45 protein-coding genes, 2 pseudogenes and 1 riboswitch (1 of these 48 running past the window's edge) are annotated in these 57,671 nt (G+C 37.3%); of the genes and pseudogenes, 30 read left to right on the top strand and 17 right to left on the bottom strand.

Annotated features, from left to right (window positions below; all coding sequences use genetic code 11):
* Positions 1 to 106: the 3' portion of a GNAT family N-acetyltransferase gene (locus TY13_RS19060; RefSeq protein ID WP_042479196.1), read on the top strand. It extends 452 nt beyond the left edge of the window; 106 of the gene's 558 nt are visible here — the last part of the coding sequence; its start codon lies off the left edge, out of view; its stop codon occupies positions 104 to 106.
* A 61-nt stretch (positions 107 to 167) separates the two neighbouring features.
* Here TY13_RS19060 and phnE (TY13_RS19055) read toward each other — a convergent pair whose 3' ends face one another.
* From phnE (TY13_RS19055) to TY13_RS19040, 4 genes are all read right to left on the bottom strand, one after another.
* Entirely contained in the window at positions 168 to 974 is an 807-nt protein-coding gene (gene phnE, locus TY13_RS19055) for a phosphonate ABC transporter, permease protein PhnE (RefSeq protein WP_042479192.1), read from the bottom strand.
* A 10-nt stretch (positions 975 to 984) separates the two neighbouring features.
* The gene (gene phnE, locus TY13_RS19050; protein ID WP_042479191.1) at positions 985 to 1,800 is read right to left on the bottom strand and encodes a phosphonate ABC transporter, permease protein PhnE; all 816 of its coding nucleotides are present in this window, start codon (positions 1,798 to 1,800) and stop codon (positions 985 to 987) included.
* Positions 1,801 to 1,803: 3 nt separating this feature from the next.
* The gene (phnC, locus tag TY13_RS19045) at positions 1,804 to 2,559 is read right to left on the bottom strand and encodes a phosphonate ABC transporter ATP-binding protein (protein WP_042479189.1); all 756 of its coding nucleotides are present in this window, start codon (positions 2,557 to 2,559) and stop codon (positions 1,804 to 1,806) included.
* A 105-nt stretch (positions 2,560 to 2,664) separates the two neighbouring features.
* Positions 2,665 to 3,723, bottom strand: a complete 1,059-nt coding sequence (locus tag TY13_RS19040; RefSeq protein WP_042479188.1) for a phosphate/phosphite/phosphonate ABC transporter substrate-binding protein — start codon at positions 3,721 to 3,723, stop codon at positions 2,665 to 2,667.
* A gap of 361 nt (positions 3,724 to 4,084) precedes the next feature.
* On the opposite strand from TY13_RS19040, the gene TY13_RS19035 reads away from it, so the two are divergent.
* On the top strand, positions 4,085 to 5,647 hold the full coding sequence (locus TY13_RS19035; RefSeq protein WP_042479186.1) for a bifunctional metallophosphatase/5'-nucleotidase: 1,563 nt from the start codon (positions 4,085 to 4,087) through the stop codon (positions 5,645 to 5,647).
* 85 nt (positions 5,648 to 5,732) lie between these two features.
* Here TY13_RS19035 and TY13_RS19030 read toward each other — a convergent pair whose 3' ends face one another.
* On the bottom strand, positions 5,733 to 6,533 hold the full coding sequence (locus TY13_RS19030; RefSeq protein ID WP_042479185.1) for a YwqG family protein: 801 nt from the start codon (positions 6,531 to 6,533) through the stop codon (positions 5,733 to 5,735).
* Between the two features lie 205 nt (positions 6,534 to 6,738).
* Between TY13_RS19030 and TY13_RS19025 the strand changes: the two genes are divergently transcribed.
* Both TY13_RS19025 and TY13_RS19020 read left to right on the top strand, forming a co-directional pair.
* A complete protein-coding gene (locus tag TY13_RS19025) occupies positions 6,739 to 8,028 on the top strand; it encodes a glycoside hydrolase family 18 protein (protein WP_042479235.1) in 1,290 nt (429 codons plus the stop codon).
* A gap of 368 nt (positions 8,029 to 8,396) precedes the next feature.
* On the top strand, positions 8,397 to 9,743 hold the full coding sequence (locus TY13_RS19020) for an S-layer homology domain-containing protein (RefSeq protein WP_042479184.1): 1,347 nt from the start codon (positions 8,397 to 8,399) through the stop codon (positions 9,741 to 9,743).
* A gap of 209 nt (positions 9,744 to 9,952) precedes the next feature.
* Here TY13_RS19020 and TY13_RS19015 read toward each other — a convergent pair whose 3' ends face one another.
* Entirely contained in the window at positions 9,953 to 10,699 is a 747-nt protein-coding gene (locus tag TY13_RS19015) for an alpha/beta hydrolase (protein ID WP_042479182.1), read from the bottom strand.
* A gap of 187 nt (positions 10,700 to 10,886) precedes the next feature.
* On the opposite strand from TY13_RS19015, the gene TY13_RS19010 reads away from it, so the two are divergent.
* From TY13_RS19010 to TY13_RS18955, 13 genes and pseudogenes are all read left to right on the top strand, one after another.
* Positions 10,887 to 11,780 carry a LysR family transcriptional regulator gene (locus TY13_RS19010; protein WP_042479180.1) on the top strand — a complete coding sequence of 298 codons (894 nt, stop codon included), beginning with the start codon at positions 10,887 to 10,889 and terminating at the stop codon, positions 11,778 to 11,780.
* 10 nt (positions 11,781 to 11,790) lie between these two features.
* Positions 11,791 to 12,627 (top strand): tetratricopeptide repeat protein, encoded by an 837-nt coding sequence (locus TY13_RS19005; RefSeq protein ID WP_052344390.1) that lies wholly within the window; start codon positions 11,791 to 11,793, stop codon positions 12,625 to 12,627.
* Between the two features lie 562 nt (positions 12,628 to 13,189).
* Positions 13,190 to 13,678 carry a hypothetical protein gene (locus tag TY13_RS19000; protein ID WP_042479179.1) on the top strand — a complete coding sequence of 163 codons (489 nt, stop codon included), beginning with the start codon at positions 13,190 to 13,192 and terminating at the stop codon, positions 13,676 to 13,678.
* A gap of 22 nt (positions 13,679 to 13,700) precedes the next feature.
* Positions 13,701 to 14,219: pseudogene (locus TY13_RS21400) on the top strand (protoglobin domain-containing protein); the annotation flags it as partial.
* Entirely contained in the window at positions 14,211 to 14,990 is a 780-nt protein-coding gene (locus TY13_RS21395; RefSeq protein WP_407637749.1) for a methyl-accepting chemotaxis protein, read from the top strand. The pseudogene TY13_RS21400 and the gene TY13_RS21395, both read left to right, overlap by 9 nt.
* A 119-nt stretch (positions 14,991 to 15,109) precedes the next feature.
* A complete protein-coding gene (locus TY13_RS18990) occupies positions 15,110 to 15,925 on the top strand; it encodes a YitT family protein (RefSeq protein WP_042479176.1) in 816 nt (271 codons plus the stop codon).
* A gap of 85 nt (positions 15,926 to 16,010) precedes the next feature.
* Complete coding sequence (hemG, locus tag TY13_RS18985; protein ID WP_042479175.1) at positions 16,011 to 17,408, top strand: protoporphyrinogen oxidase; 1,398 nt, start codon at positions 16,011 to 16,013, stop codon at positions 17,406 to 17,408.
* A 99-nt stretch (positions 17,409 to 17,507) separates the two neighbouring features.
* Positions 17,508 to 17,607, top strand: a riboswitch (SAM riboswitch).
* Between the two features lie 151 nt (positions 17,608 to 17,758).
* On the top strand, positions 17,759 to 19,603 hold the full coding sequence (locus TY13_RS18980) for a bifunctional homocysteine S-methyltransferase/methylenetetrahydrofolate reductase (protein WP_042479173.1): 1,845 nt from the start codon (positions 17,759 to 17,761) through the stop codon (positions 19,601 to 19,603).
* Entirely contained in the window at positions 19,596 to 23,027 is a 3,432-nt protein-coding gene (metH, locus tag TY13_RS18975) for a methionine synthase (protein ID WP_042479172.1), read from the top strand. Before TY13_RS18980 ends, metH begins: the two co-directional genes overlap by 8 nt.
* 115 nt (positions 23,028 to 23,142) lie before the next feature.
* A complete protein-coding gene (locus tag TY13_RS18970; RefSeq protein ID WP_042479171.1) occupies positions 23,143 to 23,643 on the top strand; it encodes a GNAT family N-acetyltransferase in 501 nt (166 codons plus the stop codon).
* A 180-nt stretch (positions 23,644 to 23,823) separates the two neighbouring features.
* Positions 23,824 to 24,789 carry a fatty acid desaturase gene (locus TY13_RS18965; protein ID WP_081797051.1) on the top strand — a complete coding sequence of 322 codons (966 nt, stop codon included), beginning with the start codon at positions 23,824 to 23,826 and terminating at the stop codon, positions 24,787 to 24,789.
* Positions 24,790 to 24,945: 156 nt separating this feature from the next.
* Positions 24,946 to 26,079: a sensor histidine kinase gene (locus TY13_RS18960; protein WP_195891727.1), complete on the top strand. Its 1,134-nt coding sequence runs from the start codon at positions 24,946 to 24,948 to the stop codon at positions 26,077 to 26,079.
* Positions 26,076 to 26,681, top strand: coding sequence for a response regulator transcription factor (locus TY13_RS18955; protein ID WP_042479168.1), 606 nt, complete (start codon positions 26,076 to 26,078; stop codon positions 26,679 to 26,681). Before TY13_RS18960 ends, TY13_RS18955 begins: the two co-directional genes overlap by 4 nt.
* 155 nt (positions 26,682 to 26,836) lie before the next feature.
* On the opposite strand, the gene TY13_RS18950 is transcribed toward TY13_RS18955, so the two are convergent.
* From TY13_RS18950 to TY13_RS18940, 3 genes are all read right to left on the bottom strand, one after another.
* The gene (locus TY13_RS18950) at positions 26,837 to 27,811 is read right to left on the bottom strand and encodes a proline dehydrogenase family protein (protein ID WP_042479167.1); all 975 of its coding nucleotides are present in this window, start codon (positions 27,809 to 27,811) and stop codon (positions 26,837 to 26,839) included.
* An 86-nt stretch (positions 27,812 to 27,897) separates the two neighbouring features.
* Positions 27,898 to 28,656, bottom strand: coding sequence for an ABC transporter permease (locus TY13_RS18945; protein WP_042479165.1), 759 nt, complete (start codon positions 28,654 to 28,656; stop codon positions 27,898 to 27,900).
* Positions 28,653 to 29,375, bottom strand: a complete 723-nt coding sequence (locus tag TY13_RS18940) for an ABC transporter ATP-binding protein (protein ID WP_042479163.1) — start codon at positions 29,373 to 29,375, stop codon at positions 28,653 to 28,655. The genes TY13_RS18945 and TY13_RS18940 overlap by 4 nt, the downstream gene beginning before the upstream one ends.
* Positions 29,376 to 29,485: 110 nt before the next feature.
* Here TY13_RS18940 and TY13_RS18935 point away from each other — a divergent pair, with 110 nt between their 5' ends.
* The 8 genes from TY13_RS18935 to TY13_RS18900 all read left to right on the top strand — a co-directional run bounded on the left by TY13_RS18935 (position 29,486) and on the right by TY13_RS18900 (position 39,345).
* Positions 29,486 to 30,955: a nicotinate phosphoribosyltransferase gene (locus tag TY13_RS18935; protein WP_042479161.1), complete on the top strand. Its 1,470-nt coding sequence runs from the start codon at positions 29,486 to 29,488 to the stop codon at positions 30,953 to 30,955.
* A gap of 13 nt (positions 30,956 to 30,968) precedes the next feature.
* Positions 30,969 to 31,793, top strand: a complete 825-nt coding sequence (gene nadE / locus TY13_RS18930; protein WP_042479159.1) for an ammonia-dependent NAD(+) synthetase — start codon at positions 30,969 to 30,971, stop codon at positions 31,791 to 31,793.
* A gap of 139 nt (positions 31,794 to 31,932) precedes the next feature.
* A complete protein-coding gene (locus TY13_RS18925) occupies positions 31,933 to 32,265 on the top strand; it encodes a hypothetical protein (protein WP_042479158.1) in 333 nt (110 codons plus the stop codon).
* A gap of 214 nt (positions 32,266 to 32,479) precedes the next feature.
* Complete coding sequence (locus tag TY13_RS18920) at positions 32,480 to 33,424, top strand: AAA family ATPase (RefSeq protein ID WP_042479156.1); 945 nt, start codon at positions 32,480 to 32,482, stop codon at positions 33,422 to 33,424.
* Positions 33,421 to 34,608, top strand: coding sequence for a DUF58 domain-containing protein (locus TY13_RS18915; protein WP_042479155.1), 1,188 nt, complete (start codon positions 33,421 to 33,423; stop codon positions 34,606 to 34,608). Before TY13_RS18920 ends, TY13_RS18915 begins: the two co-directional genes overlap by 4 nt.
* Positions 34,605 to 36,761, top strand: coding sequence for a DUF4129 domain-containing transglutaminase family protein (locus tag TY13_RS18910; protein WP_042479154.1), 2,157 nt, complete (start codon positions 34,605 to 34,607; stop codon positions 36,759 to 36,761). The genes TY13_RS18915 and TY13_RS18910 overlap by 4 nt, the downstream gene beginning before the upstream one ends.
* Positions 36,762 to 36,905: 144 nt before the next feature.
* Positions 36,906 to 38,216, top strand: coding sequence for a glutamine-hydrolyzing GMP synthase (gene guaA / locus TY13_RS18905; RefSeq protein WP_195891729.1), 1,311 nt, complete (start codon positions 36,906 to 36,908; stop codon positions 38,214 to 38,216).
* Positions 38,217 to 38,616: 400 nt separating this feature from the next.
* Positions 38,617 to 39,345, top strand: a complete 729-nt coding sequence (locus TY13_RS18900; protein ID WP_042479152.1) for a DUF981 family protein — start codon at positions 38,617 to 38,619, stop codon at positions 39,343 to 39,345.
* 162 nt (positions 39,346 to 39,507) lie between these two features.
* Here TY13_RS18900 and TY13_RS18895 read toward each other — a convergent pair whose 3' ends face one another.
* The 3 genes from TY13_RS18895 to TY13_RS18885 are packed head-to-tail and all read right to left on the bottom strand — an operon-like array spanning position 39,508 to position 40,947.
* A complete protein-coding gene (locus TY13_RS18895) occupies positions 39,508 to 40,077 on the bottom strand; it encodes a DUF7010 family protein (RefSeq protein WP_042479151.1) in 570 nt (189 codons plus the stop codon).
* A 22-nt stretch (positions 40,078 to 40,099) separates the two neighbouring features.
* The gene (locus TY13_RS18890) at positions 40,100 to 40,510 is read right to left on the bottom strand and encodes a hypothetical protein (protein ID WP_042479149.1); all 411 of its coding nucleotides are present in this window, start codon (positions 40,508 to 40,510) and stop codon (positions 40,100 to 40,102) included.
* The gene (locus TY13_RS18885) at positions 40,507 to 40,947 is read right to left on the bottom strand and encodes a LytTR family DNA-binding domain-containing protein (protein WP_042479147.1); all 441 of its coding nucleotides are present in this window, start codon (positions 40,945 to 40,947) and stop codon (positions 40,507 to 40,509) included. Before TY13_RS18885 ends, TY13_RS18890 begins: the two co-directional genes overlap by 4 nt.
* Before the next feature lie 515 nt (positions 40,948 to 41,462).
* Between TY13_RS18885 and guaA (TY13_RS18880) the strand changes: the two genes are divergently transcribed.
* A complete protein-coding gene (gene guaA / locus TY13_RS18880; RefSeq protein WP_195891726.1) occupies positions 41,463 to 43,013 on the top strand; it encodes a glutamine-hydrolyzing GMP synthase in 1,551 nt (516 codons plus the stop codon).
* A gap of 54 nt (positions 43,014 to 43,067) precedes the next feature.
* Here guaA (TY13_RS18880) and TY13_RS21090 read toward each other — a convergent pair.
* Both TY13_RS21090 and TY13_RS18875 read right to left on the bottom strand, forming a co-directional pair.
* Positions 43,068 to 43,193, bottom strand: a pseudogene (locus tag TY13_RS21090) (site-specific integrase); the annotation flags it as partial.
* A gap of 191 nt (positions 43,194 to 43,384) precedes the next feature.
* Positions 43,385 to 44,599, bottom strand: coding sequence for an MFS transporter (locus TY13_RS18875; protein ID WP_042479144.1), 1,215 nt, complete (start codon positions 44,597 to 44,599; stop codon positions 43,385 to 43,387).
* A 289-nt stretch (positions 44,600 to 44,888) separates the two neighbouring features.
* Between TY13_RS18875 and TY13_RS18870 the strand changes: the two genes are divergently transcribed.
* Entirely contained in the window at positions 44,889 to 45,332 is a 444-nt protein-coding gene (locus TY13_RS18870; protein WP_042479143.1) for an Lrp/AsnC family transcriptional regulator, read from the top strand.
* A 30-nt stretch (positions 45,333 to 45,362) separates the two neighbouring features.
* Here the strand turns inward: TY13_RS18870 and TY13_RS18865 are convergent, their stop codons facing one another.
* Both TY13_RS18865 and TY13_RS20800 read right to left on the bottom strand, forming a co-directional pair.
* Positions 45,363 to 45,653: a DUF961 family protein gene (locus TY13_RS18865; protein ID WP_081797049.1), complete on the bottom strand. Its 291-nt coding sequence runs from the start codon at positions 45,651 to 45,653 to the stop codon at positions 45,363 to 45,365.
* Between the two features lie 38 nt (positions 45,654 to 45,691).
* Positions 45,692 to 45,844: a hypothetical protein gene (locus TY13_RS20800; RefSeq protein WP_154661650.1), complete on the bottom strand. Its 153-nt coding sequence runs from the start codon at positions 45,842 to 45,844 to the stop codon at positions 45,692 to 45,694.
* Between the two features lie 477 nt (positions 45,845 to 46,321).
* On the opposite strand from TY13_RS20800, the gene TY13_RS18860 reads away from it, so the two are divergent.
* Positions 46,322 to 46,771 carry a GNAT family N-acetyltransferase gene (locus TY13_RS18860; RefSeq protein ID WP_042479138.1) on the top strand — a complete coding sequence of 150 codons (450 nt, stop codon included), beginning with the start codon at positions 46,322 to 46,324 and terminating at the stop codon, positions 46,769 to 46,771.
* 238 nt (positions 46,772 to 47,009) lie between these two features.
* Here the strand turns inward: TY13_RS18860 and TY13_RS18855 are convergent, their stop codons facing one another.
* Positions 47,010 to 47,912, bottom strand: a complete 903-nt coding sequence (locus TY13_RS18855; RefSeq protein WP_042479136.1) for a DUF2167 domain-containing protein — start codon at positions 47,910 to 47,912, stop codon at positions 47,010 to 47,012.
* 577 nt (positions 47,913 to 48,489) lie between these two features.
* On the opposite strand from TY13_RS18855, the gene TY13_RS18850 reads away from it, so the two are divergent.
* A complete protein-coding gene (locus tag TY13_RS18850; protein ID WP_042479135.1) occupies positions 48,490 to 50,223 on the top strand; it encodes a methyl-accepting chemotaxis protein in 1,734 nt (577 codons plus the stop codon).
* A 511-nt stretch (positions 50,224 to 50,734) separates the two neighbouring features.
* A partial coding sequence (locus tag TY13_RS18845; protein ID WP_195891725.1) for a DUF7601 domain-containing protein occupies positions 50,735 to 57,671 on the top strand: 6,937 nt, incomplete at its 3' end.

The raw sequence follows: 57,671 nt of genomic DNA, 5'->3' as shown, positions 1-57,671 counted from the left end.
TGGAATGGATCAAGAAGGGGTATTAAAAGATCATATTATTAAGGATGGGAAGTATGAGGATTTAGTTTATTATGGGCTTATTAATAAGCTAGCAAATAAGGCGTGATAGAGAAACGAATAACTATAAAAAAGCAAAGCCAACTGACAGGGCTTTGCTTTTACGTATATTAGCCTCGCACAATACGAGTGCGCACTTTATTCGAAATAAACTCTACAAGTAAGATTAACGCGACAAGTCCGATTAAAATAGAGCCTACTTCAGACCACTTGTAAGCGTTCATTGCAAAGATTAATGGTGCACCGATACCACCAGCGCCTACTAAACCAAGAACAGCCGCATCACGTAAGTTCATATCAAAACGATAAATGATAATCGAAATGAACATCGCTGAAAGCTGTGGTAAAATACCAAAGCGGATTTTTTCAAATGTAGTACAGCCAATTGATTCCATTGACTCTAAAACACCTGTATTTAAATCTTCAATCACATCTACATAAAGCTTTGATAGCATACCAATTGATGTTAAAGACATTGTTAAAACACCTGCAAATGGACCAGGACCTGTTACACGGATAAACATTAAACCGTAAACAATTGCTGGAATTGTACGAACCAAAATTAAAAATAGACGTACAACGAAAACGACAGGCTTTGGCATAATGTTAGAAGCTGATAAAAAAGCAAGTGGAATAGCTAAAATAGCCCCTACCACAGTCCCTAAAAAGGCAATCGCCATCGTTTCTAATAGTAGATATGGAACACCACGATCTGTAAAATTGAACAATAAATCTAGATTCGGATTAAATAATCCAGCGAAAATATTTTTCGCAATCGTCAAGCCATTTCCCGTTAAGTTGGATAAGTTAAATGCTGAAACAGACCATAGTAGGAGGGCGATAACGATAATTGTTGTAATGATTGTTGATAGACGATTTTTCGGTTCTTTTAACAATTGTTGTTCAATCGAATTCATAATATCCCTCCTACATTAATTTCTTTCTAAAGTGTTCGCTAACTGTTTCAATAATAAATACTGCCACAACAAGCATTAATAAAATCATGCCGACATTCGAATAGTTACGCCAGCCTAAGTTTTCATTTAGTAACAGACCAATACCACCAGCGCCTACATAGCCTAAAATAGATGCATAACGCACATTCCCTTCGAAGCAGAACAATGTAGTAGATAAGTAGTTTGGTAAAACTTGAGGTAAGATTGCATAACGGAAAGACTGTATTGTCGTTAATCCCATTGAATGCATTGCCTCATAAGCTTTCATGTCAGCATTTTCAATTTGCTCATATAACAGCTTTCCTACGTAAGCGATTGTGAATAGGAAAATAGCGACCGTACCAGCCATCGTACCTAAGCCGAAAATAAATGTTGCAATTAACGCAACAATTAATGTTGGGAAAGTTCGTAATATACTTAGTATAAATTTGCTTAATACGACAACTACACGGCTTTTAATAATATTTGATGAAGCACAAAAGGCAATCGGGATTGCAACAATCGCGCCTAAAATTGAGCCAAGTAATGACATTTTAATCGTATTGAATAACGGCACCCATAGTTTCGGAGCATAGTCAAAATTAGGTTTAGCCATTTCTTGTAAAATAATAAATAGTTTATTGATGCGTTCGTATATAACTAACACGCTAAAGCCAGTAATGCGGACTGAAAAGTAAATAAGCACAATGCCAATTAAAATGATTAATGGAGTCATTGAGCGCTTCATTGCAACTTCTTTACCGTTCTCCAATGTGATTTTACTTTTTGCCAGAGGATTTAATTTCATAGATTAGTCCTCCTCAATTGGCCTTTGCCCATTATAAATAGTATTTAATACTTCTTCTGTAACATCTTTGGCATGTCCATCATAAACGATTTCCCCTGCTCGAATACCAATTACACGTGTTGCATATTCCAAAGCTAAATCGATATGGTGAATATTCATAATGATGGTCATATTCATTTCTTTATTAATGCGTGCAAAGTCGCCCATTACTTGATTTGCTGTAACTGGGTCAAGAGAAGCGACAGGCTCATCAGCTAAAATAATACCAGGTGTTTGAGCAAGGGTACGTGCTAAAGCGACACGTTGCTGCTGCCCACCAGATAATTGGTCTACGCGCACGAACGCTTTATCTAAAATACCTACTTGGTCAAGTGCAGTAAGCGCTTTACGTTTTTCTTCTTGCGTAAACACTCCTAATAATTTACGCCATGCTGGCATTTCGGGTACGAATGATACAAGTACATTTTTTAAAACGGTTGCACGTGTGACAAGGTTAAAAGACTGGAAAATCATACCGATATTACGGCGAAGTTTACGGACACCAGCACCTCTTAATTTACGCACATCTGTTTCATTTACATACAGCTCGCCATCTGTAATATCATGCATACGATTAATGCAACGAATAAATGTCGATTTACCAGCACCGGATAAACCGATGACTGCTACATATTCACCTTGTTCAATTTGTACGTTAATATCTTTCAAGCCTTTAAAGCCGTTTGGGTATTGCATTTCAACATGCTTGAATTCAATCATTTAAAAGCTCCTATCATGTATTAATTATGTCTAGTATTAGACATGGCATTGCAAAAAAGATGTCCGAGATTGTCAACATGACGACTCGGACATCTCAAAAATACATTATTGCGCGTTCAATTCTTGAACTAATTTTTGCGCTTTACGCTCATCATCGTAATCAGCAGCATTTGCTTTTTGATAGCCTTCGTGGCTGTAAATCGCAATTACTTCTTTACCTTCATCAGTTTTAGCAATTTCGATGAAAGCATTTTGTAAAGCTGCTTTTAAATCATCGCTCATAATTTTTGAGTTTTGGCTTACGCTAATCGTATCGTTGTAGATTTTTGGCATAACACCAAGAACGTTTGTTTCGTCCCAGATTGAAGCTGGACGACCAAATTCTGATTGCCAGCTACCCTCGTAATCACGACGAGCATCTGCGTAAGTTACTAAAACGTCAGTTTGTCCAGCAGCTAAACGTGCAAAAGCGCTTCCGTAAGAATCTGCTTGAACTACTTTTGATAAATCTGGAATTGTTTTACCGAAGTTCTCTTTTAACCATAATGCTGGATAAATGTAACCAGCTGGAGAAGAAGAAGACATAACGTTCCAGTTAGCACCGTCTAAATCTTCGAAAGTTAATTGCTCACCAGCATTTACTTTCTTCGCTAATTCTTGTCCTTTTTCAGAAGGACCTGCAATTAATATTGCGCGGTATGAAGTTGCTTGTACATCTGTTGCCGCAGTTGGCTTGTTGTTATTCCATTCTTTTGCATCGTCAGAGTCATTGTTTAAACCTGAACGAGTTGCAGTAAGGATAACCTCTGCGCCATCATCATATAATACGTATGTTCCACCGGGGATTAAACCAACATCTGTTGTACCTGCTGATAAAGCTTCACCAACAGCCTCATAGTTAGTACCAACATTAATTTCGATATTTTCTACATCAAAACCCTCTTTGGCTAATTGATCCTTTAGTAAATTTTTTAAAGGCTCAGTTGCTGTAATAATTTCTTCAGGATTACGTGATGGTACGAAACCAATTAAAAGCTTGTCTATTTTTGTATTGCCATTTTCAGCTTTTTCTCCGCCATCTTCCTTTTTACTCTCTTTGTCTCCGCATGCCACTAAAACAGCTGCAAGCAGGATAGATAACGCGATTAGCATGAACTTTTTCATACTAAATTTCCCTCCTCAAAATGTGATGCATTTTACAGTATAAACTATATCGCTAAAACATTAAACATATATTTTTGTAAAAATATATTGATTTTATGTAAAGATATTCTGATTAGCTGTTTAAATACAAAGGATTTCAATTATGGTAAGTAGAAAGTAATAATGGTAGGATGTAAGACTTCTTACAAATATTTGCCTTTACGATATATTATAAAATAGTGTAAGCTGTAGCTTGATAAATTAAAGCTGCACTCATTGGATTTTTCATCTTAATTCAACGAAACTTTTTGTAACTTTAGTGTAGTGTTAGGTATAAATTTACTGTCTGTTACTGTAGGACTAAAGAAATGGAGTGACATGAATGAAACAGCAACGTATTCGACTGTTAGCAACGAGTGATATACATGGCTATGTTATGCCAACAAAATTCGGATTCGATAAAAATGAAAATTTAGGGCTAGCGAAACTTGCAAAAATTATTGAACAAAAACGTTCTGAGACACCAACTTTATTAATCGAGAATGGTGACTTTATTCAAGGGAGCCCTTTAACATATTATCAATATAAATTTGCGCCAAATGAGGAAAATGCAATGATCGCATTAGCAAATGCAATGCAATATGATGCGGGGGTTTTTGGTAACCATGAGTTTAATTATGGGCAAAAAGTTGTGCAGCAGGCTGTAAGCGAGGCAAATTATCCTTACTTAGCGGCAAATATAGTAGATGATGCAGGACAACCAATAGCGCAGCCTTATATCGTTAAAGAAATTGAGGGTGTTCGCATCGCAATTTTAGGATTAACAACACAGTTCGTACCTATATGGGAAGCACCAGCACATATTGCAGGCTGGCATTTTAAAAGTGCCTTTGAGACAGCTAAAGAATGGGTGCCACAAATTCGTGCAACTGAAAATATTGATATTATGGTTATTGCTTATCATGGTGGCTTCGAAAATGATTTAGAAACTGGTGAACAAATCGAATTTACTGGTGAAAATGAAGGCTATCAAATTTGTAAAGAGCTAGATGATGTTGATATTGTTATAACAGGGCATCAACATAGACTTATTGAAACGAAATTATTTGGGAAATCAGTCATACAGCCTGGCACAAAAGGCGTTTGCTTAGGTGAAATAACAATTGATGTGACGCTCGATGATGCTGGTAAAGTAATTAGCTTTACGCATGAGCCACAACTACATTATATTGATGATGCAACTATTGTGCATGATGAAATCGTACAATTAAATGCTTCGATATATGACCGAACAGATCGTTGGCTAGATGAAACAATCGGCACAATTAATGGTGAAATTCATTTTGATGATGCGTTCCAAGCACGCATTAAAGAGCATCCTTATGTAGAGCTTATTAACAATATACAAATGGATGTTTCTGGTGCAACGATTTCATCTACAGCATTATTTCACGATGAACCAGGTGGCTTACCGAGCAAAGTAACAATGCGAGATATTGTAACGAACTATATTTATCCAAATACATTAGTAGTTTTGCGTTTAACAGGTCAAGATATCATAGGTGCACTTGAGCAATGTGCTTCTTATTTTACAATTATGGAAAATGGGGAGCTTGAGGTTTCACGTGCTTTCACTTATCCAAAATCTGAGCCATACAATTACGATATGTGGGAAGGTATTGACTATACTTTTGATATTCGCAAGCCAGTTGGGGAGCGAGTAGTATCAGTTTTAAAAGATGGACAGCCATTACAACGAGATGCTACATATGATGTTGTGATGAACAATTATCGCGCTACTGGAGCAGGCAACTTCCCAATGTTTGTAGGCAAGCCTGTGGTGAAGGATATTCAGATTGATATGACAGAAATGATTGCAGACTATTTTATGAAGCATCCAATTATTGACGCAAGCTGCAACGATAATTGGAAAGTGGTTTATTAATAGGCAAAATGCCTGCTGAAATTTATATTTAGCAGGCATTTTGTTATTTTGTAAGTGTAATGATGTTATGAATTAGGCTATTGTTTTAATGACAATCCCAATTATAAAGTACTTTGCTAAAATCTTTACGCTGCAAATCATCTTCTGAAATAAAGAAATTACCTACTCCACAATCTCCCCATAAAATATGGTCGCCGATACTATCTACTTGTAATAATAGAATCGTAGAATCTGTGTAGTCACCATAAGCTCGTGGGTCCTGTTGTGTAAAGAAAGGATAACCGCCAATTTTGTGACCTGTGCCACTAAATGTGTCGTAGAATTTATCTTCTAACTCCTCATTATCCTCTAAATGCTGTCGAATTGCTTCATAGACCTTATTGCTACGAAAATCATCAATCATTAAAGGTTCAAAGCTTTCTTCGAATGATAATGCCATTTCCTTTTCAACAGGGAAATATAGCTCTTCATCCTTTAATTCAACAAAAGAAAAATCTTGTATTAATTGCGACTCATCTTGAATAATTTGTTCATGAAAGATAATGCGGAAGCCAGCTGGATTTTGTCCATTGTCAAAATCCATTCCTAAAACATCATCATAGCCATCGATGTAAAATTGCAAAATGCCTTCAGATGGGAAGTGAGGTAAATGCTTTGGTACATCGGCGAAATTAATTTGGGCAAGTAACTTTAAAGGCTGTCCACTTTCATTTTTCGGATAGTCCATTGTTAAAGGAAAATAAGGGTTACCTTCAAATTTGCTTTCAAATAAAGATGTTTTGCGTTCTACGGTTTCAATATTGATGACGGGTTGTAGAGTTTTTTCGATTATTGCTCGGTATTGTTCAAACTCTTGAGGGAGCTGTAAAGAATGGGTAGTTGTCATTTAAAAGCCTCCTAAGTTTTAGTTAATTTAATTATAAGAACTAATGTTCCCTTTGGGAATAATCGAAAAGTCACATTTTTTATCCGCAAAGTATCTTCAAAGCTGTTGAATCTTTAAAATAACAGATATTTCTTAATACGCTCATGAAATTCTTATTCGTATCATAAACTACCGATAGCATAATTGATTGATAGGAGGGGCCACTATTCAAATTCATGTAGTGAGAGCTGGAGAGAATTTATGGAGCATTGCGCAAGGCTATGGGACGACGGTTAATGTCATTGTGCAGGCAAACCAAATTCCAGAACCGGATCAGCTTGTTATCGGGCAAGCATTGGTGATTCCGATATATGGGAATTTTTACACTGTGCGTGCAGGAGATAGTTTATGGTCAATTGCTCAAAAGTTTCAAATGAATTATTTGACGTTGGCACAAATTAATGGGATTAATCCGAATCAAACATTACCAATTGGCTTGCGTTTGTATATTCCGCCACGAGCGAAAAGCAATACGGAAGCATTAGCTTATATCGAGCCTCGTGGAAATACAGTGAGTGAGGCAGTATTAAATCAGGCACGTGAGGCTAGCCCATCTTTGACCTATTTAGCTCTTTTTAGTTTTGAGGCACAACGAGATGGATCAGTAAAGGCGCCTCCAGTAGGGGAAATTCCTGCTATCGCTCGTCAATCAGGTACAGTAATGTCACTTGTTGTAACGAATTTAGAAAATGGTGATTTTAGCGGCGAGCTAGCGCAAGATATTTTACAAAGCAGTGCAGTACAGGAGCGTTTATTAAATAATATACTAGCTGAAGCACAGCGTATAGGAAATGTTAGGGACATTCATTTTGATTTTGAAGCATTACCTGAAAGTCAACGTGTAGCATATGTGCAATTTTTGCGGCGAGCAGTTGAAAAGTTCCATCCAGCAGGTTATTTCGTATCAGCAGCACTTGCACCAAAAGTAAGTGATGCGGGGCAAGGCCCATGGCAAGTAGCACATGATTATGGGGCAATTGGAGAAGTTGTAGATTTTGTTGTACTTATGACATATGAATGGGGTTATATTACGGGCCCTCCTATGGCAGTTTCACCGATTAATGAAGTTGAGCGCGTGTTAAATTATGCATTAACAAAAATGCCCGCAAGTAAAATTATGATGGGGCAAAATTTATATGGCTATGATTGGCCTTTACCATTTGTGCAGGGGCAAACGAGAGCAACTGCACTAAGCCCACAAAGAGCGATTGAACTAGCAAAGCGCTATCATGCGGCAATTCAATATGATACAACTGCACAGGCCCCTTACTTCCATTATGTTAATCAGGAGGGACAGTCGCATGTTGTTTGGTTTGAGGATGCAAGATCAATCCAGGCAAAATTCGATTTAATGAAAAGACTTAACATAAGAGGAATAGCCTACTGGCGTTTAGGATTACCATTCCCACAAAATTGGCTATTACTAACAGATAATTTTAATATCCAAAAAAGATAGGTTCAACACTGTAATTTGGGGCAGATTAAAAACATAGCATGTAGTTTCGTTTATTTTCGACCACCTTCGAAAATAATTATATGGAGTTATACCCAATAGAAATCAATGGTGGTTTCAGCCTTCTACAAAAAAATAGCAGTTACTTATAAATAGCGTTCCTTTAGTAATGTAAGGAACGTTTTTTTGTGGCTATTTAGAATTGATTCCGTCAAAAGAGCATAGGTAAATAGACTAGTATGTATAGTAATAGAGGTAAAATTATTATAAATCGAGTGTTCAATTATAATGAATATTGTATACTATTAAAAACGTGGTCAAGCTGTTAAAACTTACGTTTGTTACTAATTATTAAAGGGGAGATTACTGAGATGAAAGGATTCAAACTAGTTGCTATTTTATTTTTAATATTACAATTAGTTTTACCAATGTCAGTAAGTGCGCAAGAAGCAGAAAATCTTGATTACTTAGCGTTAGGCGATTCTCTTGCAGCCGGTATACAAGAAACGGGCGAGCTTGGGCTTAGCTATGCAGATTTTTTAGCACTTAGCATGACAGAAGAATATAATTTAAGTTCATATAATAAAGGATTCGCTTATCCTGGTTATACAACAGCAGATGTATTAAATGATATTAAAAATAATGTTACTAAACCTATTTATAATGCAGATGGACTGCAAAGTGAATCGGTTGCAATACGAGATGCAATTGCTAATGCAGAAGTGATTACAATTAGTGCAGGTGCAAATGATATACTTAAACATTTTAATAAAGAAACGTTAGAGTTCGACCTAAAGGGTGCTTTCGAAGGTATCCAGCAAATGGGAAAAAATTATGAAGCAATTTTAAAAGAAATTATAGCAATTAACCCGGATGCATACGTACTTATCATGGGCTATTACAATCCATTCCCATACTTAGATGACAGTTTACAAGTTCAATTGGATGCACTTGTATCAGCAATCAATAAAATAATTCGAGAAGCATCATCTAATCAAATGGCAATTTTTGTGGATACAGCCGAATATATTGCCTCTGATTTTAAAACATACTTACCAAACCCACAAAATATTCATTTAAGTGAAGCTGGGTATAAACTAGTAGCGGATTTATTTTTAAATGAGATTTATTACTATTTATACAATTATGACGAAGAAGAGTTTGAGTATTATGTCTTTACAGATACAGAGGGACATTGGGCAGAGGAATACGCTTCATTTGTAGCGACAACTGGTATTATGAATGGCTATGATGACGGTTCATTTAAACCAGATCAAGAATTAAAGCGTGTGCAATTGGCATCAATCGTATCTCGCATAATTGGTGATGAAACAGCAAAAGCAGCGCCATTCAAGGATATTTCAAGCTATGCTAAGGAAACTCAGCAAGCTATTGCAGTCGCATATGAAGTAGGAGTTATGAATGGAAACGGTAATTCTTTCAATCCAGAGGAGAAAGTAACGCGTGCACAAATGGCATTAATTATTTCTCGTCTATATGAGTATTTCTTTGATGAATCCTATGAGCCAGAAAAAATAGCACCATTTAAAGATATTGCGGGCTATGATTTGGAGGCACAAAAGGCAATTACATTGCTATATGACTATCAGATTGTTCAAGGTGTTGGTGACAACAAGTTTGCACCAAAAGATTCTGTAACGCGTGCACAAGCAGCGAAAATTATTACAGAGTTTATTTTCTCAACGTTATTTGAATAAAATAAACCTTCAATCAGGGGCTGGTACTCCTGCGGTTACTCGTCGCAAAAGTACAGTCTGTTCTTACGGAATAAATGAAAAGAGCTATCTAGAATCACTTTCTAGGTAGCTCTTTGTATGTTAAGTTGAAAGAATGTCTATATTTCTTGCTTGAAGAAAAATAACAATCAGTGGGGGAGGAGGAAAATCCATTGATTGTTAGTTTCATTTTATTCTTTCCATTTTAAACCTTCAAAGAAGCGATATACTTCTTCGAAAACAAGTTCACGTTCTTGGCCAAGCGTTAAAATATGTCCAGAGTTGATAAATGTTTTTACGGATTTAATGCGAGATTTAACAGAACTATAAATAAGGTCTGCGCTTTCGCAATAATAATCATCATCTTGTAAGCCACGTAAAATATGGACAGGTGCTTGGATATTTTCAAGTTTTGCACTTGTATCGTTAATCATGCCTTGTAAATATTCAAGTGATGGCATTTTTACAGCTCTTGCAATGCTTGTACGGTTATCTGTTGCTTCATCAAATGTTCCTGATAATTTTTTATAATTAATTGTATATTCGATAACGCGATTTTGAAGACTGTCAGTGTTTTTAGCAATTGCTGGTGCACTCATTGCAACGATAGCTTTTGTTGGACGTTCAGCACCAAGCTTTAAGGAAAAAATACCACCTAGAGAAACGCCTGCTACAGCAATTTCCTCATAGCCAAGATTGCGTAATGCGTCATAGCCCTCAATTACGCTATCCCACCATTCTTTAGGTGTTGTTTGAATTAATGTAGTTGGGTCACTGCCATGACCTTTATATAGTGGTGCATGCACTGTGTAATTGCGGTCTGATAAATAACGACCAAGACGTTTTACATCATTCGTATTGCCTGTGAAACCATGTAATAAAAGTACGGCACGTTTACCTGCTTCAATTGTGAATGACTTTGGGGCAACAATTTTCATAATAAGCTCTCCTCTGTAGATTAGAATGTGACAATTTTAAGAAAAATGTATTTTGATTATTGTAATTATCTTTATTTTTTGATATGCAATGCTGTTATTAAAGCTTATTATAGTAGTGAAAAAATATAAATACAATTTATTATTTCTATCATTTCAATTCCATTTGGTTATTAAAAGGAGGGGTAAAATGGAAATTCAACAATTATATTATTTTAAAATAGTTGCAACGCTACAGCATATGACACAGGCTGCAGAGAAATTGAGCATTTCACAACCAGCTTTAAGTAAATCGATTGCTAATATGGAGCAAGAATTAGGAGTGCCTCTATTCGATCGACAAGGCCGCTCTATTTTTTTAAATCGCTATGGGGCGTTATTTTTAGAGAGTGTAGATATCATTTTAGCTGAGCATAGTAAAGTAGTGCAGGAGTTTGCTGAAATTACGAAGCCAGGATTTGGGGAAGTTTCCTTTGGGTTTATACATACGCTCGGTATGGAAGTTGTGCCAGAGCTGATGGCGCATACTTCGAAAAAATACCCGAATATGCAGTTTACATTAACACAATCGACATCATTGCGTTTATTAAAATTTTTAGAGGATGGCGATATAGATTTATGCTTATCGCAAAAAATTGAATCGAAAATTTTAGATATTAATTGGATAGAGCTTTGGACAGAGGAACTTTTTGTTATTGTGCCAGAAAATCATCCTTTAGCAGAGCGGGAATATATAAAGTTAACTGAAATTAAAGATGACCCATTTATTTCGATTAAGCGAGGAAACTCGCTTCGGCAAATGGTTGATACGCTATTCCAGTCAGTTGGAATTACGACAAACACTACTTTTTCAGCAGAGGAAATGCACACTGTGGCAGGGTTTGTTGGTTCAGGGCTTGGGGTATCATTAATTCCAGATATTAAAGGACTTGACCAATTTAATGTCAAAAAATTACGAGTAAGTGAGCCACCTTGTTATCGTAAAATAGGGCTTTCATGGGTGAAAAATCGCTATATTTCACCAGCAGCAAATGAGTTTAAAGATTTTTTAATCGAAACATTACTAAGTCAAGGACAAAAATGAGGTGAGCAATTTGTTTCAACAGAAAAAATTAATTGCCAAACTACCTGTGCAGGAACGCGTTTTTTGGACTGAGCAATTAGAAAAGGCTGAGCGTGGTGAAAGGGAGGCGATTTATGGCCTTGTACAACTATGCGAAAACAATGAATGGTATACAGAGAAAGTATTTTGGCTTCAGCAAATAGATGATGAGGCTGAGGTGCAATATGAGCTCGCTAATTGTTATTTTGCTGGACAAGGTGTGGAGGAAAATGAGCAAAAAGCATTGAATTACTATAAAAAAGCAGCATTGCAAAACCATCCAGATGCGGCTAATAATTTAGCGGATATGTATTTGAATGGTGAAGGCGTAGAAGTGGATAAGCAATTAGCGTTTAATTGGTTTATGAAGGCAGCGCAAGCAGGTGTAGTAGAGGCAATGTTTACATTAGGCATTATGTATGAGCAAGGGCTAGGAACTGAAGCAAATGAAGAAAGTGCATTTCATTACTATTTAAGCTCGGCAAACGGTGGTTATGTAGAGGCTAGATATCAAGTAGGAATGATTTATTTAGAAGGTTTACTAGGACAGCCACAAAATGTAAAAGAGGCAATTGAATTTTTCTTATTAGCAGCAAAAGAGTATCATGTCGATGCGTTATTTAATTTAGGATATATTTTTGCGGAGCCACAGTATCATATACAGGATGGAGCAAAGGCGTTGCATTATTTTAAGCAAGCAGCTCTACTTGGTGATGCCGAGGCAAAATGGCAGCTTGCCAAGCATTATGAAAACGGCATAATCGTTGCACGCGATGAGCACGAGGCAGAAAAATGGCGACAAGTTGCTAATCAAGAATTGGAGGGATAAAGTGAACTGCAATCTGGAAAGGTCCTCATCGCCCACAAATTGCTATAGTGGAATATTTTTCATCCTGAAGAAATGCTTGTGTGACAGATATCGTGTTTTTCTCAATTGAACTTTTTCGGATAGCTAATCCCAAATTCTATTTTATGTTGCACTTAAATCTTGAATTAGAAGTCTTGTACCTACTGTGTTGCTGTCACTCGCCGCAGAAAAACATTGCTTACTCGCTACAGAAGATATTACAAACCATTTATTTGGGGAAAATTAATTATCATTATTCTATTTCAAAAAAAATTTATTTGCATATAGGTACGAAAGGTCTATTGGTGACTTTTCTATAAAAAGGTATAATATACTATAAAATCAATGTGGCTATACAAATATCTATGAATGTAAAAAAACCCCAAGAATCGAAATATGCTATTTTTGGCTTCTTTTGAATTTGGAGGCTGGTACTTTGTACTTGATGCTTCGCCTTTAGTTAAGATAAATTAACTCAGCGTAGAAAATATTACAGCCCGTTAGTGTAAGATAAATAAAATTAAGACAGTTTGGATGTGAGAATATGGGCGAACAATTATCATTACAAAAAAATGAGGTAAATCAAGAAATGCGTGATTTACAAAGAATTTTATTAGAGCAGCAAGAGGATATCACAGCGCTATGTACAATTATAGAACAGCTAAGAAATGTACCTGAACATAGTATTTATAGTAAGGACCAACTGCAAAGTACAGCTAAACTCAAGCAAATGCAAGAAAGACAACAGCAACGATTTCAACATTTAGACCAGCTTATTTTTACAAATAGACGCCAGCTTAAAAAAGATCATACGATCGATAGTAGTATAATGACATTCGGTAAAGAAGTACGAAAAATGGAGGCGGGACTTCGCACTTTACGGTTATTTTGTGAAGATGTAGTAAAAATGACAGCGGTAGAGTATACTGCCCCAAATCGAGCTACGGATAGAATTTATTATTTTGACAAGCGTTCAAAAGCACTACAAGTAGAAATTTACACATTGAGAGAGGAAATTGATAAAAAACAATAATTTTAGAGAAGTGGGTGTTGCTATGTTCTTGAGAAGAAATGTAAAAAAGGAGCGTATTCATCTAGATCATCTAACTGTTGGGATGCACATAGACCAAAATTCTAAAATCGCAAAGCAAATTAAAATGCTGAAAATGACAGATGAGGACTTGAAATTTTTGAAAGCATTCCAGCCATATGTGGAACAAAATATTGATAAGATAGTTGACCAATTTTATGATGCAATTGGTATGGAAACAAGCTTAACAAAAATTATTGACGATAATAGTTCTGTAGAGAGATTAAAAAAGACGTTAAAAAAGCATATTGGAGAAATGTTTAGCGGCCAAATCGATGGTCAGTTTTTTTTAAGGCGCCAACGGATTGCCCAAGTACACGTACACATTGGCTTACCGACGAAATATTATATTGGTGCATTTCAAAACCTCCTTATTAGTTTACTGGAAATAATTGAACAGGAGATTGAGCATCCTGAAGATCAATTTGCTACATTAAGGGCTGTTTCAAAAATATTAAATTTTGAGCAGCAAATTGTGTTGGATGAGTTTGAAAATGTAGTACAGCAAACGAACATTAAACATGAGGAACAAAAGCAATATGTAAGCCAACAAATAATAGAAGCAACAGAAAATTTAGTTGCTATTTCTGATCAAACTTCAACGGCTGTTCATCAGCTACATCAACAATCCGAGGAGGTTGTAGATGTAGCTGCGCAGGCATTGCAAATTTCTAGTGATGCAAAAAGTCGTGCAAATGAAGGGAACAGCCAAATTAAACAATCCTTGCAGCAAATGGAGCAAATCATTCAATCTGTAGAAGAAATTTCGCTAGATATCAATAAACTTGTAACGATTTCAAAGGAAATGGAAAGCATTATAGCGATTGTAACTAGCATAGCAGATCAAACAAATTTGCTATCTTTAAACGCTGCGATAGAGGCTGCACGTGCAGGCGAAGCAGGTAAAGGATTTAGCGTTGTAGCAGGTGAAGTGCGAAATTTGTCGGAACAAACCAAGCAATCTACTAAAAATGTAACTACTCTATTACAAAGCTCTAATATTCAAACAGAGAAATTGTTGTCATCAATGCAGCGTATACAAGCTGCAGTAGCTCTAGGCGAGCAAAGCCTATCAGCAACGGCACAAAGATTTACGCAAATTTTATCCGCAATGGAAGAGCAACAGCAAAAAAATAGTCTAGTTGGACAAGAAGTGCATATGATTGGTCAAGTAATAGATAATTTAGGTTTGGCGTTTAATGAGGTGTCGCACTCAGTTGATTCGTTAGCGACAGTTGCCAAAGAGCTAGTTTAAAAAGACCAGCAAGCTGTCATAATAAGTTATTAAAAATAGCTTATTATGATAGCTTTTTTCATGTTAAATTTCACGTATACTATAGCGTATAGAAATTAATTACGATAGGGGAATCATTAATGAAAAATATTGTAATGATTGTTTGTTCATCGATAGTGGTGGCTTTTGCTTATAATTTTCTACTCATTCCGCATGAAATATTAAGTGGAGGTTTAAGTGGAATTGCAATTTTACTCGGTATTGTAACACCAATTAACACTGGGATTTTGAACTTGCTACTTAACTTACCGCTTATTATTTTAGGAGTGATGAAGCTAGGGAAGCGTTTTATTAGCTATACGATCTTATCAGTCGTTGTGTTATCTGTAAGCTTATATATTATTCCTGTATATAAGGCGACAGAAGATCCGATTTTGGCGTCATTATTTGGAGGAGTAATTGTTGGGCTTGGTGTGGGTGTTATTTTCAGAGCATCTGGCTCATCTGGAGGCTTTGATATTATCGCGATGCTACTAAGCCGTAAACGAGACTTCCCACTAGGTGTGCTTATCTCCTTAATGAACGGTGTAGTAGTGGCAATTTCAGGCTTTGTCTTCAGTTGGGATGCCGCACTTTTAACGCTTGTATCAATTTATGCCACAGGCAAGGTTGTTGATACGGTCCATACAAGTCATATTAAGCTAACGTTAATGATTATTACGAGCAAGGGAGAGGAAATGAAAGAGCAGCTCCTTTCTAATTTATATCGTGGTGTGACGATTATGGACGCACAAGGAGCTTATTCAGGTGAAGGGCGAAAAGTGTTAATGACAGTTATCACACGCTATCAGCTTGCTGAAGTTCGTCATTTAATTGAAAAAGCAGATACTACGGCCTTTGTGAATATATTGCAAACTACTGAAGTAATTGGAATGTTCGATCGTAGCTCGAAATAACCGTAGCTATTTTGTCACAAAACGTGCCTTAAATATAAAGTAAAATAATAGTAAGGAAATTGACGTTTAGCAAGGAGAGACAACAATGAAAACAATCGTAGTTATTGGTGGCGGTATTACAGGGCTTTCAACAATGCATTATTTGACACAACAAATACAGGAGCAAAATATTGACGCGAAACTTATCCTAATAGAAGGAAATCATGAGCTAGGTGGGAAAATTCGCTCTCAGCAAATGGGTGAATTTACGATGGAAACAGGTGCGGATTCTATTGTAGCTCGCCATCCAGGAGTACTTGATTTGGTGCGTGAAGTGCAGTTCGAGGAAGAGCTTGTTTATAATGCAACAGGTATTTCCTATATTCATACAAATAATGAATTGCACGCGATTCCATCAGGCTCTACATTCGGTATTCCGATGAGTAAGGAATCACTAATGGCAAGTACACTATTAACTGATGAAGAAAAAAAACGTGTATTACAAGATGCAGAAATCCCAAATGACCGTTTTACAAAGGAGAGCTCCATTGGCGAATTTTTGGAATATTTTCTAGGGGGAGGAATTGTCAAAAAGCAAATCGCACCAGTATTAGCTGGTGTTTATTCAGGTGATTTATATGAATTGTCGGTTGCTTCTACACTTCCTTATTTAGTTGATTATAAAAATAATTACGGCAGTATTATGGCAGGCTTTAAAGCGCATCGTGAGCAATTTGAAAAAGCGGCTGATAAAAAGTTCATTTCGTTCCGCCAAGGAATGTCAGCCTTTATTCACCATATTGAAAAAAGCCTAACGAAAGTGCAATTTTTAAAAGGTATTGAAGCGATATCTCTTATGAAAGAAGAAGAGCACTATAAAATTACTTTAAGCACGGGGCAAATTGTTGAAGCGGATATTACGGTGCTTGCTGTGCCGAATGAAACCGTTAAGCAATTGTTAATAAATGAGCAGCTAACACAACATTTTGAGCAATTTACTAACGGCTCAGCTATTACGCTTTATGCTGGATTTAATGTGCCAGACTCAGTGTTACCAGCGGATGGAACAGGTTTTATCGTTTCACATAATAGCGATTTACAATGTAATGCTTCTACTTGGACAAGTCGTAAATGGGCGCATACTTCTGAAAATGGCAATTTATTAGTGCGCCTGTTTTATAAAGATAGCAACCCACGTTATGAGGAGCTTGCGGCAATGTCAGATGAGCAACTAACGAAAGTGGCATTACAGGATATCAAGCTTAGCTTAAATATTGAGGATGAGCCAATTGTTGTAAATGTGACAAAATGGATAAATAAAATGCCGCGTTATGATCTTGCACATCGTGATGCTTTACAAACAGTGGAACAAGGATTGGAAGAGCATTATCCCAATGTACTGCTTGCAGGCTGCTCTTATTATGGCGTAGGAATTGGCGCGTGCATTCAAAATGGTCGTGATACAGCAGGGAAAGTTATGGCTAGAATATGCGACAATATGTAGCGAAATAGTAGGATATTTCGTACGTTTAGCAAAAAACACTTCTCAAATGGCAGACACTACTCTATAATGAACAATAAGAATTTAATAAGTATTCAAAATTTCTTATCGAGAGAAGCAGAGGGACTGGCCCAGTGAAGCTTCAGCAACCAACAGTTATGTCAGGTGCTAAATCCAGCAGGTGTATACCGACAGATGAGAAGGAACGACATGAACAAGTAGAGCCTTCTTTAATGTATTTTAAAGAGGGCTTTTTCTTTTGATTTAATGGGTACATCAAAAGAAAGTGTCACAAATTTTGAAAGCCAAGGCGTAATTGATGTTTATCATTAACTGAAGGTGAGGATATAAAAATGGGGCTACGTGAAGCATTACAAACGAGAGTATTAACAGCAGACGGAGCAATTGGTACGCTGCTTTATTCATATGGATTAGATTATTGTCATGAAGAAATGAATGTTACTAGACCTGAAATTGTTGAGAAGATTCATAGTGAATATCTTGCTGCAGGCGCAGATGTCATTCAAACAAATACGTATGGGGCAAACGCAATTAAATTAGCGCGCTACGGATATGAAGATCGCGTACAAGAATTTAATACAGCAGCGGTAAAGCATGCGAAGACGGCTGTTGGTACAGGCGGGCAATTTGTACTCGGTACAATCGGTGGTGTACGCGGTATTCGTAAAAGCGATGCAACATTAGAAGAAATTTTAGTAGCGATTCGAGAGCAAGCGCAAAGCTTGTTAGCAGGTGATGTAGATGGGTTATTACTTGAAACGTACTATGATTTTGAGGAATTATCGGCAACGGTTAGCATGCTCCGTCAATTAACAGATAAAGTGATTGTGGCGCAATTAACGATGCATGAGCCAGGCATTTTACAAAATGGTATGCGTTTAAATGATGCATTAACGCAGCTTGACGCACTTGGTGCAGATGTTGTTGGGATGAACTGCCGTTTAGGTCCATATCACTCCATTCAAGCAATGGAAACGGTGCAATTGCCAAAGCATGCTTTCCTTTCTGCTTATCCGAATGCTTCTTTATTAGATGTTGAAGATGGACGTGTTGTTTATGAGTCAGAGGCTGATTATTTTGCACGGGCAGCTGTAGAATTAGTGGGCCAAGGTGTACGTTTAATTGGTGGCTGCTGCGGCACAACGCCAAAGCATATTGAAGCAGTGAAAAAACGTTTAGCGGGTATTACACCTCTTACTGTAAAGGAAATAAAGCCTGTTAGCGTAGAGTTTGTACGTGTACCTGAGCCGCCTGTTGAGGAGCCTCTACATATTAAAGTAAAGCATCAGCGCTCTGTTATTGTAGAGTTAGACACACCACGTCATTTGGAAATTGACGGCTTTGTTAAAGGGGCAAAGGAGCTTTATGCAGCCGGAGCAGATGCGATAATGATGGCGGATAACTCCCTTGCATCACCACGTATTAGCAATATTGCAATGGCTTCTATTTTAAAATTGCAGCATGGTGTGCGAGCATTGCCACATTTAACATGTCGTGATCGTAATTTAATTGGTCTGCAATCGCATTTGATGGGCTTAGATGCGCTTGGCTTACATGATATTTTAGCTGTCACAGGTGATCCGACAAAGGTAGGTGATTTCCCTGGGGCGACAAGTGTTTACGATGTATCATCAATGGAGCTTATCTCATTAATTAAACAGTTAAACGAAGGTATTTCTTTCTCAGGGAAGCCTTTACGTAAGCAGGCGAATTTCTCTGTAGCTGCTGCCTTTAATCCGAATGTGCGCGTACTAGATCGTGCGGTAAGCCGACTTGAGAAGAAAATTGAGCATGGGGCAGACTACTTTATTTCACAGCCTGTTTATACGAAGGAAAAAATCGTTGAAATATATGAGGCGACAAAGCATTTAGAAACGCCAATTTATATCGGAATTATGCCGTTAACAAGCTTCAAGAGTGCAGAGTTTTTACATCATGAAGTACCAGGCATTAAATTATCTGATGAAGTGCTGGCACGTATGGAAGCATGCGGTGATGATAAAGCGAAGGCAACCGCTGAAGGCGTTGCAATTGCACAGGAATTACTTGAGACAGCATGTGAATATTTCAACGGTATTTACTTAATTACACCATTCTTACGTTACGATATGACACTACAATTAATGGATTATGTGAAACAATTAGATGCACAAAAAGGAGTTAAAACAAATGTTTAATCATCCGATTGAGGAACAACTAGCGAAGCGCATTTTAATAATTGATGGCGCAATGGGTACGATGCTACAAAACGAAAATTTAACATATGATGATTTTGGTGGCGAGGAACTAGATGGCTGTAATGAAAACCTTGTCTTAACACGTCCCGATGTTTTACACAAAATACACCGTGCCTACTTAGAGGCAGGGGCAGATATAATTTGTACGAATACATTTGGTGGTACGCCACTTGTATTAAACGAATATGATTTAGGACATAAAGCGACTGAAATTAATAAGCGCGCCGTGGAAATTGCGAAGGAGGAGGCAGCAAAGCTTTCTACACCAGAATGGCCGCGCTTTGTAGCGGGTGCTATTGGACCTACAACAAAAACGCTATCTGTAACGGGTGGTATTACGTTTGATGAGCTACAGGAAAACTTCTATGTTCAGGCACATGCACTAGTAGAGGCTGGAGCAGATTTAATTTTACTTGAAACAAGCCAAGATATGCTAAATGTTAAGGCAGCTACAATTGCTGTGCGCCGTGCATTTGAAGAGTTAGGAAAAGAATTGCCAATTATGATTTCAGGCACAATTGAACCAATGGGTACAACACTTGCTGGGCAATCAATTGAGGCGTTTTATATTTCCATCGAGCATGTGAAGCCAATATCTGTTGGTTTAAACTGTGCAACAGGTCCAGAATTCATGACAGATCATATTCGCTCATTATCTGACTTAAGCACTAGCTATGTGAGCTGTTATCCAAATGCAGGCTTACCAGATGAAAATGGTTGCTATCATGAAACGCCAGAGTCTTTATCAAAAAAGCTGCAAGGCTTTGCAGAAAAAGGCTGGTTAAATATAGTGGGGGGTTGCTGTGGTACGACACCAGCACATATTGCTGCAATTCGTGAAGCGGTAGATGGCTATGCACCTCGTCAGCGCCAAGCATCGATTGGTGGACATGTTGTATCTGGTATTGAGCCACTACAATACGATGAATCGATGCGTCCATTATTTATCGGTGAACGTACGAATGTTATTGGTTCACGTAAATTTAAAAATTTAATTATCGATGGCAAGTTCGAGGAAGCAGCGGAAATTGCACGTGCGCAGGTTAAAAGCGGTGCGCATGTTATCGATATTTGCTTAGCGAATCCTGACCGTGATGAAGTAGCGGATATACGCGGCTTTATGCAGGAGGTAGTGAAAAAAGTAAAGGTACCTCTTGTAATTGACTCAACAGATGAAAAAGTAATGGAGGAAGCGCTGAAATTTTCGCAAGGTAAGGCGATTATTAACTCGATTAACTTGGAGGACGGCGAAGAACGCTTTGATGCGGTATTGCCTTTAGTGAAAAAATATGGTGCATCACTTGTAGTTGGTACAATTGACGAGCAAGGGATGGCCGTAACACGTGAGCGTAAATTAGAAGTAGCAGAGCGTTCTTATAAGCTGTTAACAGAAAAATGGGGCATATCACCAGAGGATATTATTTTTGACCCATTAATGTTCCCTGTAGGTACAGGGGATGAGCAATATATTGGTGCAGCAGAGGAAACGATTGAAGGAATTCGACTTATTAAAGAGAAATTACCTGGCGTTTTAACTGTGTTAGGTGTAAGTAATGTATCTTTCGGGTTACCACCAGTTGGACGTGAAGTGCTAAATGCAGTGTATTTATACCATTGTACACAAGCAGGACTTGATTATGCGATTGTTAACACGGAAAAGCTAGAACGTTATGCATCTATTCCAGAAGCTGAAATTAAGCTAGCGAATGACTTAATTTTCAATACAAATGATGAAACACTTGCTGTCTTTACAGATTTCTATCGCGATAAGAAAAAGGAAAAAACAGAGGCAGATATTCCGAAAACGGTAGAGGGGCGCTTAGCTTACTATATTTTAGAAGGCACGAAGGAAGGCTTAATTGCTGATTTAGATGCCGCATTAGAAATTTTCGATACACCATTAGACGTTATTAATGGGCCGTTAATGGATGGGATGGCGGAAGTAGGTCGTCTATTTAATGACAACCAGTTAATTGTGGCTGAAGTACTACAATCAGCAGGGGTTATGAAGGCTGCAGTTGCTCATTTAGAGCAATTTATGGAGAAGAACGACGACTCTGCAAGCAAAGGGAAATTAGTATTAGCGACGGTAAAAGGTGATGTGCATGATATCGGGAAAAACCTCGTTGATATTATTTTAAGCAATAATGGCTTTAAAGTAGTTGATCTTGGTATTAAAGTGACACCATCTGAATTAATTGAAGCAATTCGCAAAGAGCAGCCAGATTTTGTTGGTTTATCAGGTTTACTCGTAAAATCTGCTCAGCAAATGGTATTAACTGCACAGGATTTCAAGGAAGCAGGTATTGATATACCAATTTTAGTAGGTGGTGCGGCTTTATCACGTCGCTTTACAGAAACAAAAATTGCAGCAGAATATGATGGTCCTGTTATTTATTCAAAGGATGCGATGCAAGGTCTGGATTTTGCGAATCGTTTAATGAATAAAGAAGGGCGTGAAGAGCTTTTACAGGAGTTGCGTGATGCACGTGAAAAGCGTATTGAAGCAGATGAGAAGCGTGCTGCTAAACCGAAACCGGAGCTCCCAGCTAAGTTAGTTCGCACAATCGAAGATGCACCAGTATTTGTGCCGACAGACTTAACGCGTCGCATTAAGCGCAATTACTCTGTAGCGCATTTACAGCCATATGTGAATTTACGTACATTAATTGGACACCATCTTGGCTTAAAGGGCAATGTTGAGAAGCTATTAGAAGAGGGAGACAAGCGTGCAGTAGAGCTGCAGGAGCTGGTATCAGGCTATTTACAGAGCGATACATTCAAACCTTCAGGTATGTATCAATTTTTCCCTGCACAAGCAGATGGTGATGATGTTGTGGTTTATAGCCCAAATGATGCGAAAACTGAAATTGAGCGCTTCACTTTCCCACGTCAGCAAGTTGAGCCATATTTATGCTTAGCAGATTTCTTGAAAACAGTGGATAGTGGCGAAATGGATTATATCGCATTAATGGTTGTAACGGCTGGTCATGGTGTAAGTGACAAAGCGCGTGAATTAAAAGAGCAAGGACGCTTCTTAGAAAGCCATGCCCTGCAAGCAACAGCACTTGAGCTTGCTGAAGGATTTGCTGAGCGTATTCACCAAGAAATTCGTGACCAATGGGGCTTCCCAGATGCAACAGACTTCACGATGCGCGACCGCTTCGCAGCAAAGTACCAAGGGCAACGTTTCAGCTTTGGCTACCCAGCTTGTCCAAATTTAGAGGATCAAGAAAAGCTATTTGGCTTGTTAAAACCAGAGGAAATCGACGTACAGCTAACTGACGGCTTTATGATGGAGCCTGAGGCAAGCGTATCCGCGATTGTCTTTGCGCATCCAAATGCAAGATATTTTAATGTTTAGTGATGTTAAAGCTACTAGGAAATGCATTTCCTAGTAGCTTTTTATAAAAGAAAACTAAAGGTTTGAAAACAATAAAATAACCAGACAAGCTAATTTTTACGAGGAGGAATCGCTAATGATTCGTAGGGCACTAAAAGAAGATGTAGCAGGTATGCTGGAAATTTTTAATGATAATATTTTAACGAGTACCGCAGTTTATTTATATGAACCACAAACATTAGAACAGCGAATAGCTTGGTTTGAGGCAAAGCAAGTAGCGAATGAGCCGATTTTTGTTTATGAGGAAGAGGGACAAATTGCAGGCTATGCAACATATGGACCGTATCGTGCGTACCCAGGCTATGCTTACACTGTGGAGCATTCCGTCTATGTACATAAGGAGCATCAGCGCAAAGGAATCGCAACAAAGCTGATGCGTGCGCTAATTGAGGAGGCAAATGTACAAGGCATGAAAACGATGGTTGCTAGTATTGATGCTGAAAATAAGGCGAGCATTATCTCACATGAAAAGCTAGGCTTTGAGTATTGTGGCACGATTCGTAATGCAGGCTATAAATTCGAGCGCTGGTTAGATGTGTCATTTTATCAGTTGAATCTGACAGGTCCCAAAATTTAGTACCAAGTCATATGACACTTGTCATAAAAAAGTAGTGATATTTATGTCTACTTGTATATCGTTTGATTGTTTAATATTAAGTTAACAAATCGAACGAAGGTAGGGGTTCACTTGGCACTAACAGATGCTGAAAAAACAAAGCAGCTGCGTAAAGACGTAGCGCCATATGCAAAGTCAGAAATGAGAAAAAGTATTCAACAGCTTATAAATACACTTTTACCAATGATAGCGTTATGGGCACTTGCGTTTTATCTTATGCAATATTCACCTTGGCTAAGTGTTGCATGTAGTGTATTTGCAGCAGGTTTCCTTATACGCACATTTATTATTTTCCATGATTGTACACATGGTTCATTTTTCAAAAATAAAAAAGCAAATGATATTGTTGGTTTTATTACAGGTACGTTAACATCTTTCCCGTATGAAAAGTGGAAGAGAGAGCATACGATTCACCATGCAACAAGCTCAAATTTAGATAAACGTGGTATTGGTGATATCGATATGTTAACTGTGGAGGAATATGTTGAGAAATCAAAGCTAGGTCGCTTTGGCTATCGTCTGTACCGCAATCCAATTGTTATGTTTGGTTTAGGACCACTTTATATGGTTTTAGTTTTAAACCGTTTTAACCGTCACGATGCTAAAAAGAAAGAGCGCATGAATACGCATCTTACAACACTTGTGTTAATTGCCATTTGTGCTACTTTAATTTATGCATTTGGCTGGCAAGCATTTTTACTAGTGTATGGTGTGACATTATTTATCGCAGGAGCTCTAGGCATTTGGTTATTTTATATCCAACATACGTACGAAGATTCATATTTTGAGTTTGAGGAAGATTGGGATTATGTAAAAGCAGCTGTAGAAGGAAGCTCGTATTACAAGCTACCTAAAATTTTACAGTGGACTACAGGAAACATCGGCTTCCATCATGTGCATCATTTAGCGCCACGTATTCCTAATTATCATTTAGAGGAAGCGCATAAAAATGTAGCACCATTACAACATGCAACAACAATTACATTAAAAACAAGCTTAGAATCAATTCGTTTTAAGCTATACGATCCTGATAGCAAGAAATTTGTAACGTTTAAAGAAGCGAATGCACTAATTGCGTTGCGTAATAAAAAGCCAATACAAGCATAAATAGATAATAAAATTTAAAGGGGCTGTTCGGAAAGATAATACTTTCTGAGCAGCTTTACGTTTTGTATAGATTTTGGAATCTTTTTTCAACAATATGGAAGTACACTTTGGTATAATACATATTCAAGGGAGTATGTAGATAGAAAGGAGGCATTTATGCAAAGCTGGTATAGCATTATTCCGAAAAGCCCGTGGTTGAGTATTTACATATGGATTATATTTTGTATTATGCCATTTTTCTTTATCGTCCGCTCTTTTTCCATTTGGCATATTATATTAGGCACTTGTTTCATATTGTTATATTTCGTTTTCCATCGCTTTTCCTTTAAATCAAAAAATGGGCTAGTATATATGTGGCTTAGCTTTCAAATGGTACTCAACGTCATTATGACATTGGTGTTCGGCTACGTTTATTTATCGCTTTTTACAGCATTTTTTATCGGTAATATACGGCAGCCTGTAGGGTTTTATATTATGTATGGCTTACATATTGGCTTTACTGTGCTATCGATTGTCGCTGGTTATTTTATTTTTTTAGATATGTTTTTAGCACAGACGCCATTTATTATTTTGGCGGTAATTGGGGTTGTACTGCTACCATTTACACTATATACACGTAATAAACAGGAAAATTTAGAGGGTGAGCTCGAGACAGCACGCGAGCGTATTTCAGAGCTTACTATTCATGAGGAGCGTCAACGTATTGCACGCGATTTGCATGATACACTTGGACAAAAGCTATCGATGATTGGTTTAAAAAGTGATTTAGCGATGCGTCTTGTAGAGAAAAAGCCTGAGCAGGCAATAGCTGAAATTAAAGATATTCGTCACACAGCATCAATCGCGCTGAAAGAGGTACGTGAGCTTGTTGCAGATATGCGAGCTGTTAGGATAGAGGAAGAGCTGTATCGTATAGAACAAATTTTAAAAGCGGCTGAAATTGAGTTTGCTCTTCATAAAGACGAGCATGTTCTGCAAATGCCTGTTTTGTCCGAAAATGTTATCAGCATGGCGATGAAAGAGGCTGTTACCAATGTTGTAAAGCATAGCAAAGCATCACGCTGTGATATTACGATTGCACAAACAGATAATGAAGTTGCTGTAGTTATAAAAGATAACGGAATAGGTTTGCCTGAGCGTTTTAATAGCAGTGGCAGTGGTTTAAAAGGGATGCAAGAAAGATTGGAATTTATCAACGGTACAGTGGAGTTAGTTAATAATAGTGGAACGCAGTTAACAATTCGAGTACCACTTGCGATAACGCATCAAAAAGGGAGGGATACAAAATGATACGAATTGTCATTGCTGAAGATCAGGGAATGTTACTAGGTGCAATGAAATCCTTGCTTAGTTTAGAGGAAGATATGGATGTAGTAGGACTTGCGAAAAACGGTGAAGAAGCGATTAAGCTTGTAACTGAGCTACAGCCTGATATTTGTATTATGGATATTGAAATGCCTGTAAAAACAGGTCTTGATGCAGCGGAATTGCTACGTGAGCAGGAATGTAAAATTATTATTTTAACAACTTTCGCTCGCCCAGGCTATTTCGAGCGAGCTCGTAAGGCAGGGGTGCGCGGTTATTTATTAAAGGATAGCCCGATTGAAGAGCTTGTACATGCTATTCGTACAATTATGGATGGCCGCAAAATCTATGCACCAGAGCTTGTGGACTTCGTTTATGAGGATGATAGTGAAAACCCATTAACTGAGCGTGAAAGCCAAGTATTAGAGTTAGTGGCAGAAGGCAAAACGACGAAGGAAATTGCAGCAGAGCTTTATTTATCAGCAGGTACAGTACGCAATTATATTTCTACAATTTTAGATAAGCTCGGCGTCAGCAATCGAATCGAAGCAATCGCGCGCTTCAAAGAGAAGGGCTGGAATAAATAAAGAGCAAAGGGAATGGCGACTGCTCCATTCCCTTTAAATTTTTGCGAACGTAGAATAAACTTTGAAAAACGTAGAATAAATCAAAAAAACAAGAGAAGTTAAGCCTTAAAATGCAAAAAAGCTGTAGGGGAAGCCTTGTCCCTACAGCCTACATATTATTTTTTCTTTTTAGTTAAGCGACCTAATGCAAATGCTCCTGCTGCTACTGCAAGGATTGTGTTTGTTTTTTTGTTAAACACTTGCTTTGTTACAAGGTTTAAGTTTTGTGGACGCTCTGCAAGACGGCGCATGAAGTAACCGTACCAGTCTTTACCGAATGGTACATACGTACAGAAGTTATAGCCCTCTTTTGCTAAAGCAAGCTGCATTTCTTTACGGAAGCCGTATAGCATTTGGAATTCGAATTTATCATTCGGAATATTATGGTCTTTTACGAAGCGTTTCACATGCTCGATTACGTTGTGGTCATGTGTAGCGATTGACGTAAATTTACCATTTAATAAATGATATTCGATTAACTCGATGTAGTTTAAATCGATATCTAATTTATCTTGGTATGCTACAGATTCAGGCTCTTTGTATGCACCTTTTACAATGCGTAGACGGAAGTTTTTGAATTTCTCGATATCTTCTTTTGCACGGAAGAAGTAAGCTTGAATTACTGTTCCAACATTATCATATGTTTTAGAAAGCTCTTCAACTAAATCGAAAGAAACTTGTAAACGGTCATAGTTTTCCATATCGAAGTTAACGAAAATATCGTACTCAGCAGCTTTTGCTACGATTTCACGTAAATTGTCGTAACAGAAGTCGATATCAATATCAAGACCAAGTTGAGAAGGTTTTAATGAAATGTGAGCATCTACGCCTTCAGCATGAATTGCTTCGATTACAGCTAAAATTTGTTCTTTTGCTGCCTTTGCTTCAGATCTTTCGAAAACGAATTCACCTAAATTATCAACTGTACAAGAAATGCCTTGTGCATTTAATTGTTTCATGCTTTCGATAACTTCAGGAATATTTGTTCCTGCAACAACGCTTTGAGCTCCTAATTTTAGGCCATACTTTTGTGCTGCGCTATTTAAAAGTTGGTTTTCTGATAAGTGGATAAAAAAGTCACGTAATAGCATAAACTGTGCTCCTTTTATTTTTAGAATATAAATCTAAATTATTATAACATATTTACTCGGATATGCTACAAAAGTATAGCGTATCTTTAAATGAAAGAATTTTTAATTAATTGCATACGTTCATTGAATAAGGATGGATAAATTAAAAAGCCAAAAATAATGCTTGTTAAAGTAGCACAAGTTAATAAAGCAAAGACAATTAAAATTTGAAATTGTACCGCCTGTATTGGATCTGCGCCACCAATAATTTGCCCACTCATCATGCCAGGAAGCTGCACAAGGCCAATCGTTTTTTGCGCCTCGATTGTTGGAATCATGCTTGCTTTGATAGCCTTTGTTAAATGGCGATGTACTGCCTGCTTTGGCGTACCGCCGAGCGATAAAATAAGTTCAATTTCATGCTCATGTGCTTCTATTTCTGATGAAAAGCGATTTAAAAATAAAATAGCCAAAACCATCGAATTGCCAATAAGCATCCCGCTAATTGGAATAATGTATTGGGGAGTAGGCGGGATAATATGAAAGCCTAATAACACTCCTTGTGTAATTACTTCAACAACAATTAATGTAACCGCTAGTTTCCATGTAATACCCGGAATATTTTTCCCCTTTTGACGTGCATTAAGCGTTGCAACTGTAATCATTAGCGCAATCATTAGCAGCAAATAAACGAGATGCTCTGTGTCAAAGACGAATTTCAATACATAGCCTACAATAAGTAGTTGAATAACGGAGCGAACAGTTGCGATAGTTGTATCCTTTTCAAGCCCTAAATTTAACGTCCTCGATAAAATAAGTGGAATAAGTACAAAAATCAGTGTTAATGCTAATGGTGTGTAGGTCATGGCGTCCTCCCAAGAAGAAATGATTGAATTCGAGAGTCCTTAGAGCTCATTATCTCGTTAGTTGTACCTGCCGCAACAAGCTCACCTTTCATTAACACCCACGTCATATCCCCTAAATCTTTTGCCTGCCTAGTACTATGAGTAATCCAAATAATTGTTACACCTCTTTGGCGAAGCTTTAAAATCAATTGCTCGATATCGTGGACAGATTGTGGATCTAAAGCAGATGTAATTTCATCTAGCAATAATATAGTTGAATTATTTAATAAAGTCCTAGCGATAGCAATTTTTTGCTTTTGACCCCCGGATAAATCAGTTGCCTGCCGCATCAGAAAAGATTCGTCCAAACCTACATCAATGAGTGCGTTAAGTGCTTCTTCAGTTGTTAAAGTCTGATGCTGTAGTCGCCTAGGTAATGCTAAGTTTTCAAAAACAGTTGTTCTCAAAATAGGCGCTTGCTGTAATACTATACCTACTTTTCTTCGCAGTACAGTAGGCTCAAATGTATCAATCGCCTGTCCTTCTACAAAAATCTGGCCGTTTGTTGGGCTAATTAAAGCATTACATAATTTGAGCAACGTCGTTTTACCTGAACCCGAGGGTCCGATTAAAGTTGTAATGGAGTTAGTCTGCACTTGCTGCGAAATATTCGATAAAATAATTTGTCCATTTATTTTGTAGCTAATGTTATCAAGTTGAATTACATGTGAGGCAGTCATTAGAGTCTCCTTTGTATAGTTATTAAGCTCAAGTATAAACATTCAAGCCGATTAAAACATTAAAATAGTGTATACTATGACTAATATGTTTTCGGAAGAAGGGATTTTGTATGGGAACGAAGTATCAAGATGATAGTCTAGCGTTACACACGGACTTATATCAAATCAATATGGCAGAAAGTTATTGGGCAGATAATGTGCATAATCGAAAGGCTGTATTCGAACTTTATTTTAGAAAGCTACCGTTTGGCAATGGCTATGCTGTTTTTGCAGGACTCGAGCGAGCACTTGAGTATTTAAAAAACTTCCGCTTTACAGAAAGCGACATCGCTTATTTACGCGAAGAGCTTGGTTACGAGGAGGATTTTTTAAGCTATTTACAGGAAGTTCGCTTTACAGGAACAGTGTATTCAATGGTGGAGGGGGAGCTTGCTTTTGGCAATGAACCTATTATGCGTATTGAAGCACCACTTATTGAAGCGCAGCTCATTGAAACGGCACTATTAAACATCGTTAATTTTCAAACACTGATTGCAACGAAAGCAAGTCGTATTAAGCAAGTAATCAAAGACGAGGTTGGTATGGAGTTTGGGACTAGACGTGCACAGGAAATGGATGCTGCTATATGGGGAGCAAGAGCCGCTATAATTGGTGGTTTTGAATCCACATCAAATGTACGTGCAGGGAAGAAGTTTAATATTCCAGTATCAGGTACGCACGCTCATGCGCTTGTGCAAGCATATAAAAATGATTACGATGCCTTTCATGCGTATGCAAAGCGCCATCGTAATTGCGTCTTCTTGGTAGATACGTATAATACGCTGAAATCAGGTGTACCATGCGCGATAAAAGTAGCGAAGGAGCTTGGGGATAAAATTAATTTTATTGGCATTCGTTTAGATAGCGGAGATATCGCCTTTTTATCTAAGGCAGCGCGCCGTATGCTAGATGAGGCAGGATTCCCGGATGCGAAAATTATTGTTTCAAATGATTTAGATGAATATACGATTTTAAATTTAAAGGCACAGGGCGCAAAGGTTGATATGTGGGGAATTGGCACGAAGCTTATTACTGCATACGATCAGCCAGCATTAGGTGCTGTTTATAAAATGGTAGCTATTGAAAATGAAGATGGCGTTATGGTGGACACAATAAAAATTTCTGCTAATGCGGAAAAAGTAACAACGCCAGGTTTAAAAAAGGTATATCGTATAATCGATCGTGTTACAGGCAAATCAGAGGGAGATTATATTACGATGGAGGACGAGCAGCCACAGGAGGAGGAGCGTATTAAAATGTTCCACCCTGTACATACGTTTGTCTCAAAATTTGTAACGAATTTCGAAGCGAAAAATTTGCATGTAAAAGCGATTGAAGATGGGAAAATCGTTTATCAAAATCCTACACTTATAGATATTCGCCAATATGCGAAAGACAATTTAGAGCTGTTGTGGGATGAATATAAGCGCTCATTAAACCCAGAGGAGTATCCAGTGGATTTAAGTCAAAAATGTTGGGACAATAAAATGCGCAACATTAATGAGGCGCGCGCAATGGTTGAAAAGTTGGAGCAATCATAAGGAGTGTTGATAAATGACGTTGCAACAGCAAATTATCGAGGAACTAAAGGTTTTGCCAACAATTGACCCACAAGAGGAAATTCGCAAAACAATTGACTTCCTAAAAGGCTATGCAAAAAAGCATACTTTTATTAAAGGCTTTGTATTAGGAATTAGTGGCGGCCAAGATTCTACGTTAGCCGGTAAGCTAACTCAGATGGCGGTTGATGAGCTGAATGCGGAGGCAAGGGAGGATAAATATGCATTTTGGGCAGTGCGTTTGCCTTATGGTACGCAGTTTGACGAACAGGATTGCCAAGATGCTTTAGAGTTTATTCAACCAACGCATATTTACACAATTGACATTAAAGCTGCGGTAGATGCAAGTGTTCAAACATTAGCTAGTGCAGGTATACATTTAAGCGATTTTGCTAAAGGCAATGAAAAAGCCCGTGAACGTATGAAGGCCCAGTTTTCAATTGCCGCGATGAAGCAGGCTGTCGTAATCGGCACAGATCATGCAGCAGAAGCAATTACAGGCTTTTACACAAAATTTGGTGATGGCGGTGCAGACTTAATGCCGATTTACCGTTTAAATAAACGCCAAGGAAAACAAATTTTAGCGCATTTAAATTGTCCACAGCATTTATACGTAAAAGTACCAACGGCTGATTTAGAGGAAAATCGTCCAGCATTACCTGATGAAACAGCGCTCGGCATTACCTATGATTTAATTGATGATTATTTAGAGGGCAAAGAAATCCCATCAGATGCTCGTGCCATTTTAGAAGGGCATTATTTACGCTCACAGCATAAAAGACATATGCCAATTACGATTTTCGATGATTTTTGGAAGTAATAAAAAAAGCCGAACTATCCAATGAAACTCTAATAAAGCGTTTCGGAATAGCTCGGCTTTTCTATTTAAAAATTTTAAGTGAAAATACGATATAACTAGTATAAGCAATTCTAAAAAATATTGAAGGGAGGTATGTGTAATGCGCACTTCGAGAGTAAATGCCACACATAATAATATGTTTCGCGACGACCGCCATTATGTACAGGCAGGGGATGCTTTTCAGCAAGTTATGGATGATGGTAATCGTCCACCATTTAATCAATCAAATCAACAATCACTATTGTCCAATAATAAAAAGCAAAAGAAAAACAAAGGCATCATTTTAAAAAATAGTCCGCGTCTCATTATTAAAGGCATGCAGTACAACGCAGACTCTGCAATAATTCGCAATAGACTTCTTGTCGCATCGCAAATTGTCAACTACTCAAGCAATATTAAAAGCCGCCATTACACATACCGAAATTCGATTTAAAGAAAAGACCATTTTAAATTAAAGGCTAATCAACACACCTGTTTTGAAATAATATTTTTGACAATCTCTTGGTTAGTTCTTTTTCCTTTCAGTTGTGTTTAAAAGTGCTTTTCGTTATGCTTAAAGTACTGGAAACGGGTTGTTCGTGTCTCACATTATGGGGAGATATGATTGATTATTCAAAAAAATGTTGTTGGCGCAAGGAGGATATGGGATGCATCATCAGATTGAAGCAATTATTCAAAACATAGAAAAAGTAATGATTGGTAAAAAGGAAGTCGCTGAGCTTAGTGTTGTTGCACTACTTGCAGGGGGACATGTGTTACTAGAGGACGTTCCAGGTGTAGGGAAGACAATGATGGTTCGTTCTTTAGCGAAATCAGTTAGCGCAGAGTTTCGAAGAATTCAATTTACACCAGATTTATTGCCCTCAGATGTCGTAGGTGTTTCGATTTATAATCCAAAAACATTAGAATTCGAATTCCGACCAGGACCTATTATTGGCAATATTATATTAGCAGATGAAATTAACAGAACATCTCCTAAAACTCAATCTGCTTTGCTAGAAGCAATGGAGGAAGCATCTGTGACAGTTGATGGTGAGACGCTTGAAATACCAAAGCCATTTTTTGTTATGGCGACTCAAAATCCAATTGAGCATGAGGGAACATATCCGTTGCCAGAGGCGCAGCTTGATCGCTTTTTATTGAAGATTAAAATGGGTTATCCAACATTAGCTGAGGAAGTAGAAGTATTAAGAAGGGCACAATATGCACAGCCAATTGAGCAAATTGAAGCGGTGCTTTCTTTAGATGAGCTGCTTGCATTGCAGCATAAAGTGAAGCAAGTTTTTATTGAGGATAGCGTCAAAACATATATTGCCCAACTAGCTAGTGCAACTCGTCGAGATGAGCAAATTTATTTAGGTGTAAGTCCACGTGCCTCGATTGCCTTAATGAAAGCCGCACAGGCCTATGCTTTATTGAAAGGGAGAGATTTTGTAACCCCTGATGATGTGCAATATCTAGCACCCTTTGTCTTTAGCCACCGTTTAATTTTACAGCCAGAAGCACGTTATGAAGGGATTACAGCAGAGCAGGTTATGGGACGTATTGTTGAATGGGCGACAGTGCCTGTTCAAAGGTATAGTGAACGATGACGAATGCGTATACAATTATTCGAAATAATATTAAATTAGCAAGTATTGTATTACTTGCAATTAGCTTGTTTTGCTTTGCTATGTTTCAAGGTGGCTTTGTAAGTTGGTTTATTTTTTTTACTATTAGTCCATTTTTACTTTATGCAGTCATGTTGTATTTCGTCCCACTTAAATTTGCAATAATAGAACGCACTATTTATCCGTCCCATCCAAAACACGGAGATGATTTAGGAATAACGGTGAGTTTTCGTAATAATACATGGATTCCACTGGCCTTTCTTGTCGTTCGAGAAATGACCAATGAACATCATATAAATAATAATAGTAAATTAATTTTTGTTGGCTTCAAACGTAGTTTTGACTGGACATATGAAGTGAAGAATGTGACGCGTGGGGAGTATCGTTTTCAAGGCTTGGAATTTACAGTGACAGATTTTTTTGGATGGGCAATCCGTCATAAAAAAGTAGAACAGCCCCACACTATTCTAGTTTACCCAAAAACAGTTACTATCCCTTTTTCGACAATGCAAATGCAATATGATCAAGGGTCAGTTGTTTCTAAATATACGATTATGAAAGATACAACAATGGTAGCGGGTGTTCGTAATTATCAGCCAGGAGACCGCTTTTCTTGGATTCATTGGAAGTCCTTTGCGAAGGATGCGACGCTACGCACAAAGGAATTTGAAGATCGCCAAGCACAACGATTACTCGTCTGTATTCAGCAATCTTCACTTAAACATTTCGAGCAGGCAGTAAGTTTAACTGCCTCTATAATGCAATCTATCGTCAAACATCGTGGGGAAGTATCATTTGCTACTGCAGGCGAAAATCGTTTATATATGCCTTTAGTCCGCACTGATGGACAGCTAGAAAAAGTGATGCGCCATTTAGCTGTTGTTAAGGCAAATGGGGAAGATACAGCGTCAATCATTGTACGTAGTAGACACCAAGGGCTGAATCAATCCATTTTAATAATTGTGACAGGGGAATTTACGAAAGAGTGCCAGCAATTATTATTAAGCAATACGCAGCAGGTCCGCGCAATTATTTGCTTTGTCATTGTCACGATTGATGAATTAAAAAGCATGACAAATACATACCGTACGATGGGACAAAATCGAGTGGTTTATTTAACAGAGGATATGTTTAGTCAGGCGTTCACGGAGGTGAATAGACCGTGAAAAAAGATGTAAAGTTTTATTTAGAATATAGCGTGTATTATTTAATAGTTTTTGTTATTTTACGTGAATGGTTAAATCCTATTATGGAGCTTACAAACACAGGGTATGATTATTATTTCCTGCTTTTCATAGCTCTTTCACTTGCATTAGCAATGTTAGGATTACCTCTAATCGTCACATGGGTTATTAAAGTTGCCTATATAGCATTTTTTATTATTCGTGCTTATAGTGAGTATTCAATATTTTCAACAGAGGGGCTACATTTTTTATATAGCGAATTGCAGTGGAATATACTACAGCTAGTGCAAAGGAATTTCACGGAAGTATCGAATCCATTCCGTACGCTACTATTTTTAATACTTATTTGGATGCTTGTTTATTTAATTCATCATTGGATTACTGTGCATATGAGCGTCTTTTATTTTTTTGCGTTAACGATTTTCTTTATTGCGATGCTTGATACATTTAGCGAATACGATGGTAAAGCCGCAATAATTAAAGTGATGCTATTAGGGTTAATGTTGACGGCTTTTCTTTTCTTAAAACGTTCCACTACGATAATGGGCGCAGTATTGCAAAGAAAATCTTATGTGTATTATTTAATGCCTGTTATTCTATTTGTTAGTCTAGCGGGTCTTGTCGCTTTTATGCTACCAAAAGCAGAACCTCAATGGTCTGATCCTGTTCCATTTATTAAAGGGGTAACAGGGCAAGGAGGCATTGGTGGAGTTGCAGAAGGTAAGGTTGGCTATGGTGAAAATGATGAGACACTAGGAGGAGGCTTTTCTCAAGATGATACGATTGTTTTTCGGGCGCATGCACCGAAAAAGCAATATTGGCGTATAGAAACAAAGGATTTCTATACATCAAAGGGCTGGATTGTCGCAAATGATGGCTCCAATGAATGGGAAATACCTTCAAATACATTGCTGCCGTTGTCCATTCCAATGGGGGAAAAGCAATCGCTTGCGGAAATATTCCCAATGGCGGATTTTCCGTTTATTTTACAACCATATGGTCTACAGCGTGTATTATTTGATGGTTCAACTCTCTTTTCAAGTGAAACAGAGAAGCTACAAACAATCGTGCAAAATGATATTGTAGCATTAGATTATTATCAGCTTGTTTATAATGAACCTACTTATAGCTTTACAGCATTAAAGGATAAAAATATGCCAAAAACGGCGGTTAATGCACGCTTTTTACAATTGCCACATTCACTGCCAGAGCGTGTGCGAGATTTGGCTGAGCAAATAACAGCAGACTACAGCACTACATATGATAAAGCTAGAGCAGTAGAACGTTATTTCCAGCAAAATGGCTTTAGCTATGATACGAAAAATATCGCATATCCTGCTGAAGAACAAGATTATGTGGATCAGTTCCTGTTTGAAACAAAACGAGGCTACTGTGATAATTTCTCTACTTCGATGGTAGTAATGTTGCGTGCAATTGATATACCAGCGAGATGGGTAAAAGGCTTCGTAGGGGGCGATCAAGTTGGTCGTACAGATGATGGACTACTCGTATTTGAAGTACAAAATAATGATGCCCATTCTTGGGTAGAGGTGTACGTAGATGGCGTTGGTTGGATGCCGTTTGAACCAACAATAGGCTTCTCTAACCCTATATCCATTGATTATGATGTTGACCTATCGGAAAGTGAAGACAAGCTCGTGCCAGAGGAGCAAAAAGAGCTTGAGCAACAGCAAAAAGAAGAAATGGAACAGGCAAAGCAAAAAGAAGAAACAAAAAAAGCTTCTTTAAATGTATTGAATGAAAAAAATAAAAAATGGCTTATCGTCTTTGTTATAGTGTTATTCATTGTCATTTATTTGCTGTATCGCCGTCGCCGTAAATGGCTGCCATCAGTATATGTAAAAATAAATCGCCAAAAGAAACAAGATGCCCAAAGCTTCGATTTATCTTACAGTCGCTTATTAAAGCAATTAGAGCTCTATGGCTTTAAGCGTCAAAACTATCAAACATTAAAAAGCTTTGCACAGGAAGTAGATGAGCACTTTGGTACGAAGGATATGACGATTTTAACAGAGGCTTATGAACGTATGATTTACAGCGAAAAAGGCGAAACGTTAGACTACGAGCAACTGAAGGAAAATTGGGAATATCTAATTAATCGTACAAGTCGTTAGCAAGAGGGGAATTTTTGAAAAAATAGAACGGACAAACCTTCATAATTTTGTCGCACCTATCTTTCTTTATTCATATTTATGCAGAAAAACATTTGGTAAAACAGAAGAAAAAGAGTAGAATAAATAGCATTAAGAGGAGGTTGTATCAAGTTGAAGCAGGACAATATTTTAGTATTGGATTTAGGTAGTAGCGAGAATACGACGATTGCTCGTTGGATTCGTGATTTAGGTGTATATAGTGAGATTCATCCTCATGATATTACCGCTCAAAATATTCAAGATTTAAAAACGGTAAAAGGAATCATCCTAAACGGTGGTGAAAACAATATCGTTGATGGTGAAGCGATTGACGTATTGGATGAAATCTATGATTTAGGCATTCCTGTAATTAGTGTAAATCACAAGTCTACAAAAGCATCAAAAACTTTAGATAAGTGGCCAAACGAAGAAGAAACGAAAGCATTTTTAAAAGAATTCGTTTTTGATACATGTAAAGCTGAAGCGAACTGGAATATGAAAAACTTCATTGAAGATCAAGTAGCTTTAGTTCGTGAGCAAGTCGGCGATAAAAAAGTACTTTTAGCTCTTTCTGGTGGTGTTGATTCATCTGTTGTTGCAGCATTACTTATTAAAGCGATTGGTAAGCAGTTAGTTTGCGTTCACGTAAACCACGGCTTAATGCGTAAAAATGAATCTGAAGGCGTTATCGCCATGTTCGAAAAAGACCTTGAAGAAAACCTGATCTATGTAGACGCAAGTGAGCGTTTCTTAGGTAAGCTTAAAGGTGTTAGTGAGCCAGAAGAAAAACGTAAAATTATTGGTAATGAATTCATCCGTGTATTTGAAGAAGAAGCACGCAAGCTTGAAGGAATTGACTTCCTAGCACAAGGAACAATTTATCCTGATATCGTAGAATCGGGTACGAAAACTCATAAAGTAGTAAAATCACATCATAATGTCGGTGGTCTTCCAGAGGATTTACAATTTGAATTGGTGGAGCCATTATTCCAATTATTTAAAGATGAAGTACGTGCATGTGGTGTTGAGCTTGGACTTCCTCATGATATGGTGTATCGCCAACCATTCCCAGGCCCAGGACTAGGAGTGCGAGTGTTAGGTGAGATTGAACCTGAGCGTCTTGAAGCTGTACGTGAATCAGATGCTATTTTACGAGAAGAATTTGCGATTGCGGGATTAGATAAAAAGGTATGGCAATACTTCACGGTAGTGCCAAACTTTAAATCTGTTGGTGTTCGCAACAATGAGCGTACGTACGAATATCCGGTAATCATCCGTGCGGTCAATACGGTAGATGCGATGACAGCAACAATTGAACCAATCGATTGGCCAATCCTGTTAAAAATTACAGATCGCATTATTAACGAAGTGAAGCATGTTAACCGCGTGTGCTACGACCTGTCTCCAAAGCCAGGCGGCACAATTGAGTGGGAATAATTAAAACAAGCTAGTCTGAAAAAAATCAGGCTAGCTTTTTTATATGGGGATAAAGAGAGTGAACCAATTTTCATGAGTAAAGGAGCACCTTGCAAGAAAGTGCCATTTAGCAAAATAGCTATAGAAACCATCTCATACAAGAGAGTCTTCTTTTTTCGGTTGCATGTATAGTCAAAATGTATAAAGGTAAATAAAGTTGAACAACCTTTAATAAATGTTTATAACATTAAAATCATAAATTTCTTTTCCTATAGGAAAAGAAATTTATGATTTTCCAGTACTCGGTTTCGGTTCACAGAAGAAGGCTTGGATTATTTTATTGACAAATTCAAGACAAAGGAATAGTATTAATTCGAAAGTTAAATATCTTGAATTCGAGATAAAGGGGAGAGGTTTCTATATGGTTATCGATTGGTCAGTAACAGCGGTCTATAATACAATAATGTCAGTTTCAACTGGGATTGGGTTATTATTAATTATTCGATTTGGTTCTCATTTAGCTCAAGAAAAAGTTGGACAACTAGAAGGTTGGGCAATAGGATTTGGAATACCTGGGGTTATATTAACGCTAACAGGGGCTCATATGACCCTTACTTGGCCTTTATCAAAAATTGGATTCCCGTTTGATGATATTATTTTTGGAGAGACTTCTCTAGCTTTTGGGGTTCTCCTTATAGCTGCAACGATCTTATTATGGAGAAAATCTAATCTATATTTAAAACAAGGCATTGATATGAATGATTCGAAAGTAGTTTCCAATACTTTAAAGAGAGAATTGCCATACTTGGTAAAACCTTTATCATATTTTGCTGCGGCAATGGGACTAGCACTCATTTCAATCGCATTTGCAGGTATTGGCTATCAATTATTCGCAGCACCGCCAGAAGAACCAATATCGGGAGCTTTTGCTGATTATCCGATGATGGAGGCTACTTTTATGTCGCTATTATTCGCGATTACAGGGATTGGAGCAATATTGTTTCCTTTTGCCTTAAACAAAGGCGCAAATCCAAATTTCGCAAAAGCTATTAAATACCTCTGGACAATTGCAGGTATCATCTTTGTTCTATTTGGAGCTATGAATTACTTTACGCATATTGGATTAATTGTTAATACAATGGCCAAATAATTTTGAATGAAAAAATGCCTGTTGCTACCTCAATAGTGTCAATTAATTCGGCAAAATGAGGGGCACAGGCATATACATAAGATTGATTAAAAAAGAGTACTAACAGGATAGATTGATAATTTTTTTATCTTTATTGATACTTTCATTGTTGCTATTAGTAATTTAAACTGCTTGGTCACTTATCAAAATATTTTCTTTAATTTCTTTTTTTAAGATGAAAAATAAAGAGAGCACACCTATTTCCACAAGTAACGGAACAACAACAAGATGCGTTTGCAAGAAAACGCTGCTTATCAAAATGGCTAGACAAATAAATATAGAAATACGTTGATAACCTTTTGACTGGTAGAAAAATGCGTACGGTAACAAATGTCCTCCATAAATAATGGCATATACAGGCAAAACCCACTCAGGTGCTTTAATAAGCAGAAGGATACATATAATTAAATATAAAATTTGATTGTTTGTTGCGATTAATAGCCCTTGAATCAATGGATTTTTTTTATAAAACAAATCGACATTAACTATTTTGGCACAAACAATTGAAACGGGGAACAACAATGCGCCACAAGATAAAACACTAATATTTTTTATCATCAAATCTAATGGCAATAATGTAATTACTGTAATAACGCCCCAAATAAATATGGAGGCCATAATAAAAGGAAGACCTTTCTTTTGTTTCTCTGCAATATCATTTAATAATGTATGTAAGCTAGTATTAACGTTCATTTTTTTCCTCCTTAAACTGTGATTAATTTTCCAATGCTTTATTCAAGCTATTTGCTATTTTCTTATTTTCATATTTTGAGTAGAAATAAAATCCGATGATATGACCAATCAACGTTATGACTAAAACTAACAGTAGATAAGGTTTAACAAATATAAGTGCTTTCGCTGAAAAAAGATATACACTCCCAATACTGCAGAAAAAATTCAAAAAAGTGCTCAGTGCAATTTTAGTTGTGACTTTTAATGTAGAATAATTCCACAAATAAGGATAGACTATGCCAAAAATAATCCCCATTAAAATGCTGATGCTAATTAAATTCCAAACATAAAGGAACTGGACTGTATCCTCATGGAGAATAGTAGCTAAAACGACAACCAAAATCATTCCTAAAAATGCAACTTGCAAAAATCTATTTTTCAAGTCTTTTATCATAGCAACCTCTCCTTAATCGACTTTGCGTAATGTCTACTGACAATATATTTATTGTGTTGTTTTGTCATCACTTCCAACCTTGCATGACTTCCTGAAACGAACGAGTGTATTTGAGTTAAATTCAAAATATGAGAGTTGTTGATTCTAACCAAGCCAAATGACTCTAAGTAAGATAATTCTTTTAAAATCTTATTCAATATTAACTTTGTACCATCTATTAAAAAAAGGTTGCTAAAATGTCCGGCCGCTTCAATTGCTTCAATGTCATTAAGTTCAATTACCACCTGGCGATTGGTTTTAAGGTCTGTCGCATTTAATGTCATAGATTGTAAGAATCGTTGCTCAAATTTTAAAAGTAGTTCTTTATTCGATGGATTACTAATAATCTCAACTTCAGAAGATGGTTTATTTTTCTTCCAAATATAGCTGAACTTCATGCTAATCTCCTTTCTGTTTTTATCGTAACAACACTTCGCAGTGCTTACGATGATTTTTCGTTTTGTTGCAAAAAAAATGGGATTTGTTACATCATTAATATTAAACGAAGTAACTGTTAACAAAAAGATTTATATGCGATAATGATAAATATATGAGTTGTTACAATACATGCGCCAAAATATACAAACGATTAGTTAATTAGCATATGCAACAAAAATCGGCAACAGGTAATTAAAAAAAGAATATTTCATCAATTTTGCTAGTAGTTGATTTTGCTTTTCATAAGGTTTAAAATGTAAAAAATAAAATGCAGTGTGCCTTCATATGAGTTTGGTAATAGGCCCAAATATTTCAGTTAAGTTACCATGAAACTTATCTTTAACGGTGGTTTTGGGCATTCTAAAAATAGGAATGCGGAAAAACACTTACTATGAATGAACGCGTAGAAAGCATATTTTCCACGCGTTTTTTGTGATTGTAGGCTGCATTAAACATACTAGAAGAGGTGAAAGTTGTGGCAACTCCTTTATTAAAAGAGCAAGAAAAGATTATCGTTCTTGATTTCGGAAGTCAGTTTAATCAATTAATTACGCGTCGTATTCGTGAATTCGGTGTATTCTCAGAATTACATCCACATACTGTTACAGCGCAAGAAATTAAAGAAATGAACGCTGTAGGTATCGTATTTTCTGGCGGTCCTAACTCAGTATATGATGACCAAGCATTCAAAGTAGATCCAGCTATTTTTGAATTAGGCTTACCGATTTTTGGGATTTGCTACGGCATGCAATTAATAGCACATACGCAAGGTGGTAAAGTAGAAAGCGCGGAAACTCGCGAGTATGGTAAAGCAGAAATCAATGTTGTGACAGAAGGTAAATTATTCGGGGACTTACCAAAAGAGCAAATCGTATGGATGAGCCATGGTGACCACGTAACAGAAGTGCCTGCTGGCTTCGAAGTAATTGCAACAAGCCCTGCATGTCCAATCGCAGCTATCGCAAACGTAGAGCGCAAAATTTACGCAGTTCAATTCCACCCAGAAGTGCGTCACTCTGTATATGGTAACGACTTATTGAAAAACTTTGTGTTTGAGGTATGTGGTGCAAAAGGCGACTGGTCGATGGCAAACTTCATCGACATTGAAATTGCTAAAATCCGCGAGCAAGTAGGGAACAAGCAAGTTCTTTGTGCGTTATCAGGTGGCGTAGACTCCTCAGTTGTAGCAGTATTAATCCACAAAGCAATTGGCGATCAACTAACATGTATGTTCGTAGACCACAACTTAAACCGTAAAGGCGAAGTAGAGCAAGTAATGAAAACTTTTACTGAAGACTTCGATATGAAAGTAATTAAAATTGACGCACGAGAGCGCTTTATGAATAAGCTAAAGGGCGTATCTGACCCAGAGCAAAAACGTAAAATCATTGGTAATGAATTCATTTATGTTTTCGATGAGGAATCAGCAAAGCTAGAAAACATGGATTTCTTGGCGCAAGGTACGCTTTATACAGATATCATTGAATCTGGTACAGCAACAGCACAAACAATTAAATCTCACCATAACGTAGGTGGATTACCGGAAGATATGAAGTTCGAATTAATCGAGCCATTAAATACACTATTCAAAGACGAAGTACGAGCTTTAGGCTTAGAGCTAGGTCTACCAGAAGCGGTAGTATGGCGTCAACCATTCCCAGGTCCAGGGCTAGGTATTCGTGTACTTGGTGAAGTAACGGAAGAAAAATTAGAAATCGTACGAGAAGCGGATTATATTTTACGCGAAGAAATTAAAAATGCAGGTCTTGAACGTGACATTTGGCAATACTTCGCTGTACTACCAGACATCCGTTCAGTAGGTGTAATGGGAGACGGTCGTACGTACGATTACGCAGTAGGTATTCGCGGCGTAACATCAATCGACGGCATGACGTCAGACTGGGCTCGTATTCCTTATGATGTATTAGAAAAAATCTCGGTGCGTATTGTCAACGAAGTAAAGCACGTAAATCGTGTGCTGTATGATATTACGAGTAAGCCACCAGCTACGATTGAGTGGGAATAGTAGTAGGAGAGTTAGAAACCCTTGATGTATAAGGGTTTTTGGCTCTTTTTTATTTTATATGTTGTGTGAATAGTTTGCAGTAAATTTATTTTTAGGAGAGGAATCATGGTTTTGTTTCGGCTCTTTGAACGAAATGATTCCATTTAATTTGTTAGCAACTTCAAAATTACTATGAGGATATGAATAATTAGGAAGTTGTACTTACGGTGATAATAATTTTGAAAAAATGCGATAAAAGATCAATTTTTACCTAGAAAAAAGGAGCAGTTTTGCGACTTGGTAAATGATTCAACGAATATCAGGTAACCAATCCTACTTAGATAAACTCTTCTAAGTAGGATGACTATGTTCTTTACTAGGAATATCGTGACTTATTCATTGTTTTTTGGAGGAAACCCAAAAACATTTGCACGAAACGCTACTAGGAATCCAAGAAGAATGAGGATAAACATGACCCATGGAAAAGTACTCACGTCAAATGATTCCATCAAAATTGCTCCAATTGCACTCCCGCCACCAATAGCGAGATTCCAAACAGTAACTAACATAGATTGGGCAATATCAGCACCTTTTTTCGCATTATCTGCTATTGCTGTTTGCGTAAGTGTTGCTGCTCCTCCAAAGGTTAAACCCCATAAAGCTACAGCAATATAAATGATAGTAGGCTGACTAATTCCGATACCTAATGATAATGATGCCAATCCAAACCCAGCAAGACTAATTAAAACTAAAGTACGTAATATACGTTCAATGAATACACCTATAATCCAGATTCCAACTAAAGATGTAATGCCAAAAACGAGTAAAACCAAATCAACTCGTTGGGCAAGACCTGCTTCAGAAAGGTATGGTGCGATATAAGTATAAAGTATGTTATGGGAAAGTATCCAAGCCAATACAACAAACAGAATGGGGCGAACGCCAGGGGTAATGAAAACCTTGAGAAGGGTCATTCGCTTTTCAGATGTTTGTCCAGGAAAGTCTGGAAGTTTCCAAATAATCCATAAAATTAATAATGCCGCTAATAATGACATTATTCCGAAGACAGTTCTCCAGCCAACAAGGGAGCCAAGAAATGTCCCAACAGGAACACCAAAAGCTAATGCAAGAGGCGTACCAATCATAGCTACAGCCATTGCTCTTCCTTTCAATGACTCTGGTGCCATAAGTCGTGCATATCCCGCGGTCATCCCCCACAGTACTCCAGCAGTTACACCCGCAAAGAAACGAGCTATTATAGTTAAAGTCAAACTAGAAGATAGAGCTGTAATAGTATTAAATACAAGGAATCCAGTAATACATAAAAGAAGCAAGGGTTTCCTATGCCACCCTTGTGTTGCAGTAGTGATAGGAATAGCTGCAATTAGTGAGCCAAGAGCATAAGCCGTAACAAGTTGACCTGCTAAGGATTCTGACACACCGAGTCCTTCACTTATCGGTATTAATAGACCAGCTGGTATAGTTTCCGTAAGAATACATATGAATCCAGCCATAGCTAGTGCAATTAAACCAGCCCAAGGAAGACGTTCTGAAGGTATGGTATAAGACTCTTCATTTTGTTGAGTTAAATCAACGTTATTATCCATTTATAAAAGTCCTCCTGATTAGTTGATGGAATTAATTATACTAACAGTATTTCAATATTCACATATGATAATAAAGGCATTGATGTGTATTTAACTATAAAACAAATGAATTTTAATGATATTGCATTTAAAATATAATATAATGATTTAGGGGTATATACGTCTTACAGTATGATTAGTTATTGTGAAATGTCAGTATCGTATATTAAACTTAATGTACTCTGCGATATTTCATAGAATTTTAATTAGTTATAAACAAAATACAATTATTATATCAAGGGGTGCTTAAATGGATAGTATCGATAGAGATATACTAATGCGTTTACAATCAGATGCTCGGTTGTCAATGACTTCCCTTGGAAAACTTATAGGGCTATCTCAACCAGCAATAACGGAAAGAGTAAAAAGACTAGAAGAACAAGGAGTGATAAAGAGATACAGTGCTATAGTTTCCAATGAGAAAGTTGGAAAATCCACTGTGGCTTTTATCCTTTTTAGGACGACAAAGTGCAATAATTTCGTTGATTATTGTAAGGAGGCTCCACAAGTAGTAGAGTGTCATCGAATTAGTGGGGAATATAATTATTTGATTAAAGTAGTAGTTGAATCCACAAAGGAACTTGAATTATTTGAAAATGATAGTATGAAATATGGAGATTCCACTACATTGATTTCCTTATCATCACCTATTGAAAACAAGCCATTGACACCAAATTTAATAGAAAATATATAAAGTCAAGGCTCATAATCTACCATGACTGTGTTAGGCAAAGTGGATTTCGCTCGTTCTATGTAGGAAGTCGTGGCCTACTTGTCTGGTAACTAACCATCCACTTTCCAGTACCATTTTAGGTTCAAAGTGTTTTTCGCCTGCTTCAACAGGTAAAATCACCTCAATATCATCTGCTCGTTGAATATCCGAGTACAAATTGTAGCTGCGAGATAAAGTGGTCATGCGCCTACTAATTCTGCGCTGTTCCACTTTGCCTTTGCCAGCATATTTTAAGCGTTCAAATGTTTTCTCCATGTTTGAAATCACATATTTTAGTTTCATCGTTCATTCCCTCTTTCTTTTATAATGAGTAGTTTCATTCATAAACTGTGGATGTAAAACGAAAATAAAGGTGGAGGACGTCCATGGAAGATTCTTTTGTCAGAAGCCATTTGAACAAGTAAGCCACAAATCATGACTTCCTTTGTAGCGGAATAATGATTTTCTACAACATGATTTCTATAGTTTTTCATTTTTTATCCCTCCCATTTTGACACAACTTAAAAACGCCATCTGTTGGTAAAATACCGTTCAAATGACGTTTAAAGTATAATGAATATTGGAATTTTAAATCAGATAGAACAGGTTCTATTGATTAGGTGCAATTGCACTTTTATTGCACTTTTTATATTTTTTAATATGTTTTATATGTTTTGATAGTGTCCAAAAACCCTTGATATTACTGCATTTTTGCTTATATACTTTACGCTTAAAACAGAGTGGGAATAAACCATATACTTGATTAAATGAGAAAAAGCCTATTTAAAGGGATTTGTCGAATTGATAAATTCTTTTAGTAGGCTTATTTTTAAATAGTTCCCACTGCATTAAAAAATAGTACAGATCATTGAATTGATTGAAACTCAATGCTTGTTTGCTTGTCGAATTAAATCTAGCAAAGTAAAATTTACTAATATATAGTAGTAAACAAAACTTGAGGAGGTATTGTAGTGAACCAACACAAATTAATAATTACTCAGTATAATCCCAAATACGCTGAACAAACAGTAGATATGTGGCGAAAAAGTAAAGAACAGGCTATTGGTCAAAAAGAAATTCACAGCTTTGAAAATCACGTTTATTTTTTAAATCATATATTATTTGAACAGTTTCAAATAGATTTAGCGTTCATTGATGAAAAAGTAGTTGGAATGATTGCCTATAATGAAAGGGAAATAAGCCAACTATATATTCATATAGACTATCAAGGAATCGGTATAGGTCATACATTACTAGATAAAGTAAAAGCGCAATCAAGTGGGAGATTAACATTATACACATTTGAAGTAAATGAAAATGCACAACGATTTTATGAAAAACATGGATTTGAAATCATAGGTAGAGGGCATGAAAATGAAGAAAATTTAGCTGATATTCAATATGAATGGATATCTAAATAAATGATTAACAGGTGCTTTAGAGGTTTTTCTTGCTAAATACTCGACCCACCAAAAACGAGAAATCTGTTAGTTAAAGGGGGCTGTATCGTCTATTAGTGAGTGGGAATAGTAGCGGATATCCTAAAAACATTAGTAACACGAACTTATCCACGGAATTTAGGCGAAAAAGTGGGTGTTTATATTTAAAATAGCGCAGCTCCATTACCTAAAAGCGGGTGGAACTACGCTTCTTTTCTTATTACTTATTCTGCTGTTCAGTTGAATCATTAGAATCATCTAACTCATCTGATTCCATTGTTTCCTCTGGTGCGTCTGAATTTTTTTTCTTTTTTCTTATAAAGCCCCAAAGCGCTCCAATAGCAGCGATTAAGACAATCCCAAACTTTTTCAATAGGGCGATAATGACAGCTAGTAAGCCTGCTTTTTTGGCTACGGCTAAACCAGCGCCACCTAACATAAGGGCAGATAAACCGTAACCTGCTACCTTATCTGTCGATTTGTCAAAATCCTCATATCTTTTTCCATCATTTACTTTCAACTGGGACAAGATTTTTTCACTAAGGACCTTTTTATCTGCCTCTCTATTCTCTGGATCCGTCACAAGGATGACAGAAATATTTCCTTCTCTTGTCAGAATTCTTGTATTATAGTTTAAGAAAGTTTCCTTGTTCTCATTTTCAAGTAAAATGGACCAAGTTAGATTATGCGTTTGTTCGTCATAAAATGGTTCGATATCCCAACCAACAACATGAAAACGTTCACCTGGTTGACGTTCTTTATTTGCTTCTTCTGTACCTTCTTTGAAGCTTTTCAATAAAGCTTTTGCGTCTATTTTTGACTTTTCGTCATCTTCAATATAACCAGATTCCTCATAATCGAAAAAGACTGCCCATGTTTGGTTATCATCCATTGGGAAAACAGTTCCGATTTCAAGGCCAGACACAGGATCTCCGTAATCCGTTGCCATCATTCTAGTGTTGTCGCCATCAAGAAATACAAATTCTGAATCGAGATTAAGAGAAGCAATGTCTCCTAAATCAACAGATTGCCCACCTTCAATCCAGTTGTATTCATTTGCAGCAGTTACTGTTGTACTAAACATCATGAATAGTACAGAAATCATTACCATCAATCGTTTCATCTCGAAAATCCCCTTGTTATCTTTTTATTTTGTTATTTGCATAATATCGACTGCTAAAAAGGAGATTTTACTAACTTTTTAATGAGCTTCATATTATTCCAAATAATCCAAAATATGATTATACCATACTTGGAATAAGAGTAAATAATTTTGGTAATATTTAATCGAATTTTGTAATTTCTCTTATAAAATGTTAAATAAATTCAATTTGTAATTAAAGAGCCATAAGTAGTATTCTTGTAGTGTTTTATTAGGAATTTTAAAATGAAATGATTTGAATTAACTCACTATCAGCTTTAGAGGGAGTATATAGATATCTATATACTAATGTAATTTAAATATTTCTTATCCCAAACGCCATTTGCCGATCTCTCATAAAGATATATGAAAATGTCGCACAGCATGAGTAAAAATTCCTAAAGTATTTGCCAGTTTTGTATAACATTTTAGTGTCTGAGAAATAGTGTACTTTTGTGCAAATAATGTTTATTACTTTCCAGAAAATCATGATAAGATACTTTTATCTATCATCATTAGTACATAGATAAAAGTATATAAAACGAAAGGATAATGGAATTTGAACTCTATTAAAGCAAAGCTAATTACTGTATCTACATTACTTCTTACGATACCTATTATTGTAATCGGTTTTTTTAGTTATTATCAAAGCTCTTCTAATCTATCAGAACTAGGGGAGACCAATTTAAAAAATAGTGTTAGTACGACGATTGGATTAATTGAATCGCTGAACAAGGCTGTCGAACAAGGGAATCTACCATTAGCAGAGGCACAAGAGCAAGTAAAGATAGCAATATTAGGTGAGAAAAATAGTGATGGTACACGCCCGATCAATAAAAATATAGACTTAGGTGAAAATGGCTATATGTTTATTGTGGACGATGCGGGTCTTGAATTGGCACATCCTTTCATTGAAGGACAAAATGCTTGGGACTCTATTGACCCTAACGGTGTATATCCAACACAAGAAGTAGTTAAAGCTGCTAATAATGGCGGGGGCTTTAGTTATTTTGATTGGCCATTTAATAACGATACAAACGACATTAAACCAAAGGTAGCTTATTCGGCAAAGGACCCTCATTGGGGTTGGGTTGTTGTATCAGGTACATATATGATGGACTTCAATAAGCCTGCTGATAAAATTTTGTTTAATATTCTTATTATTGCGATTATTACATTAGCTATCGGAACTTCAGTTATTTGGCTTTTCGCCAATAAACTTTCCAAGCCAATAAACATCGTATCTAATCGCATGGATTTACTAGCAGATGGCGATTTAACGTCAGCTGAAATTACTGTTAATTCAAAGGACGAGGTTGGGAAATTAGCCAATTCTATGAATTATATGCAGGGTAGATTAAAGGAATTAGTGACAAAGGTTTCTAATGCTGCTGAAGGAATGGGAGAACAAAGTGCGGAGCTAACACTATCTGCAGACGAGGTGAAAGAAGGCTCTAGGCAAATTGCTATAACGATGCAGGAACTTGCTTCTGGCTCAGAGAAACAGGCAGATAGTGCAAGCGATTTAGCAATAGCAATGCAAAGCTTTGCGGCAGAAGTAGAAACTGCAAATAAAACAGGTATGCAAATCCATGAAGTTTCGTCTAAAGTTTTAGAAATGACAAGTGAAGGAAACCGCTCTATGCAAATATCCAAGCAACAGATGGGGAAAATTGATACTCTTGTTAAGGATGCAGTGCAAAAAGTAAAAGGATTAGACGCACAATCCCAAAAAATCTCCAACCTTGTTACTGTGATTAAAGATATTGCTGATCAAACGAATCTATTAGCATTAAATGCAGCAATTGAAGCTGCAAGAGCTGGCGAGCACGGCAAAGGCTTCGCAGTCGTAGCTGATGAAGTTAAAAAGCTAGCTGAGCAAGTGTCTGATTCGGTCTTAGATATTACTAAAATCGTGACAAATGTTCAAAACGAATCAACTGCTGTTGTAGAGTCATTATCGGGTGGCTATCAAGAAGTCGAAGAAGGGACAATTCAAATTGAAGCAACGGGTCTGAAATTTAATAGCATTAATCAAGCCGTAATGGAAATGGTGAATAGTATTACTACCATAACTGAAAGCTTAGCTACGCTTACTAAAAACAGCTATGAAATGAATGGTTCCATTGAAGATATAGCTGCTATTTCTGAGGAATCCGCAGCAGGAATTGAGCAAACATCTGCTTCATCTGAGCAAACTAGCGCAGCTATGGAAGAGGTAGCGCAAAGTTCAAATGACCTTGCAAGGCTAGCAGAGGAATTAAATAATGTTGTAAATGAATTTAAAATATAAACACTAGAGACAAAAGTTAAATTTATAATCAAATAGAAAAGCCGAATTATCATGAGACTTTAAATAAATGTTTTCATGGTAGTTCGGCTTTTTCTTTAGATAAAAATCTTTTGTTCTATCAGCATCAATTGCTCTCCAGTTTGAATAAAGGGTTATTACGTGTGAAACTGCTGGATTATTTGATAGAAAGTAAGAATGAATAAGTTTTAATAATTTTCTGTAGCCTCTAACACCCCTTATCATTTTAGAAAAAGCAGCAAAAAATGCGTTCGGAATTATAGTCGAAAATGTTCAGATTTTGTTCAACTCCTAATGGTAAAGTTGACTGGATACGCTGTATCAGCTCAACATATGCTGATATTTGACAGCATGTGTAAGGGAAAAGTGTCGATACATGGTTTCCTCCCTTCATATTTGTGGAGCTTGGGGCTCTGCAATATTTCGAAGAAACGAAAGGTAAATCATCGTACAGTCGGCAAGAACATATGAGGAAAAGGAGGAGATCTGAAGCATGAAACAAAAACGCAGTACAAGCAAATCAATGTTATCACTTTGGCTAGTATTGATGCTTATTTTGCAAACATTGACATTCGCTGTTCCTGCATCTGCAGAAGGTTTAATAGACCTAGAAGTAGATAAATCTGTGAATGATGAACCAGTCGGCACTGGTGAGACAATAACAGATAAAGAAGCTGTTCAATTAGTAACAGGAGACACAGCGAAAGTTGTTGCACCAAAATTACTAGGACCTGCAGATAAAACAGTAGTGTTTATGGATGAAAATTCAACCTTTCCGTTGGAGATAAAACAGGGAGATGCTGTTATTGATCCAGCTGCTGGCATGATTTTAGGCAGACAGCAATTTACGCTTAAGTCGGAAGGTCTCAAAGTGCCAGTGAAAGGCGATTTTGCAAATACGGAGCATGAGAATGATACTACTAAGTACATTCAGAAGGGTGATTCGATTGAGCTGAAGAGAGAAGTTTACTTCAAGGAAGTAGTGCTTCCAACAGCGACTAAACCCCTAAATGCACAGACTGAATTTGGTCCAAAGAAGCTTGCTACCGTCTATTTCACACCAAACAGTATCAGGATTGTATTTGACGGCGATGATAACTTCTTCAATGGTGTTGGACGAGATGTTGTTTTCGGATTTGAAACAACTGCCGATGCCGATGTAACAGGAATGGCGTATGGTGAAACAAAGCCTATCGACATTTTTGGGACAGCTTATCAGTTGAAGAACCCAGATGTTACGGCAGCGTATAGCATTACTATAAGCTCACCAGGAATGGTTAGATGGGATCAGTATGGCTATCGCGGACTTCAAGCTGCACAATTTGTTGAGGGAGCAGTTACTTGGGAGTCAACAGTATCCGCTTTTGATCAGTTTGATAAAACAATCAAGCTACCGTTAGACGGGAAAACGTTTTATACAAACCCTTCAACTTATAATACTGGTGGTAATGTACGTGGTGTCTATGTGCCAGGTTCATTTAAAGTAAATGGTATTGAGGTAGCTCCAACCATTGGTGGAGACGGATCTTTGACTTATATTTTCCCAGTGGGAACAGGCAAGGATCCAAAGGTCGAATATAAAACATGGATTCCAAAGGAAAGCTACTATTATGAGCATAGAAATCCACCAGGCAATCTTGGCCGTAGCTATCGAGTTATGCTTGGCAGAGTGGAATTAAGACAGGACAATGATAAATTAAAGGAAGCAGGTCAAGAGATTTCTTTTGCTCCAGACTGGATTCAAACATCTGCAGTCTATGACCATGGCAATGGAACAATCACATGGAAAGTTATTGTTAACCATTATAACAAAAAAGGTTTAAAAGATTTTACTATCACAAATGTACTGCCTAATGGGCTTGAATTTACATCAGCAACATGGCAGACATGGGTGGATGGTACTGCATCAGAAGTACAATCAATTACACCAGATGAGAACAGTGTTTATTCCTTTGGGGATATTGATGGTAAAGTGGAGCTAGTGATTAAAACTAAGGTGAAAAGTGGTTCGGAATTCAGAATCGATCCACGTGCAAACTGGAATTTGGACACACCAGACGGTATTCAGAATAATGAAGTAAAGACTGGTTTAAGACCTACCGCAGTAACTGATGAGGCAATTGTTACTATCGGTGCGCATACTTTTACAAAAGGTGCCTCTATTTCAATGGAAGATTTCAATCTTGGCGGAATAACATGGACAGTCCGCCTAGCTCCACAATATGCCTTGCCAGATGCGGTAGTATATGATGTGCTAGTGCATGGTGGAGATTTAAATGTATTAGATAATGCAGTGGATGAAACTGGTGAGGTTAGTGCAGAAACCATTGCAAAAATAAAAGCAAATATAAATACAGCACAGCTTTGGAAGCAGTATCAACAAGGTACTCTTAAAAGCGCGGATGGCTTAACTTTGGAGGCTATTCCTTTAACAGTAAACGGTGAAGTGGTGGCAGATTTGATTAAAGTGACTGGTTACAATACTGACCAAGCTGCTTCTTTTAGCTTCCGTGCGCTTGAAACTAACCCAGCTGTTCTTTTCAGGCAGAATATTGAGACAGAGAAAGTGCGCTGGAATAGGGCTTTATTATTTGATGGTGGAGCCGTAAAACAAGCACAAGCTTCAGCGTCCCTTCATATACGCATGTTAAATAAAGATATGCTCTATGCATCAAAACCATTGAAGGTAGATGGTACGCCTGAAAATGTTAATCCAAATAACGTTGGCAGCTATATTAGAAATGATAGTAATGAAGCATGGACAATCTCTGCCTATGACCGAACAACTAAGACGGTTACTTTCCGTCTAAGTTTAAATAATCCGGGATATAATACAGACGAAATGGCTAAGGCTGGTGGTAGTCGAGTAATCAGCAATATCAAGCTGGTGGACACATTGCCTGAAGGTTGGGAGTTCGTTCCATTTTCTGAGGGGAAAGATTTTGAGCTTTGGAAGAGCTATTCAGACAACGGTGGCGGTACTGAGTATGGTATTAGAAACGATGCTAGAACAATTATAGAACCAGGCACGGATGCTCATGTAGTTAGCTTTTCACATAGTGGCAACGTAGGAACTTTCACTTTCTCTAAATTAGAAAGTCCTTATGTCATTTTAGTAAAAGCAAGACCATCAAATGCAGCATTAGAGAAATATTTAGAGGAATACACTACAAACGGCACAAACAAACAGGTACTATATAACAAAGCTGATCTTCATATGACATGGGGGGGAGAGGAAAAGGTTATCACTGAGCAACGTAAGGTGATTGTACCAGTTCAATCTTTAGGCAAATCGGTAACGAAGCCAACTCCAGGAGTATTAGAATGGACAGTGAACTATACCCCACCATTTAATATGGAGAAGGAAGTTTATTTACAAGATACTTTAGGTGCAGGTATGAAGCTGCGCTATGATATAGACGGAAAGCTCGTGTTGACAGCACCAAGTATGGCAGTATATCGTGCTAACCTGACTTCTAGTGGTGCTCTAGAACGAGAAGGGGCAGCGCTAGATCTAAGTGATCCAAATAGTGAAGTTCAAGTAGAGGCAGCACCAGGTGCGGATGGCACTACAGTTCTAACATTCAAAATGGATGACCCAAACAAGTTTTACCAGTTTGTGTATCAAACCGAGGTTGATACAACTAAAGCAAAAGCTGGAGATAAAATGAGCAATGAGGTAAAGCTTGCGGGTGATGATAAATTAGAATCTATCAGTGCAAAAAGCGAAAGCACGTTAGATAGCTCAGACGTAGCCGGCAGTTCAAGTTCCAATGCTTTATTACCACTGAAGAAGGTAGATCCAGATGGTAAGCCACTTCCAGGGGTAGAGTTTACGTTGTATAAGAAGGACGATGGAAAAGAAGTTGCAAAAGGAACAACAGGTAGCGACGGGAAACTTAATCTTTTATTCCCAGATCCAGGGTATTATGAACTAAAGGAAACTTATATTGATACAAATACTTGGCTACCAACGACAAGAATTTATCAAGTATATGTAGGAAATACGCCAGGGAAGCCTATTTGGGTAGACGGAGTAAAAGTAACAACTGATAATCCACTAGTTGTGCCAACACCTGCTATGGGTGGATTAAAAATCGACAATACAGTAACAGGTAATGGCAGAGATTTAAACAAAGAGTTTAAATATACAATTATCTTTGATGGGAAAGACAAGGATGCGGAATATGAATATGTTAAGGATGGAGTAAAAGCTACGCTAAAAAGTGGAGAAACTATCATTCTGAAGCATGGTGAGGCAATCTCATTCCCTAAATTACTTGAAGGTCTTTCTTATACAGTTACACAAGAAAGCTATACAAATGATGGTTATACGACAGAGCCAGAAAGTCGAGTGTATAGTGGTGTAATCGAAAAGAGCAAAGTAACCGAGTTGAAGTATGTCAATAACCGAACAATTCACGGACATCTGTTAATTGATAATACGGTAACTGGCAGTGGTGATAAAAATAAAAACTTTGAATACACGATTACTTTCACTGGCGAAGGTTCGGACAAATCGTATTCATATACGAAGTCTGATAACACGACAGGAACAATCAAATCTGGTCAAACTATCGTACTGAAACATGATGAAAAAATAACTATTAATAATTTGCCTGTAGGGCTTACTTATACAGTTCAACAGACAAATTACACTAGTGAAGACTATGCAACTACACCAGAAGATTTTATTCTTACAGGTAACATCGAAGAAGGAAAAACAGCTGAAGCGAAGTTTATCAATTATAAAGATGCTTTAGGTAGTTTATTAGTGAGCAACACTGTAACAGGCAAGGATGGAGATCAAACCAAAGAGTTTAAGTATACTATTACCTTTGATGGGAAAGACAAGGACGCAACCTATAAATATGTGAAGAATGGAATAGAAGCTACGCTAAAAAGTGGAGAATCTATTATTCTGAAGCATGGCGAAGAAGTTACATTCCCTAAATTACTTGAAGGTCTTACTTATACTGTTCAACAAACAGATTACACAAGTGAGGACTATACGACTACACCAGAAGGTTTTATCTTTACAGGTAGCATCGAAGAAGGAAAAGAAGCGAAAGCGGAGTTTATCAATCATAAAGATACTTTTGGTAGTTTACTAGTGAGCAACACTGTAACAGGCAAGGGTGGAGACCAAAACAAAGAGTTTAAGTATACTATTATCTTTGATGGGGAAGACAAGGACGCAACTTATAAATATGTGAAGAATGGAATAGAAGCTACGCTAAAAAGTGGAGAATCTATCATTCTGAAGCATGGCGAGGAAGTTATATTCCCTAAATTACTTGAAGGTCTTGCTTATACTGTTCAACAAACAGATTACACAAGCGAGGACTATACGACTACACCAGAAAGTTTTATCTTTACAGGTAGCATCGAAGAAGGGAAAACAGCTAAAGCAGAGTTTATCAATTATAAAGATGCTTTAGGTAGTTTACTAGTGAGCAACACTGTAACGGGCAATGGTGGAGATCAAACCAAAGAATTTAAGTATACTATTATCTTCGATGGGGAAGATGATGCAGAATATGTATATGTGAAGAATGGAATAGAGGCTACGCTAAAAAATGGAGAATCTATCATTCTGAAGCATGGCGAGGAAGTTACATTCCCTAAATTACTTGAAGGTCTTACTTATACTGTTCAACAGACAGATTACACAAGCGAGGACTATACGACTACACCAGAAAGTTTTATCTTTACAGGTAGCATCGAAGAAGGAAAAGAAGCGAAAGCAAAGTTTATCAATCACAAAGATGCTCCAGGAAGCTTGCGAGTTAGCAATATAGTTACAGGCAATGGTAGTGATGAAAATAAGGAATTTGAATACACAGTAATCTTTACTGGAGTAGGTGCAGACAAAACGTATAATTATACGAAATCTGACAAGACAGAAGGAAAGATTAAATCTGGGGATAAATTCTATTTGAAACATGGACAAACATTGCTAATTGAAGGTATCTTAAATGGCACAGAGTATGTAGTAACAGAAAATGATTATACGGCAGATGGTTACACAACAACACCAACAAGCCGAGAGTACACGGGTACAATTAAAGAGAACGTAACCGCTGAAGCTCCATTTGAAAATGTTCGATATCTTCCAGGTACACTTGCCCTAGAACCAAAAGAGCAAAAGGTACGTGGAGACGGTAAAACTCCTGTTGACTTAACAGCTACTTTAACAGGACAAGATGGCAAGCCAGTAGTAGGCGAGGAAGTTATCTTTATCGTTGATGGTGTGGAAAAAGGCAGAGCTATTACTGATGAAAATGGTAAAGCGACGATTTCATATACACCACCGAAACTGACTGAGGTAACACCAAAAGAGCATAAAGTGATTGCGAAAACGAATGCTACTAGCCCATCAGGCGTACTTTACAATGAAGATGATGCAGTTGTCATTACAATGCCAGCAGCACTTACAGGTGTTCTACGTGACAATGAAACTAGAGAAATCCTCCCTTACAAGGAAATTGTAGTGAGAAATGTTGTAACTGGTGAGGAAGAAACAATTACTACTGATTCGGAAGGCCGTTACTACCACCTTGTTCAACAGGGAGAGAAGTATACGATTACTTACAAACATCCAGTGAATATTGGTGGCGTACAAACGCTTATTCCATTTACACAAAAAGCGATTATTGAAGGCACGGATAACCCAACAGAGGGTAACTTAGTTCCAGCAGAAATTACTGCTGTAGGTATCGTACTCTTCAAGCAACCTAACGGTACTACCACATTGCTAACTAAGGCTTTTGCGGGTAAATTAAATGTTTACTTGAAGGATGCAACGGGCAACTATGTTTCGGAAAACGGTGCACCAAAAGCATTCCCTCTAGGGGAGAATGGTACTTTCGCAGCAGAAAACTTAGCAATCGGTAACTATACGATGGAAGTGCGCTATGAATTTGAGCCAGGCAAAGAATTGATACTAGTCAAGGATAAAGTGCTTAACTTGGCAAATATTGATGAGCTTAATATTTCAGAGGAATTAGTTGACCCATACGGCACTGTTTACGATGAAACGACAGGTGACGCAAACACTGGCAAGAAAATTGAAGGCGCTACAGTAACACTATATTATGCAGACACACCAAGAAACCGTGCGAAAGGAATTACACCGGGTACGAAAGTAGTATTACCTGCAATTCCTGGCTTTGCACCGAATGATAACGCTAGCCCAGAGCAATTAAGCGATATCAACGGTTTCTACGCATACATGGTATTCCCAGAAGCGGATTACTATTTAGTTGTAACAAAAGCAGGATATGAAACATATACGAGTCCAATTATTTCAGTTGAATTCGATATTGTAAGACATGATATACCGATGAAACCAGTTAGCCCTGGCGGTGGTAACCCAGAAAATCCAGGAGGCAATCCAGGAACACCAGGAGGTAACCCAGGAACACCAG

The organism is Bacillus ndiopicus (assembly GCF_000612805.1).
Taxonomy (GTDB): Bacteria; Bacillota; Bacilli; order Bacillales_A; family Planococcaceae; genus Metasolibacillus; species Metasolibacillus ndiopicus.
Note: the sequence above shows the minus strand (reverse complement) of the source record. Positions and strands in the feature narration are given on the sequence as shown.

What these genes read in the sequence shown, in the direction of transcription:
- phnE (WP_042479192.1), bottom strand. Translation starts at nt 974, where the DNA reads ATGAATTCGATTGAACAACAATTGTTAAAAGAACCGAAAAATCGTCTA.
- phnE (WP_042479191.1), bottom strand. Translation starts at nt 1,800, where the DNA reads ATGAAATTAAATCCTCTGGCAAAAAGTAAAATCACATTGGAGAACGGT.
- phnC (WP_042479189.1), bottom strand. Translation starts at nt 2,559, where the DNA reads ATGATTGAATTCAAGCATGTTGAAATGCAATACCCAAACGGCTTTAAA.
- TY13_RS19040 (WP_042479188.1), bottom strand. Translation starts at nt 3,723, where the DNA reads ATGAAAAAGTTCATGCTAATCGCGTTATCTATCCTGCTTGCAGCTGTT.
- TY13_RS19035 (WP_042479186.1), top strand. Translation starts at nt 4,085, where the DNA reads ATGAAACAGCAACGTATTCGACTGTTAGCAACGAGTGATATACATGGC.
- TY13_RS19030 (WP_042479185.1), bottom strand. Translation starts at nt 6,533, where the DNA reads ATGACAACTACCCATTCTTTACAGCTCCCTCAAGAGTTTGAACAATAC.
- TY13_RS19020 (WP_042479184.1), top strand. Translation starts at nt 8,397, where the DNA reads ATGAAAGGATTCAAACTAGTTGCTATTTTATTTTTAATATTACAATTA.
- TY13_RS19015 (WP_042479182.1), bottom strand. Translation starts at nt 10,699, where the DNA reads ATGAAAATTGTTGCCCCAAAGTCATTCACAATTGAAGCAGGTAAACGT.
- TY13_RS19010 (WP_042479180.1), top strand. Translation starts at nt 10,887, where the DNA reads ATGGAAATTCAACAATTATATTATTTTAAAATAGTTGCAACGCTACAG.
- TY13_RS19000 (WP_042479179.1), top strand. Translation starts at nt 13,190, where the DNA reads ATGGGCGAACAATTATCATTACAAAAAAATGAGGTAAATCAAGAAATG.
- TY13_RS18990 (WP_042479176.1), top strand. Translation starts at nt 15,110, where the DNA reads ATGAAAAATATTGTAATGATTGTTTGTTCATCGATAGTGGTGGCTTTT.
- hemG (WP_042479175.1), top strand. Translation starts at nt 16,011, where the DNA reads ATGAAAACAATCGTAGTTATTGGTGGCGGTATTACAGGGCTTTCAACA.
- TY13_RS18980 (WP_042479173.1), top strand. Translation starts at nt 17,759, where the DNA reads ATGGGGCTACGTGAAGCATTACAAACGAGAGTATTAACAGCAGACGGA.
- metH (WP_042479172.1), top strand. Translation starts at nt 19,596, where the DNA reads ATGTTTAATCATCCGATTGAGGAACAACTAGCGAAGCGCATTTTAATA.
- TY13_RS18970 (WP_042479171.1), top strand. Translation starts at nt 23,143, where the DNA reads ATGATTCGTAGGGCACTAAAAGAAGATGTAGCAGGTATGCTGGAAATT.
- TY13_RS18965 (WP_081797051.1), top strand. Translation starts at nt 23,824, where the DNA reads ATGAGAAAAAGTATTCAACAGCTTATAAATACACTTTTACCAATGATA.
- TY13_RS18960 (WP_195891727.1), top strand. Translation starts at nt 24,946, where the DNA reads ATGCAAAGCTGGTATAGCATTATTCCGAAAAGCCCGTGGTTGAGTATT.
- TY13_RS18955 (WP_042479168.1), top strand. Translation starts at nt 26,076, where the DNA reads ATGATACGAATTGTCATTGCTGAAGATCAGGGAATGTTACTAGGTGCA.
- TY13_RS18950 (WP_042479167.1), bottom strand. Translation starts at nt 27,811, where the DNA reads ATGCTATTACGTGACTTTTTTATCCACTTATCAGAAAACCAACTTTTA.
- TY13_RS18945 (WP_042479165.1), bottom strand. Translation starts at nt 28,656, where the DNA reads ATGACCTACACACCATTAGCATTAACACTGATTTTTGTACTTATTCCA.
- TY13_RS18940 (WP_042479163.1), bottom strand. Translation starts at nt 29,375, where the DNA reads ATGACTGCCTCACATGTAATTCAACTTGATAACATTAGCTACAAAATA.
- TY13_RS18935 (WP_042479161.1), top strand. Translation starts at nt 29,486, where the DNA reads ATGGGAACGAAGTATCAAGATGATAGTCTAGCGTTACACACGGACTTA.
- nadE (WP_042479159.1), top strand. Translation starts at nt 30,969, where the DNA reads ATGACGTTGCAACAGCAAATTATCGAGGAACTAAAGGTTTTGCCAACA.
- TY13_RS18925 (WP_042479158.1), top strand. Translation starts at nt 31,933, where the DNA reads ATGCGCACTTCGAGAGTAAATGCCACACATAATAATATGTTTCGCGAC.
- TY13_RS18920 (WP_042479156.1), top strand. Translation starts at nt 32,480, where the DNA reads ATGCATCATCAGATTGAAGCAATTATTCAAAACATAGAAAAAGTAATG.
- TY13_RS18915 (WP_042479155.1), top strand. Translation starts at nt 33,421, where the DNA reads ATGACGAATGCGTATACAATTATTCGAAATAATATTAAATTAGCAAGT.
- TY13_RS18900 (WP_042479152.1), top strand. Translation starts at nt 38,617, where the DNA reads ATGGTTATCGATTGGTCAGTAACAGCGGTCTATAATACAATAATGTCA.
- TY13_RS18895 (WP_042479151.1), bottom strand. Translation starts at nt 40,077, where the DNA reads ATGAACGTTAATACTAGCTTACATACATTATTAAATGATATTGCAGAG.
- TY13_RS18890 (WP_042479149.1), bottom strand. Translation starts at nt 40,510, where the DNA reads ATGATAAAAGACTTGAAAAATAGATTTTTGCAAGTTGCATTTTTAGGA.
- TY13_RS18885 (WP_042479147.1), bottom strand. Translation starts at nt 40,947, where the DNA reads ATGAAGTTCAGCTATATTTGGAAGAAAAATAAACCATCTTCTGAAGTT.
- TY13_RS18875 (WP_042479144.1), bottom strand. Translation starts at nt 44,599, where the DNA reads ATGGATAATAACGTTGATTTAACTCAACAAAATGAAGAGTCTTATACC.
- TY13_RS18870 (WP_042479143.1), top strand. Translation starts at nt 44,889, where the DNA reads ATGGATAGTATCGATAGAGATATACTAATGCGTTTACAATCAGATGCT.
- TY13_RS18865 (WP_081797049.1), bottom strand. Translation starts at nt 45,653, where the DNA reads ATGAAACTAAAATATGTGATTTCAAACATGGAGAAAACATTTGAACGC.
- TY13_RS20800 (WP_154661650.1), bottom strand. Translation starts at nt 45,844, where the DNA reads ATGAAAAACTATAGAAATCATGTTGTAGAAAATCATTATTCCGCTACA.
- TY13_RS18855 (WP_042479136.1), bottom strand. Translation starts at nt 47,912, where the DNA reads ATGAAACGATTGATGGTAATGATTTCTGTACTATTCATGATGTTTAGT.